Genomic DNA, 55293 nt, shown 5'->3' with positions numbered 1-55293 from the left:
GGTCAACACGATCGTTCGGGAGGCGGGCGCGGCGCCCGCGAAACACCATGGCACGACTAGACGCCAACGAACAATTTCTCGCCACGTCCTTCCTTGACGGGGCGAACGCGGCCTATATCGAACAGCTCTACGCGAAGTATGAGGCGGACCCCGCTTCCGTCGGCGAAGAGTGGCAGGCCTTCTTCAAGGCGCTGGAAGACCAGCCCTCCGACATCGTGAAGGCCGCCAAGGGCGCCTCGTGGAAGCGCGCCAACTGGCCGATCGCGGCCAATGGCGAGCTCGTCTCGGCGCTCGACGGCAACTGGGGCGTCGTCGAGAAGGTGCTTGAGAAGAAGGTCCAGGCCAAGGCGGAAGCCGCCGCGGTCCAGACCGGCGCGCCCGTCAACCAGGCCGACGTCAACCAGGCGACGCGCGACTCGGTGCGCGCCATCATGATGATCCGCGCCTACCGCGCCCGCGGCCACCTGCATGCAAAGCTCGACCCGCTCGGCATCGCGGCACCCGTCGAGGACTATCACGAGCTTTCGCCCTCGAACTATGGTTTCGAGGACAAGGATCTTGATCGCAAGATCTTCATCGACAACGTGCTCGGCCTTGAATACGCGACGATCCGCGAGATGGTCGATATCCTCGAGCGCACCTATTGCTCGACGATCGGCGTCGAGTTCATGCACATTTCCAACCCGGAAGAAAAGGGCTGGATCCAGGAGCGCATCGAAGGCCAGAACAAGGGTGTCGATTTCACGCCGGAGGGCAAGAAGGCCATCCTGCAGAAGCTGATCGAGTCGGAAGGCTTCGAGCAGTTCATCGACGTCAAGTACAAGGGCACCAAGCGCTTCGGCCTCGATGGCGGTGAAGCGCTGATCCCGGCGCTCGAACAGATCATCAAGCGCGGCGGCCAGCTCGGCCTGAAGGAAATCGTGCTCGGCATGGCGCATCGCGGCCGCCTCAACGTTCTGACCAACGTGATGGCCAAGCCCCACCGCGCCGTCTTCCACGAGTTCAAGGGCGGCTCCTACGCGCCGGACGAAGTCGAAGGCTCCGGCGACGTGAAGTACCACCTCGGCGCCTCCTCGGACCGCGAGTTCGACGGCAACAAGGTGCACCTGTCGCTGACAGCGAACCCCTCTCACCTTGAGATCGTCAACCCGGTCGTCATGGGCAAGGCCCGCGCCAAGCAGGACCAGATGGCGAAGGTCTTCGAGGGCGACATCATCCCGCTCTTCGAACGCGCCCAGGTCATGCCGCTGCTTCTGCACGGCGATGCCGCCTTTGCCGGCCAGGGCGTGACGGCTGAAATCCTCGGCCTGTCGGGCCTGCGCGGCCACCGCGTCGCCGGCACGGTGCACGTCATCATCAACAACCAGATCGGTTTCACCACGAACCCGGCCTTCTCGCGCTCCTCGCCCTATCCCTCCGACGTGGCGAAGATGATCGAGGCGCCGATCTTTCATGTGAACGGCGACGATCCGGAAGCGGTGACCTACGCCGCCAAGATCGCCACCGAATTCCGCATGAAGTTCCACAAGCCGGTCGTGCTGGACATGTTCTGCTACCGCCGCTTCGGCCATAACGAAGGCGACGAGCCGGCGTTCACGCAGCCGAAGATGTACAAGGCGATCCGCGCCCACAAGACGGTCGTCAACATCTATGGCGCGCGCCTCATTGCCGAGGGCGTGATCAGTGAAGGCGAATTCGAGAAGATGAAGGCCGACTGGCGCGCCAATCTCGAACAGGAGTTCGAGGCCGGCCAGTCCTACAAGCCGAACAAGGCCGACTGGCTGGACGGTGCCTGGTCGGGCCTGCGCTCGGCCGACAACCAGGACGAACAGCGCCGCGGCAAGACCTCGGTGCCGATGAAGCAGCTCAAGGAAATCGGCCGCAAGATCTCGACGATCCCGGACGGTTTCAAGGCCCACAAGACCATCCAGCGGTTCATGGACAACCGCATGCAGATGGTGGAGACGGGCGAGGGCATCGACTGGGCGATGGGCGAAGCGCTTGCCTTCGGCACGCTCTGCGTCGAGGGCACGAAGATCCGCCTTTCCGGCCAGGATTGCGAACGCGGCACATTCTCGCAGCGCCATTCGGTGCTCTACGACCAGGAGACCGAAGACCGCTACATCCCGCTCGCCAACCTGGCGCCGACGCAGGCCCGCTACGAGGTCATCAACTCGATGCTCTCGGAAGAGGCCGTGCTCGGTTTCGAATATGGCTATTCGCTGGCCCGTCCGAATGCGCTGACGCTGTGGGAAGCCCAGTTCGGCGACTTCGCCAACGGTGCGCAGGTCGTCTTCGACCAGTTCATCTCGTCGGGCGAACGCAAGTGGCTGCGCATGTCGGGCCTCGTCTGCCTGCTGCCGCACGGCTATGAGGGCCAGGGTCCGGAACATTCCTCCGCCCGCCTCGAACGCTGGCTGCAGATGTGCGCCGAGGACAACATGCAGGTCGCCAACGTCACGACGCCGGCGAACTACTTCCACATCCTGCGCCGCCAGGTGAAACGCGACTTCCGCAAGCCGCTGATCATGATGACGCCGAAGTCGCTGCTGCGCCACAAGCGCGCCGTCTCCTCGCTGTCGGAAATGGCGGGCGAAAGCTCGTTCCACCGCCTGCTGTGGGACGACGCCGAGGTCATCAAGGACGGCCCGATCAAGTTGCAGAAGGACGCCAAGATTCGTCGCGTCGTGATGTGCTCGGGCAAGGTCTATTACGACCTTCTGGAAGAGCGCGAAAAGCGCGGCATCGACGACGTCTACCTGCTGCGCCTGGAACAGCTCTATCCGTTCCCGGCCAAGGCGCTGATCAACGAGCTGTCGCGTTTCCGCAATGCCGAGATGGTCTGGTGCCAGGAAGAGCCCAAGAACATGGGTGGCTGGGCGTTCATCGACCCCTATCTCGAATGGGTGCTCGCCCATATCGACGCCAAGTACCAGCGCGTGCGCTACACCGGCCGTCCGGCCGCGGCGTCGCCTGCAACGGGCCTGATGTCGAAGCACCTCGCGCAGCTCGCCGCCTTCCTCGAGGACGCGCTGGGCGGCTGATCCCGCCCTAGCACTCCGTAACCGCGACAAAGATACAACGAACGGAAAACACTCATGGCTACCGAAATCCGCGTCCCGACTTTGGGAGAATCCGTCAGCGAAGCGACCGTCGGCACCTGGTTCAAGAAGGTCGGCGACGTCATCAAGGCCGACGAGCCGCTCTGTGAGCTCGAAACCGACAAGGTGACGATCGAAGTGCCGGCACCGGCCGCTGGCGTCCTGTCGGAAATCGTCGCGAATGCCGGCGACACGGTCGAGCCGGGCGGCCTGCTCGGCCAGATCTCTGCGAGCGGTTCCGCCGGTGCCAGCGCGCCTGCCGCCGCCGAAAAGGTCGAGAAGGTTGCGGCCGCTCCGGCTGCCGAAGCCAAGCCCGCCGCGGCTGCGTCTTCCATGCCGGCTGCACCCTCGGCCGCCAAGCTGCTCGCCGAAAACAATATCTCCGCCGACCAGGTCGATGGTTCCGGCAAGCGCGGCCAGGTGCTGAAGGGCGACGTGCTCGCCGCTGTCGCCAAGGGTGTTACGGCCTCGACGCCGGCCGCTGCTGCCGAGCCGGTGAAGGTTGTCGCCCGTGCGGCCTCCTCCGAGGCTGATGCGCCGCGCGAAGAGCGCGTGAAGATGACGCGCCTGCGCCAGACGATCGCCCGCCGCCTCAAGGACGCGCAGAACACCGCCGCCATGCTCACCACCTACAACGAGGTGGACATGTCGGCCGTGATGGACCTGCGCAACCGCTACAAGGACCTGTTCGAGAAGAAGCACGGCGTGAAGCTCGGCTTCATGGGCTTCTTCACCAAGGCCGTGACGCACGCGCTGAAGGAACTGCCGGCTGTCAACGCCGAGATCGACGGCACCGACATCATCTACAAGAACTACTGCCACATCGGCGTCGCCGTCGGCACGGACAAGGGCCTCGTCGTTCCGGTCGTGCGCGATGCCGACCAGATGTCGATCGCCGAAATCGAAAAGGATATCGGTCGCCTCGGTAAGCTCGCCCGTGACGGCGCGCTCTCCATGGCCGACATGCAGGGCGGCACGTTCACCATTTCGAACGGCGGTGTCTACGGCTCGCTGATGTCCTCGCCGATCCTGAATGCCCCGCAGTCCGGCATCCTCGGCATGCACAAGATCCAGGAGCGCCCGGTCGTCGTCGGCGGCCAGATCGTCATCCGTCCGATGATGTATCTGGCGCTTTCCTACGATCACCGCATGGTCGACGGTAAGGAAGCCGTGACCTTCCTGGTCCGCGTCAAGGACAGCCTGGAAGATCCGGAACGCCTCGTTCTCGATCTCTAAAAGGGGATAGCCATGGAAGCGGCAGCGTCAGCGTCTTCGCCCATGCTCGTGCTTCTGGCATTGAGCGTGGCGCTGCTCGTCTTCCATATCGGGCTCCAGGGCGTGCTTTCCACGCGTGAACTCGGTTCCGCCTGGAATGCCGGCCCGCGGGATGGCGGGCGGGAGCCGACAGGCAAGCTTGCCGGACGCGCTGGCCGCGCGTCGGCCAATTTTCGGGAAACCTATCCCGGCTTCGTCGCCCTCGCCCTGGCGCTTGCCATCGCGGGTGATCCGGCGGGCTGGGGACTGGCCGGCGCCTGGCTGTGGTTTATCGCCCGGCTCGTCTATCTTCCGCTCTATCTGGCAGGCATTCCCTATATCCGTTCGATTGTCTGGCTCGTCGCGCTGGTGGGCCTCGCGGTCATGGCGGGCGTGGTCATCTTCTAGGAGACAGGTATCCCATGAGCAGCTATTTCCTGGAACTCGCCTCGTTGATGGCGATCTTTTCCTTCGCCATCGTCTCGCCGGGTGCCGACCTTGCCATGGTCATGCGCCAGTCGATCGTGCATGGGCGGCGCGCGGCGATCATCACGTCCTTCGGCGTCGGCACGTCGCTGATGTTCCACGTCACTTACACGATCCTCGGCCTCGGCCTCATCATTTCCCAGTCGATCTACCTCTTCAACATCGTGAAGTGGTGCGGCGTCGCTTACCTCATTTATATCGGCATCAAGGCCTTGCGTGCCGGCAAGACGGACATGTCCGTCGAGGCGGTGAAGGGCAACGAGGACGGCAAGGGCGAGCAGTCGGCGCTGCGCGCCTTCGGTCTCGGTTTCCTCGCCAATGCGCTGAACCCCAAGCCGGTCTTCTTCTTCCTGTCGATCTTCTCGACCGTCGTCAGTGCCCATACGCCGATCGCTATCAAGTTCGGCTACGGGCTCGTCATGGCCTCCTGCCTCATCGCCTGGTTCGTCGGCGTCTCGCTGTTCATGACGACCCCGCGCATGCGGGCCGCCTTCTCGCGCATGAGCCAGTGGATCGATCGCGCCAGCGGCCTCGTCTTCATCGCGCTCGGCATCAAGCTCGCCACGGAAAAGGCCCACTGAGCCATGCGCACCGCCCTCGTCGTCGCCGGACTTTTTGCCGCGACCGCCGCCTCTGCGGCGGAGTGCCGGCAGGACCGCGCGATCTATGCGGATCGCGACGGGGGCTATGAGCTGACCTTCGAACCGGTCGGGTCGAGTGCTGCCGCGACGAGCCATCATTTCAAGGTGAAGGTGCTCTCAAGCGGCGTGGTGCTCGACGGCATCGTGATGCCCGGCGACGATCCCGCGCGCTCCAACGGCATGGTCATGCACAATTGCCCGGAAGGCGACGTGACCGGCGAGGAAATCGCCGCCTGCACCGTCTGGGAAGGCGTGATCTATACGCTCGATGGGTCCGGTGGAGCAGACCTGCTGCCCGCCGAGGGCGCCACGGCGGCCGAAACGCTGTTGCTCGCCGGCTTCGGCCCGTCCCTGCGCTATTCGACGCTGTGGGACGAGGGCAAGGCCAAGGTGGCGCCCTGGGACGTGCTCAAGCGCAAGGGATGTGCCGCATGACGGAAGCGCCCGTTCTTCTCGTCACCGGCGGCAGCCGCGGCATCGGCGCCAGCGTCTGCCGCATGGCGGGCGCTGCCGGTTGGCAGGTCGCCGTGAACTATGTGTCGAACCTCGAAGCCGCTGAGGCGGTGGTCGCGGATATCCACGCCATGGGCGGCTCGGCGATCCCCGTTCAGGGCGATGTCGGCAGCGAACTCGGCCTCGCCAATATCTTCTCCACCATCGATGGTACGTTCGGCCGGCTCGAAGGGCTGGTGAACAATGCCGGCATCGTCGCCCTGCCGCAGCGCGTCGACGAAATGTCCGCCGAGCGGCTGGAGCGCATGTTCGCAGTCAATGTCATGGGCTCGATCCGCTGCGCCCAGGAGGCCGTGCGGCGCATGTCGACACGACATGGCGGCAAGGGTGGTTCGATCGTCAACATCTCGTCGGTGGCGGCGCAACTCGGCTCGGCCGGGCAATATGTCGACTATGCCGCGAGTAAAGGCGCCATTGAAAGTTTCACCATCGGGCTTGCCCGCGAGGTCGCGACGGAAGGCGTTCGCGTCAATCTCGTGCGCCCCGGCATCATCGACACCGATATCCACGCTTCCGGCGGCCTGCCGGACCGGGCGCGCGACATGGCGTCCCTCATCCCCATGCAGCGGCCGGGCACGGCCGATGAAGTCGCCCATTCCATTCTCTATCTTCTCTCCGATGCGGCATCCTACGTCACGGGTGCCGCCCTCAACGTCAGCGGCGGCCGCTAGGCCCCGCGCAGGAAGGACTTGTCATGGCATATGATCTCATCGTTATCGGTTCCGGCCCCGGCGGCTATGTCTGCGCCATCAAGGCGGCCCAGCTCGGCATGAAGGTTGCGGTCGTCGAGAAGCGCCAGACCTATGGCGGCACCTGCCTCAATGTCGGCTGCATCCCCTCCAAGGCGCTGCTGCATGCCTCCGAGGTCTACCACCAGGCCGGCCATGGCATGGAAGCCCTCGGCATCGACGGCGTGAAGCCGACGCTCAACCTGCCGAAAATGATGGCGCACAAGGATGCGACCGTGAAGTCGAATGTCGACGGCGTCGCCTTCCTGTTCAAGAAGAACAAGATCGACGGCATCCAGGGCACCGGCAAGGTGCTGGGTGCTGGCAAGGTCTCCGTCACCAACGACAAGGGCGAAGAGCAGGTTCTCGAAACCAAGAACATCGTCATCGCCACGGGTTCCGACGTCGCCGGCATTCCGGGCGTTCCCGTCGATATCGACGAGAAGGTCATCATCTCGTCCACCGGCGGCATCGCGCTCGAAAAGGTGCCGGGCCACCTCATCGTCGTCGGCGGCGGCGTGATCGGGCTGGAGCTCGGCTCGGTCTGGGCGCGTCTCGGCGCCAAGGTCACGGTCATCGAATATCTCGACACGATCCTCGGCGGCATGGACGGCGAGGTCTCCAAGCAGTTCCAGCGCATGCTCGCCAAGCAGGGCATGGAGTTCAAGCTCGGTGCGAAGGTGACGGGCGTGGAGAAGGCAGGTGCTGGCGCCAGGGTGACCTTCGAGCCGGTCAAGGGCGGCGATGCCGCCACGATCGAGGCGGACGTCGTGCTGATCGCCACCGGCCGCAAGCCCTACACCGAAGGCCTCGGCCTCAAGGAAGCCGGCGTCGCGCTGGACAACCGCGGCCGCGTCGAGATCGACAACCACTTCCAGACCAACGTTGCCGGCATCTATGCGCTCGGAGACGTGGTGCGCGGCCCGATGCTCGCCCACAAGGCGGAAGACGAGGGTGTCGCGGTTGCCGAAATCCTCGCCGGCCAGGCCGGCCATGTGAACTACGACGTCATTCCGGGCGTCGTCTACACCCAGCCGGAAGTCGCCTCCGTCGGCAAGACGGAAGAGGAGCTGAAGGCTGCGGGCGTCGCGTACAAGGCGGGGAAGTTCCCGTTCACCGCGAACGGCCGCGCCCGCGCCATGCTGGCGACCGACGGCTTCGTCAAGGTTCTGGCGGACAAGGAGACCGACCGCGTGCTCGGCGTGCACATCGTCGGCTTCGGCGCCGGCGAGATGATCCACGAGGCCGCCGTGCTGATGGAATTCGGCGGCTCCTCCGAAGACCTCGGCCGCACCTGCCACGCGCACCCGACCATGTCGGAAGCCGTCAAGGAAGCAGCGCTCGCGACCTTCTTCAAGCCGATCCATATGTGATCCGGATCATATGCGACAGGGGTGGGCGGCTGCGACAACCGGCCGCCTGTCCTCTCTGCTCGATCACGGGCACCATGCAGGCTGTAAAGGATGGCCTTCATGTCCCCCGTTTCGAGACCCGTCTCGCTTCCGCATCCGCTCCTGCCCGCCGCCGATTGGGCGGATCGCTTCACGCTCGGCCTGCCCGTCGATCATCTCACGGCGCGGGAGGCCGCACGGCTGGCGCTCGAACATCCGCCGGGCTGGGTTCGAAAGCTGATGGCACTGCGCAATGCGCTGGTCGCGCCCTTCGGCCTGAAGCGGGCGGCGGAACAGGCCGCGACATCGGCGGTGGAGATCGGCGGATTTCCGGTGGTGAGCGCCAGCGACGACCGGGTCGTGCTCGGTTTCGACGACAAGCATCTCGATTTCCGCATCGTCATCGATATCCGGCAGGATCGGCCGACCGGCCAGACCCTGAGCGTGATGACGCTCGTGCACCGCAACAACCTGCTCGGCCGGCTTTACCTCGCCGCCATCATGCCGTTCCACAAGCTGATCGTTCGCACCATGCTGTGCGGCGTGGGGCGCCGGGTCAGTTCACCGCGGTTACCGTAAAGCCCTGCTTGCGCAGGAGTTCGACGACGCCTTCCGGGCCGGCGAGATGCAGCGCGCCGACGGCGATGAAGACGTTGCCGTTTGCGAGGATCGGTGCGGCGCGTTCGGCCATCGTGTGGTTGCGGTCGATGATGATGCGCTGCTCGAAGTCGGCATAGGCCTTGGCGTCCTCGTCCGTCTCAGGCGCGGAAGCCCGCATCATCGGCATGATCATGCCGGTATCGCCGGCAAGGTAGAGCTGGCTCATCGTCTCGATGACATCCGTCAGCGTATCGCCGAGCTCCAGCGTCTGCACGAGGCCCTGGACCTGCGGTTCGACCGGCAGCGAATCGAGCGCGGAAATCTGCTCGATCAGCGTTTCGAGGCCTTTCAGCGTTTTGCCTTCGGCGAGCGCGGTCTTGGCGAGCTGCTGGTCGAGGAAGGCGGCGCCGGCCGTCTTGCGGGCGATCTCGCAGGCGGGCAGTGCGACGAAGCTTGCGATCATCCACGGCTTCATGCGGCCGACGGCGGCGAGCGACAGGCCGCGCCCCTTCAGGCCTTCCGCAAGCTTCTCCGCATCCTGCTTGTCGAGGAAATCGGTGATGGATTTTCCGTCGGTGAACATGGTGAGGTCCGGCCGCGCCATGATGGCGGCACCCGCCTTCTTCTCGTCGGCGATCTCGTCCGATTCGACGACGATGGTGGCGGCATCGGCATAGGCGGTGCGCGCCGCTTCCGGCATGGCGAGCACGCGCGGGTCCGTCACATGCATGGTGCCGAGCAGCCAGGAGGCGGGCTTGCCGTCCTTCTCGATCTTCCAGAAGATGCCCTTGCCGTTCGGCACGGCATCCGCCTCGGCGCGCAGCTTGGCGAAGCCGGCCGGGTCGTCCTTCTCGAATTTCGTCAGCAGGTTGTCGCCGCCGCACGCTGCAGGCTCCTGCGCATGGGCGGGGGAGAGGGTCGCCAGCACGACGAGGACGGAGAGGGCGATGAAGAGATGGATCGCGGCCAGCGCCCAGAGGCCGGCATCGGCCAGCCGGTCGGCCAGCACCATGCGGCTCTTGTGAAGAAGGACTGTCATGGTCGAACTCCCTGCATATTTTTGGCGACCCTAGCCGCAAGCCGTTAACGGATTCAGGCGCGGGGGTGGGCTCGGTCGTAGATTTCCAGCAGCCGGGCCGAATCGACGCCGGTATAGACCTGCGTGGTCGAGAGGCTGGCATGGCCGAGCAATTCCTGGATGGTGCGCAGGTCCCCGCCACCGGCGAGCAGATGCGTGGCGAAGGAATGGCGCAAAGCGTGCGGCGTGGCGCTGTCCGGCAGGCCGAGCGCGCTGCGCATCTTCTGCATCTCGCGCTGGATGATGGCCGGCTGCAACGGTCCGCCGCGCATGCCGCGAAACAGCGGCTTGTCATCGGCCAAGGGGATGGGGCAGAGTTTGATGTAATCCTCGACGCCGGTCAGCGCCGGCGCAATCAGCGGCACGATGCGCATCTTGTCGCCCTTGCCGGTGATGCGCAGCGACGTCGGCGTGCCGACGAAATCGGCCGGTGTCAGCGACAGCGCCTCGGAGATGCGCAGGCCGCAGCCGTAGAGGAGCGTCAACACTGCGGCATTGCGCACGCGGATCCAGGGCTCGTCGGCGAGCTGTTCGCTCGCATCGACGACGGCGATCGCCTGCCCGGCGGAGAGCGGCTTCGGCAGCGATTTCGGCTGTTTTGGCGAGCGCACGGCGGAGGCACCGGCCGCATTGGCAAGGCCCTTGCGTTCCAGGTGGCGCAGGAAAGAGCGCAGGCCGGCAAGGCCGCGGCCGAGCGTGCGCGCACCCGCACCATCGCGGCGCCGGCTGGCGAGAAAGCCGCGCAGGTCCGCCGGGCGCAGATCGCCGATGTCCTTGAGGCGTGCGGGGGCGGCAAGGTGCTGCGTCAGGAAGGTGAGGAACTGCCTCGTGTCGCGCTCGTAGGCGTCCAGCGTGTTCTCCGACAGCCGGCGCTCGTCGGCAAGCGATGCGAGCCAGCTCTGCCGCTCGGTCATCAGGGTCTGGTCGGCGATGATGAGAAGTTCGTTCATGGCATGCCCTTCGGCCGTTTGCCGCATGGTCGGTGATTTGCGTTAACGTTTGCTTCACCGGCCGCCTTCCTCTGGACATGGTGCCCGGTATAGAGACGATCGTGCTCCTGATTCCGGATACGCTTCATGCTGCTACGCTCCATGTCTGCCGAAAACTACCGTTCGCTGCGTTCGATCCGCATGGATCTCGGGCGGGTGAACCTGTTCGTCGGTGAGAACGGGGCGGGCAAGTCGAACCTCTATCGCTCGCTGCAACTGGTACAGGCGGCGGTGCGCGGCAATTTCGCCCATGAGATCGCGGCGGAGGGCGGCATGGCCTCGGCGCTGTGGACGGGCAAGCGGCGGGCGAACGAGCCGGTGCGCATCCGGCTGGAGGCCGAGCTGCTCGACGAGGACCGGGCGATCACCTTTCGCTATCGCGTCGAGGCGGGGTTGCGGCCACCGATCGATGCAGCGGGTTTCGCCTTCGAGCCGCAGGTTAAGGCCGAGGAATTGTCGATCGAAACCGGCCGCCGGCCGGTGACCATGATGAAACGCGGCGGGCCGGGCATCATGGTGCGCAGCGAGGCGGGCCGGATGGTGGAATATCCCGAACAGGCCCTGACCTCCGAGACCGCCATCGCACTTCTCGGCGATGCCGGCCATTATCCGGAGGTCGGCACGTTCCGCCGCGCGGTTTCGCAATGGCGGTTCTTCCATGGTTTCCGCTCGGATCGCGATTCGGCGCTGCGCCAACCCTGCCTTGCCGTCACCGCGCCGCTGCTCGACGAGGACGGGGCGAACATGGCGGCGGTGTTCGCGACGCTGAAATGGACGCGGGGCGACACGGTCGATCTCGACCGGGCGGTGGCGGATGCCTTTGGCGGTGCACGGCTTTCCGTGCCGGAGCCGGAGGAATTCGCCTCCTATGGGCTGACCTTCCCGCAGTTTCCCCAGCGCATCTTCCAGCCGCGCGAGCTTTCCGACGGGCAGATCCGTTTCCTGGCGCTCGCGGCTGCATTGCTTTCATACCGCACGCCGCCGTTGATCGCGTTGAACGAGCCGGAGGCGAGCCTCCATCCGGACATGCTGTTGCCGCTCGCCGAGATGATCGCGCGGGCCGCCGAGACGAGCCAGTTGTGGATCGTCACCCATTCGGAACGTCTGGCGCAGGAGGTGGAGACGCGCTGCGGCGTGCGGGCCAAGCGCGTCGTGCGCAATGACGGCGCGACCTGGATCGACGGCATGCGGCTGACCGGCGAGATGGACGAGGACGACGAATGAGCGGGCCGGCGATCTTTGCGGTTTTCTTCCCGCACCGGCGGGGGCATCTTCGCGGGCAATGAGCAGCGATTCGATCGACCTTTTCGGGGAGAAACTTTTTCCGCGCACGGTGCCTGTGATGGTGCCGGTGCCCACGCCCACGCCCTATTCCTATTCCGTGCCGGAGGGCATGGCGGTGGAGCCGGGCTCGATCGTGCAGGTGCCGCTCGGGCCGCGGCTGGTGCCGGGCGTCGTCTGGGATGGCGGCGATGACAGCCAAGTCGATCCGAAGAAGCTGCGGCCGATCGAGAAGGTCTTCGACTGCCCGCCGCTCTCCAAGGAGATGCGCGATTTCCTCGACTGGGTTTCCGCCTATACGGTGACGCCGCCGGGTCTCGTCGCCCGCATGGCGCTGCGCGCGCCGACGGCGTTCGATCCAGAGCCGATGATCGAGGGGCTGCGTTTTACGGGTCACCGGCCGGAGCGGCTGACGAGTGCCCGCGAGCGGGTGCTGGAAATGGTGGAGGACGGCATTCCGTGGACCCGCTCGGGTCTTGCGCACGCCGCAGGCACCTCGACGAGCGTCGTCGACGGGCTCGTGAAGCAGGGCAGCTTCGAGACCGTCTTCCTGCCGCCGCCGCCCGTCGTGGCGGTGCCCGATCCGGAGCATGTGGAGCCGAGGCTCGAAGGGCCACAGACGGAGAGTGCGGCGGAGCTTGTCGAGAGCGTGCGCGCCGGTGGCTTCAATGTCTCGCTGATCGACGGCATTACCGGTTCGGGCAAGACGGAGGTCTATTTCGAGGCGATTGCCGAGACGCTGCGGCGGGGCAAACAGGTGCTGATCCTGCTGCCGGAAATCGCGCTGACGGCAAGTTTCCTCGAACGTTTCCAGGATCGGTTTGGCGCAAAGCCCGCCGAATGGCATTCCGATCTCGCGCCCCGCATCCGTGAAAAGGTCTGGCGGCAGGTGACGATGGGGGATGTGCGGGTCGTGGCCGGCGCGCGTTCGGCGCTGTTCCTGCCCTTCGAGAATCTCGGCCTCGTCATTGTCGATGAGGAGCACGACCCGGCCTACAAGCAGGAGGACCGCGTCTTCTACAATGCGCGCGACATGGCGGTGGTGCGGGCGCGCATCGGCGATTTCCCGGCCGTGCTCGTCTCGGCGACGCCCTCGGTCGAAAGCCGGGTCAACAGCGATGTCGGGCGCTATCGCAAGCTGCACCTACCGACGCGCTACGGCGACGCCGCTCTGCCGGACCTGCACCTCGTCGACATGCGGCGCCATCCGCCGGCGCGCGGCGGGTTTCTTTCGCCGGTCATGCTGCGCGGCATCGCCCGCACCATCGAGAAGCAGCAGCAGGCGCTGCTTTTCCTCAATCGTCGCGGTTATGCGCCGCTGACGCTTTGCCGGGTCTGCGGCCATCGGTTCCAGTGCCCGCAATGCTCAAGCTGGCTGGTCGAGCACCGGTTTCGCGGGCAGATCCAGTGCCATCATTGCGGCTATGCCGAGCGCACGCCGGAAGCCTGCCCGGAATGCGGCACCTTCGATCACCTCGCCGCCTGCGGGCCGGGCGTGGAACGCATCGCGGAGGAGGTCGAGAAACATTTTCCGGAGGCGCGCACCATCGTGCTCTCCTCCGACCTGATGGGCGTGAAGCGGCTCAGGCTGGAGCTGGAGGCGATTGCGCGCGGCGAGGCGGATATCGTCATCGGCACGCAGCTCGTCGCCAAAGGGCACAATTTCCCACTGATGTCGCTGGTCGGTGTCGTCGATGCGGATCTCGGGCTTTCGAACGGCGATCCGCGCGCGGCGGAGCGGACGTTCCAGCTGCTCTCGCAGGTGACGGGGCGCGCGGGGCGCTCCGGCCTCAAGAGCCACGGCCTCATCCAGACCTACCAGCCGCTGCACCCCGTCATGCAGGCGATCGTGTCGGGCGATGCGCAGGCTTTTTACGACCGTGAGATCGGCGAGCGGGAAAAGGCGCTGCTGCCGCCGTTCGGCCGGCTCGCCTCGGTCATCGTCTCGGCCGATACCCGCGGCGAGGCGGAGATGCATGCGCGCGGGCTGCGGCAGGCCGCGCCCGATGTGGACGGCATCTCGATCCTCGGCCCGGCGGAGGCACCGCTGGCGCTCGTGCGCGGCCGCCATCGTTTTCGCCTGCTGATCCACGGGCGGCGCAACAGTGACATGCAGACGTTTCTGCGCACCATGCTCGCCAACGGGCCGAAGGAACGGGCCTCGCTTCAGGTGCAGCTCGATATCGATCCGCAGAGTTTCCTCTGAGCGCCATGGTTAACAAAGAGTTGTGCGAAGTTGGCGCGCCCGCTTCTGCGCCTTTCGCGCCTGTGCGATAGAGGGGCGGGCGAGCACAACCGGAGAAACGTCGCGATGGAATTCTACATCCCCACCGAAACGGGCGAGCTGCTCGCATTCTCGGCGGCCATCGTGACCGCGCTTTTCGGCCTCTTCGCACTCTTTGCGCCCGGCACGGCGTTGAAGCTCGCCGGCCTCCAGACCCGCGAGGCGAGCCGCGAAGGGTATGCCTTCGCCCGCTCGGCCGGCGGTTTCTATGCGGGGCTCGCCATCGTCGCGCTGATGATGGCGCAGAGTTGGATCTATATGGGCATCGGCGGCGGCTTCGCGCTCGCTGCATTCGGCCGCATTCTCTCGCTGATGTCTGACGGGTCCTTCACGCTGAAAAACCTCGTCGTGCTCCTCGTGCAGGCGGGCCTTGCCGCGCTGCCTTTGGCCTATGCATTCGGCTTCATCTGAGCGAAAAACCGGCCCGGCCTGCCTCGGCGACAGCAGAACATAGTCTGCGCAGTCAACTTTTGCTCCGACTATGGCCGACTTATGGCGCATTCCTGCGCCGCGTGTGTTGCGAGTCCCGGTTTCCTATGCTAGACGAACCGCGAAATTCAGAAAAAACGGGCTTCAAAGCCTGTGGGAACTGAAGATTACCGCAACGATTTCAGAGGGTTAGGACTGTAGCCTCGCTACCGCCCCGCTTTCTGGATGAAAAGAAGAGAAGCTTGTGCCCGTGGCAGACACATCCCAGCTCGTTTCCGGTGTTGCAGAAAGATACGCGTCCTCGCTTTTCGACCTCGCTCAGGAAGCCGGTTCGGCTGACAGTGTCGGTGCCGATCTCGCCCGTTTCCAGGCGCTGATCGACGGGAGCGAAGACCTCAAGCGGCTGATCCTCAGCCCTGTCTTCTCCGCCGAAGATCAGACCAAGGCCATTGCCGCCGTTGCCGCCAAAGCCGGCATCACGGGCCTCGTGGCAAACTTCCTCAAGGTGGTTGCGTCAAATCGCCGCCTGTTCGCCGTTCCGGGCATGATCAAGGCCTACCGCGTCATCGCGGCCCGCGCCCGCGGCGAAATCACGGCCGATGTCACCTCGGCCCATGCGCTGACCGCAGCGCAGGAAACAGAATTGAAGGCGGCGCTGAAAGGCGTCACCGGCAAAGACGTGACGATCGCCGTCACCGTCGACCCGTCCATTCTCGGTGGACTGATCGTCAAGGTGGGTTCCCGCCAGATCGACACGTCCCTTCGCACCAAACTCTCTACTCTTAAGCTTGCACTGAAAGAGGTCGGCTGATGGATATCCGCGCCGCGGAAATTTCCGCAATTCTCAAAGATCAGATCAAAAACTTCGGCAAAGAGGCGGAAGTCTCGGAAGTCGGCCAGGTGCTCTCCGTCGGTGACGGCATTGCCCGCGTTTATGGCCTCGACAATGTCCAGGCCGGCGAAATGGTGGAATTCCCGGGTGGCATCCGTGGCATGGCGCTGAACCTCGAAAGCGACAACGTCGGTGTCGTTATTTTCGGTTCGGACCGTGACATCAAGGAGGGCGACACCGTCAAGCGGACGGGCGCCATCGTGGACGTGCCGGTCGGTCCGGAACTGCTCGGCCGCGTCGTTGACGCGCTCGGCAACCCGATCGACGGCAAAGGCCCGATCAATGCCAAGCTGCGCTCGCGCGTCGACGTCAAGGCTCCGGGCATCATTCCGCGCAAGTCGGTGCATGAGCCGATGTCGACCGGCCTCAAGGCCATCGACGCCCTCATCCCGGTCGGCCGCGGCCAGCGCGAGCTGGTCATCGGCGACCGCCAGACCGGCAAGACCGCGATCATTCTGGACGCGATCCTGAACCAGAAGGCGATCCACGATAACGGCCCGGAAGGCGACAAGCTTTACTGCGTCTACGTCGCTATCGGCCAGAAGCGTTCGACCGTTGCCCAGTTCGTGAAGGTTCTCGAAGAGCGCGGCGCGCTCCAGTACTCGATCATCGTTGCTGCAACCGCCTCCGACCCGGCGCCGATGCAGTATCTCGCACCGTTCGCCGGTTGCGCGATGGGCGAATATTTCCGTGACAACGGCAAGCACGCCCTCATCGGCTACGACGACCTTTCCAAGCAGGCCGTCTCCTACCGCCAGATGTCGCTGCTTCTGCGCCGCCCGCCGGGCCGCGAAGCCTATCCGGGCGACGTCTTCTACCTGCATTCGCGTCTCCTCGAGCGCGCTGCAAAGCTCAACGACGACATGGGCGCTGGCTCGCTGACGGCTCTGCCGGTCATCGAAACCCAGGGTAATGACGTGTCCGCGTTCATCCCGACCAACGTGATCTCGATCACCGACGGCCAGATCTTCCTTGAAACGGACCTGTTCTACCAGGGTATCCGCCCGGCCGTGAACGTCGGTCTGTCGGTGTCCCGCGTGGGCTCGTCCGCACAGATCAAGGCGATGAAGCAGGTTGCCGGCTCGATCAAGGGCGAACTTGCCCAGTATCGCGAAATGGCAGCCTTCGCCCAGTTCGGCTCGGACCTCGACGCCGCGACGCAGCGCCTGCTCAACCGCGGTGCACGCCTGACCGAACTCCTGAAGCAGCCGCAGTTCTCGCCGCTGAAGACGGAAGAGCAGGTCGTGGTGATCTTCGCCGGCGTCAACGGTTACCTCGACAAGATCGCGGTCAACCAGGTCGGCAAGTTCGAGCAGGGCGTGCTCGGCTACTTCCGCTCCGAGGGCAAGGACATCCTCGACAAGATCCGCACCGAAAAGGCGATCAGCGACGACACCAAGGGCAAGCTCAAGGCCGCCCTCGATGCCTTCGCCAAGACCTTCGGCTGAGGCTACGGTTCGAGCCCTGCGCGCTAAGCTGGCGCGCAGGCAGCCCGGGAACTTTGATTGACGCATGATCCGCTCAGAGGGTTTTCTGGGAGATCATGTCACAGGACGGAAAACGGATGCCTTCACTTAAGGATCTGAAAAACCGGATCGCCTCCGTCAAGGCGACGCAGAAGATCACCAAGGCGATGAAAATGGTCGCCGCGGCGAAGCTTCGGCGTGCCCAGGAAGCGGCCGAGGCCGCCCGGCCCTATTCGCAGCGCATGAGCGCCGTTCTCGCCAACATCGCCCAGGCCGTCGGCCAGGACGATTCGGCGCCGCGCCTCATGACCGGCACGGGCAAGGACCAGGTTCATCTGCTCGTCGTCTGCACGGCCGAACGCGGCCTGTGCGGCGGCTTCAACTCGCAGATTGCGCGTCTGGCGCGTGACCATACCCGCAAGCTTCTGGCGAGCGGCAAGACGGTCAAGATCATCTGCGTCGGCAAGAAGGGTTTCGATATCCTGCGTCGCGAATTCGCGTCGCTGATCATCGACCGCGTCGACCTGCGTGAAGTCAAGCGCATCAACTTCGCAAATGCTGACCAGGTCGGCCGCAAGGTCATCGGCCTGTTCGAAAAGGGCGAGTTCGACGTCTGCACGCTGTTCTATTCCGAGTTCAAGTCGGTCATTTCGCAGATCCCGACCGCGCTCCAGCTCATCCCGGCCTCCGCTCCCGCGGCCGTCGCCGAGACGACCGGTGCAACGGCGATCTACGACTACGAGCCGGATGCCGGCGCGATCCTCGGCGATCTCATCCCGCGCAACATTTCCGTCCAGATCTTCCGGGCCCTGCTCGAGAACGTCGCCGGCGAAATGGGCGCCAAGATGAGCGCCATGGACAACGCGACCCGCAATGCTGGTGAAATGATCAACAAGCTGACGCTCAACTACAACCGTCAGCGCCAGGCTCAGATCACCAAGGAACTCATCGAAATCATCTCGGGCGCTGAAGCGCTCTAAGGACCAGGACAAAGAGGGTAAGAGATATGGCTAAGGCAGCTACCCCGAAGGACACCGCAGCGGCGAAGAAGCCGGCTGCGACCAAGACGGCAGCAGCAGCGGCGGCTCCGGTCGCAGCAGCAGCAACCAAGGCTCCGGCCGCAAAGGCAACCGCTGCCAAGGCACCGGCTGCGAAGACCGCTGTCGCCAAGGCCGCTACGAAGGCTGCGGCTCCGGCTGCATTCGTTGCGACCGGCCGCGTGACGCAGGTCATCGGCGCCGTCGTCGACGTTTCGTTCGATGGCGAACTGCCGCAGATCCTGAACGCGCTGGAAACCGACAACAACGGCAACCGCCTCGTTCTCGAAGTCGCCCAGCACCTCGGCGAAAACACCGTTCGCACGATCGCCATGGACTCGACCGAAGGTCTCGTCCGCGGTCAGCCGGTCGCCAACACCGGCGCCCCGATCACCGTTCCGGTCGGCCCGGAAACGCTCGGCCGCATCATGAACGTCATCGGCGAGCCCGTCGACGAAGCCGGCCCGCTGGTGACCGCCGGCAAGCGCGCCATCCACCAGGATGCGCCGTCCTATGTCGAGCAGTCGACGGAAGCCCAGATCCTCGTCACCGGCATCAAGGTCGTCGACCTGCTGGCGCCCTACGCAAAGGGCGGCAAGATCGGCCTCTTCGGCGGTGCAGGCGTCGGTAAGACCGTTCTCATCATGGAACTGATCAACAACGTCGCCAAGGCGCACGGTGGTTACTCGGTGTTCGCAGGCGTGGGTGAACGTACCCGCGAAGGCAACGACCTCTACCACGAAATGATCGAATCCGGCGTGAACAAGCACGGCGGCGGCGAAGGCTCCAAGGCTGCCCTCGTTTACGGCCAGATGAACGAACCGCCGGGCGCACGCGCTCGCGTCGCCCTGACCGGCCTGACGATCGCTGAAGACTTCCGCGACAAGGGCCAGGACGTTCTGTTCTTCGTCGACAACATCTTCCGCTTCACGCAGGCCGGTTCCGAAGTGTCCGCTCTGCTCGGCCGTATCCCGTCGGCCGTGGGCTATCAGCCGACGCTCGCCACGGACATGGGCCAGATGCAGGAACGCATCACCACGACGACCAAGGGCTCGATCACCTCGGTTCAGGCCATCTACGTTCCCGCCGACGACTTGACCGACCCGGCGCCGGCAACCTCGTTCGCCCACCTGGACGCAACGACGGTTCTGTCGCGCTCGATCGCCGAAAAGGGCATCTACCCGGCCGTGGACCCGCTCGACTCGACCTCGCGCATGCTCGACCCGATGGTTGTCGGCGAAGAGCACTATGAAGTCGCCCGCAAGGTCCAGACGACCCTGCAGCGCTACAAGTCGCTCCAGGACATCATCGCCATCCTGGGCATGGACGAACTGTCGGAAGACGACAAGATCGCCGTTGCCCGCGCCCGCAAGATCGAGCGCTTCCTGTCCCAGCCGTTCTTCGTTGCCGAAGTCTTCACCGGTTCGCCGGGCAAGCTCGTCGCCCTCGAAGACACGATCAAGGGCTTCAAGGGCCTCGTCAACGGCGAGTACGACCACCTGCCGGAAGCCGCCTTCTACATGGTCGGTTCCATGGAAGAAGCGGTCGAAAAGGCCAAGAAGCTGGCTGCCGAAGCCGCTTGATGAACTTGGGGCGCCCTGAACCGGGCGCCCTGTTTCCCGGCCGAATGAAATCAGAAGAAGTGAATGGTCATGGCTGACAGTTTCAACTTTGAACTCGTTTCTCCCGAGCGCCTGCTGGTTTCCGGCAGCGTCAGCTCCGTCGTCATTCCGGCGACCGAAGGCGAAATGACCGTCATGGCCAACCATGCGCCGACCATGACGACGATCAAGCCGGGTGTCGCCACCGTGACGTTCGCGGACGGCAAGAAGGACCGCTACGTGGTCTTCGGCGGTTTCGCCGACATCCTGCCGACCGGCTGCACGCTGCTGGCCGAATCGGCCGTGCATGTCGACGAGATCAAGAGCGAAGACATCACGCGCCGGATCGAGGCGACCCGCGCCGAGCTTGAGCATGCGTCCTCGGACGAACACAAGTTTGGCATCGAGAGCTACCTCGCGCAGCTCACCACGCTGCAGGGCACGCTCCTGCCGGCCTGATCCGAACCCGGATTTCGCAGACACCAAACCCGCTTCGGCGGGTTTTTTGTTGCGCTAGATCCGCTTGCTGAGGGAACAGGGTCTCTTTACCTTATCAGCAAGAATGCTCATCGGCGGGGGCTGCCGGGCGTCCGATTTTGCTGTTTCTTTACGGCAGGGATGGAGAGTGGCCCCAAAATGGCTGGCTCCAGCATCAGGACGAGGAATGATGACCCGCAAGATCGTACCCGTAATCATGGCTGGCGGTAAGGGCACGCGGCTCTGGCCCCTGTCGCGCGCCTCCGCGCCAAAACAGTTCCTCGAATTCCTCGGTGAGACGACGCTGTTCCAGAAGACGCTGGCGCGCGTTTCCGACACCGCGCTCTACGAGCCGGCGATCGTCGTGACCAACAGCGATTTCCGCTTCCTCGTCGCCGAGCAGGCGCGCGCCGCGGATGCGCCGCTCACCTCGATCCTGCTGGAGCCCGTCGCGCGCAACACCGCGCCGGCGCTCGCCGCCGCCGCCACGCTCATCGCGCGCCTCCACGGCGACGACGCCGTCATGCAGGTGCTGGCCTCCGACCACGAGATCGATGCGAACGACGTCTATTTCGACTGTATCGCCCGGGCACGGGCCGCAGCACAGGCCGGCCGCCTCGTCACCTTCGGCATCACGCCCAGCGAGCCCGCGACCGGCTACGGCTATATCGAGATCGGCGAGGACCTCGGCAACGGCGCCAATGCCGTGCGTCGCTTCGTCGAGAAGCCGGATCGCGACAAGGCGGCGGAGATGCTTTCGGCAGGCGGCTATCTGTGGAATTCCGGCATGTTCATGCTGCCCGTCGGCCTGTTCCTGCGCGAGCTCCGGCAATATGCGCCGGAGGTGCTGGATGCGGCGAGCGAAGCGGTCGCGAAGGCGAAACACGACCTCGATTTCGAACGGCTCGACGAGGGGGCCTTTTCGCGCGCGCCCGATATCTCCGTCGACTATGCGATCTTCGAGAAAACGCCGATCGCCGCCGTCGTGCCGTCGCCCATCACCTGGTCCGACCTCGGAAGCTGGGATTCCGTCTGGAAGACCGGCAAGCAGGACGAGGCCGGCAACGTCGCGGATGGCAGCACGACCGTGCTCGACACGCGCAATTCGCTGGTCATCTCGCGTGATATCCATGTCGCCGTGCAGGGCCTCGACAATGTGGCCGTCATCGCCAGCGAAGACGCCGTCTATGTCGGCCGCATGGAAGACAGCCAGAATGTCGGCAAGCTGGTGAAGCATCTCGCGGCGCTGCCGAAGACGGCGAAGCTGACGGAGACGCACCCGACCTCCTACCGCCCCTGGGGTGGCTATACGTCCGTGCTGAACGGCGAGCGCTTCCAAGTGAAGCGCCTCTTCGTGACACCCGGCAAGCGGCTTTCGCTGCAAAAGCACCACCATCGCTCCGAACACTGGATCGTGGTGCGCGGCACGGCGGAGGTGACGATCGGCGACAAGACGGTCATGCTGCGCGAAAACGAATCCGTCTACATCCCGCAGGGCGAGGTGCATCGCCTTGCCAATCCCGGAAAGATCCTGCTCGAACTGATCGAGGTGCAGACCGGCTCCTATCTCGGCGAGGACGATATCATCCGCATCGAGGACGAATTCGGCCGCGGCTGATCAGAGAAGCGTGGCGCCTTCCGGCGTCACCTTCAGCGCCGTCAGGCGGCCGCTCGCGTAACAGGTGGTGTCGATGCAGATCCGGTCCGTGCCGAAGACCGGCTCGGGTCCTGCGGTATGGCCGTGGATGACGGTGATCGGCAGGCCGGGGCCTTCGCTGAGGAACGGTTCGCGGATCCAGATCATGTCGTAATCCTTCTGCTGCGGAAGGGGCACGCCCGGCTGGATGCCGGCATGAACGAAGAGCCGGCGGCCGCTCAAGGCCGCGATCGGCAGGTCTTGCAGGAAGGCGATGTGGTGTGGCGGCACGCGCTGGCGAAGCGCCTCGCCGAGGGCCCGCATGCCGCGCTCGCCGTAGCGATAGTCCGCAAGGTCGATGCCGTAGGAGCGCAGCGTCGCATCGCCGCCATAGTCCAGCCAGCGCAGGTGCTGCAGCGGGTCGATGATGAATTTCAGGAACGTATCGTCATGATTGCCGCAGAGTGCGATGCGCTCGATGCCGTCGGCATGGCGCTCCGTCGCCAGATGCTCGATTACCGCATTGGATGCCGGTCCGCGGTCGACATAATCCCCCAGATAGAGGATCAGCGGCGGCACGCCGGCATAGGCCGCGGCATCGGCGCGGATCTTCTCCTCCAGTGCCAGCACGGCATCGTGGCAGCCGTGCACGTCGCCGATCGCGTAGATCAGCGGCTGGTCGGCGGGAAGCGTCAGACGGCGGCGGCGCAGCGGGGGTAGGGCAATGCTCATATTCGACGTCATAGCGGGGAAGGCGGCCGACGGGAACCGGCAAAGTGGCGCATCCATAGAGCCTGTGTGCTTCAGTCAGAACCACACAGGCTCTATGTCTTTTTGTTTCCGTTTGTCTTATCGGGAAAACCGGTTCCCACTTTTCCCTGACAAACTCTAACGCCGCCTGACGGGCGGGCAGCGGCCGAGCGCGCGGCATTCCGCATCGATCCAGATGCCGGCCTTCTTCTGCATCGCCTGCTGCTGCGCCGGCACTCCTTCCGGCGTCGCCGCCCAGGCCGCGCCGGCGGCGATCAGCGCCTGGGCGATATCCTTGCCGCCGGATGTGCAGGTGAGGAAGGTGGCGGGGCCGATGCGGAAATCCTGCTCGCAGAAGAGCGTGCGGTTGGCGACGAGCTGCCGCAGCACGATCCGCGCCTTCTGGCCGCACACCGCGATGGCGCCACCTTCGCCGCGGCAGAACCGTTTCGCATCGACAGCGATCGCGTTCGTCAGCACATAGAGCCGGTCGCCATCGCGAAAGGACGTGCTGTCGAGCACGGTGACGCGGCTGCTGACGGGGATGCGCAGCGGCGTCATGATGTGCTCGACCGCCAGCCGTTCATAGGTCTGCTTGCTGCGGTCGACGCGCACGGGCTTGTCGGTCCAGATCGGATCGTCGGAGGCGGCACCCGGCAGGAGTTCCGCTGCCATTGCCGCCATGGTGGTGACGAGCAGCAGGAGGAGGGCTGCGATCATCGGCCTTGTTCGCAAGTGCATCACATTTTTTCCGCGAGCGGCAGCCAGCGGCTGCGGTCGAAATAATCCGGCAGGTAGGAGCCGCGGTTACGCGTGCGGTCCGGGTTGATGGTGAAATTGTAGCGCGGCGTTTCGCCGAATTCCTTCTTGAGCTGGATGCGGTTGCCGAAGCGGATGATGTCGAACTCCTTGAGCGCCCGGATGTTCTCGAAAATATCGGGGGCCTCTTCCCAGCGCACCTCGTCGAGAAAGACCTCGATGGCATTGATGACGGCATCGGTCACCTGGGTTTGCGTCGCCGGGTTCTCGATATTCAGCTTGAGGCGGAAGGAGGAGACGCGGGTTTCGGCATTGCCCTTGATCGACAGGAAGACGGAGGAGGACGGGTTCGGCCCGTCGCGCTCATGGGCGAATTCACGGTAGGACTGGCACTCCCAGCTCTGCTGGTCGAAGACGCCGGCCTTCCAGCCGGAATTGACGAAGCCGCCGCGGCGCAGCGCCTCGCAGAGCGCTTCCGGCGCCTTGCGGATCGTGCGCACGAACTGGGTCTGCGTGGGCGTGACGGGGGTCAGCAGCCGTTCGGAAATAAGACCCTCGGGGCGCGGCATGCGGTTGCCCTTCATCTCGTAGGGGCGCAGCGCGCGTTCGCGCGGTTGGGCCTCTATCGGGTCGTAGCCGAAGCGGGCGAGCAGCAGGTTGAGATTGCGGTAATCGTTGGCGAGGAGCACGGTCGCGCCGATCGCTCCGAGCAGCACGATGGCGAAGAGCCCGAAGACAACCAAGCCGGATCTGCCTTGCTTCCGCTCCGTCATGCCGAACCGCGCCGTTGCCCGTGTCGATGCGGCCGCCGGGTGGGGGCCAGGCCCCGGCCACGGCCGATCTTTCGTTCCTGATAGGCCACAAGGCGCACGCCTGCAAGCGCGGCCCAGCGCGCGCCTCACGCGGCGCTGCGCGAGGCCAGCAGGCTTTCATGCAGCATCAGCACCTCCGGCGGCGCGGTGCGAAATTTCGGCAGGCCGAGATGGTAGCCGTAGCCGGTGACGAGGCTCGTCCCGCCGAGCTGCACGAGGGTGCCCGCGGCAAGCTCGGCGGCGATGAGATCGAGGCTGCCGAGCGCCACCCCGTCGCCGCTGCGTGCGGCATCGATCGCCAGCGCATAGGTGGAGAAGGTGAGATGCGGCCGGGGCAGCGGCCGGCGCCGAAAGGTTTCGGGCGCGACGCGCTCCAGCCAGGGGCGGAAGGAAATCCAGTTGGCGTTGAAGCGCTCGTAGTCGATGAGGTCGAGGCCGGCGAGATCGGCCGGGGCGAGCGTGGCGGGATCGAGCCCCTTGCGGGCGATGTAGCCGGGCGCCGCGACTGGCGCCAGTTCCTCGGCCAGAAGCGGCGTCAGGTTCCAGCGCGGGTGCTCGCCGGCGGAATAGAGGATGACGAGGTCGTTGTTTTCCGAGGCGAGGTCGGCGGGGCTGTCGACGGTGACGAGGCGAATGGAAACGCCGGGATTGTCGCGGGCGAAATCGCGCAGGCGCGGGCCGAGCCAAAGATGAGAGACGGAGCCGCTGGCGGCAAGCGAGATGCTCTGGCCGGCGCCGGTGCGGAAGGGTTCGAGGCTCTCTTCGAGATAGTCGAGCGAGGCGCGCACGCGCTGGAACAGCTTTTCGCCGCGCGGCGTCAGCGACAGGTTCTTGCCGGCGCGGGCGAAGAGCTGCGTGCCGAGATGGTCTTCCAGTCCCTTGATGCGGCGGCTGACGGCGGCCTGCGTGATGTTGAGCTCGCGCCCGGCGCGGGAAAAGTTCATGTGCCGGCAGGCGGCGTCGAAGACGCGAAAGGCTTCCAGCGGGATATGGGCGAGCAGACCGACTTTCATGATCTGATGTTATCAAAAAGCCCGAAAAATCCAAGGATTTGAAAATCTGAAATCGTGATGCACGGTTCGGGAAATCGTCTGGGGGATTTTCCGTGAAGTTCGTTACGTCTTTCGTGCCCGATATCCGCTTCGGCGACGGGGCTCATGACACCATCGCCGCCTCCGCCCGCGCGCTCGGCGCGGAAAAGGTGCTCGTCGTCATCGATGGTTTCCTTGCCAACAGCGGCCTTGGCGAACGCCTGGCAGCGCAATTCGCCGCGGAAGGCGTGGCCGCGGATTTCTATTCGGACTTTGCCGGCGAGCCGAAGCTTGCGCATGTGCAGGCCGCAACGGCGGCGGCCCGCGGCAAGGATCTCGTCGTCGGCCTCGGCGGCGGGTCGGCGCTGGATATTGCCAAGATCGCGGCCTGCGCGGCGGCTGCTTCCGAAGACCCGATGCATTATGCGCTTGCCGCCAATCCATTGCCGAAGGCGCCCCTGAAGAAGATCATGGTGCCGACGACAGCGGGCACCGGCTCGGAAACCTCGGCGACGACGATCTTTGCCGGGCCGCAGGGCAAGAAACTCTGGATCTGGGGGCCGGAGACCAAGGCGGACCTCGTGCTGCTTGACCCGGCGCTGACGGTGACGCTGCCGGCGAACCTCACCGCCTGGTGCGGCCTCGATGCCTTCGTGCACGCCTTCGAGGCGGCGACCAACCGCAATGCCCATGCGGGTGCGGCGCTCTATGCCCATGCGGCGCTCGGCCTGTTGACGGAAGCGCTGGAAACGGCGGTGAAGAACCCGGCGGATATCGAAGCGCGCGGCAAGGTGCTGCTCGGCTCGTGTTATGCCGGCGTCGCCATCGACAATTGCGGCACGGCGATCGCCCACAATATCAGCCATGCGCTTGCCGGCCTTGCGCCGGTGCATCACGGGCTTGCCACGGCGCTCGGCTTCGAGGCCACGCTCGCCTGGCTGGTCGAGGCCGACACGGCGGATCTTGCGGCGGCGGCGCGGGCCTGCGGGCTCTCCGATGCGGCGATGTTGCCGGGCTTTGTTGGCGACCTGATGGACCGCTGCGGCATCGTCCGCGCGCTGCCAAAAGCCTTTGCGGATTTCACCACCGCCGATCTCGCCCGCGAAATGCGCGCGCCGGAAAACCAGCCAATGCGCCGCTCGACGGTGCGCGAGATTTCCGACGCCGATATCGAAACCTTCGCGGCCGCAATGATGGCCCTGCCCAAGACGCTCTGAGGACCCGATATGACCGAACAGTTCAGCCGCGCCTATTGGGAAGACCGCCTTGCCGGCCTATCGCTTGATCGGGGGCATTTCATCGAGGGCAAGGTGCAGCCCGCCGCTTCCGGCAAGACGTTCACCCGCACGCGCCCGATGGATGGCCAGCCCGGCGCCGTGCTGGCGCGCGGCGATGTGGCGGATGTCGATCTCGCGGTCGCTTCCGCCCGCAAGGCCTTTGCCAGCGCCGTGTGGCGCGGTAAGGAGCCGATCGAGAAGAAGAAGATCATGCTGCGCTGGGCGGAGCTGATCCGTGCCCATGGCGAGGAGCTGGCGCTGCTGGAGACGCTCGATGTCGGCAAGCCTGTGCAGGCCTCGCTTGGCGTCGATGTGCGGCTCTGCGCCGAGGGCATCCAGTATTACGGTGAGATGGTCGACAAGCTCTATGACGAGATCGCCCCGACGGGACCGAAGGCGCGCGCGCTGGTGCGCAAGGTGCCGCTCGGCGTCATCGCGGCGATCACGCCGTGGAACTATCCGATGATCATCGACGCCTGGAAGCTCGGGCCGGCGATTGCGGCCGGCAATTCCGTCGTGCTGAAGCCGGCGGAACAGTCGTCGCTTTCGGCGCTGCGGCTGGCGGAACTGGCAATCGAGGCGGGCCTGCCCGCCGGCGTCTTCAATATCATTACCGGTTTTGGCGAGGAAGTGGGAAAGCCGCTGGCGCTACACATGGATGTCGACATGGTCGCCTTCACCGGCTCGACCGAGGTCGGCAAGCTGATCATGGGCTATGCGGCCCAATCGAACCTCAAGCGCGTGGCGCTGGAACTCGGCGGCAAGTCGCCGCTCGTCGTCTTCGAGGATGCCGATCTCGATGCGGCCGCCAGTGCCGCCGCCTGGGGCTGTTTCTACAATTCCGGCGAGACCTGCCACGCCGCCACCCGCCTCGTTGTGCAGCGTTCGGTGCAGGACAAGTTGATCGAGAAGATCGAGGCCGTTGTGAAGCGCGAGATCGCGCTGGCGCACCCTTTCGAGCCCTCCGCACAGATCGGTGCGCTGATCGAGGTGGAGCACATGGACAAGGTGTTGGGCCTGATCGCCACGGGCGAGAAAGATGGCGGGCGCCGCGTCTTTGGGGCGGAGCGGGTATTGTCGGAGACCGGCGGCTATTACGTCTCGCCGGGCGTCATCACCGATGTGACGAATGACATGCGCATCGCGCGGCAGGAGATCTTTGGGCCGGTGCTGGCGGCGATTGCCTTCGACACCGAGGAAGAGGCCCTCACCATCGCCAACGACACGATCTACGGGCTGGCCGGCGCCGTCTTCACCCGCGACATGGACCGGGCGCACCGCTTCTCCGAGGCGATCCATGCCGGTACGGTCTGGATCAACACCTACGACATGTCGAATTTCGCCACGCCCTTCGGCGGCTTCAAGCAATCCGGCTTCGGTCGCGACCGCTCGGTGCATGCGATCGACAAATATTGCGATTACAAGACGATCTGGCAGCAGTTCGGCTAACGTTTTGAAGGGGAGGGGCGCATGAGCAAGATCGTATCCATCGGGATCAGCCATCACCGGCTGCCGCTCGATCCGCCGTTCAAGGCAAGCTGGGACGGCCGGCCGCGCCGGCATTTCGACGCGACGATCGTGCGCGTGAGCGATGACGAGGGCCGCGAGGGCATCGGCTCCGGCGACCTGATGAAGGGGTTCGAGGGGCACGAGGACCTGTTCATCGGCCAGGACCCGCGCCATCTCGAACGGCACTACGAGGTGCTGTCGCATATCAATTTCCACTACGGCCGCTGCTGGCCGCTCGATCTCGCACTCTGGGACCTTGCCGGCAAGGTGACCGGCGAGCCGGTCTGGCGCATGCTGGGCGGCCGGGCGGATCGTGTGCGGCTCTACGCCTCCTCGGGCGTGCTGCGCGAGCCCTCCGCCATGGCGGACCAGGCGGAGCGCTATATCGAGGAGGGTTTTCCGGCGATGAAGGTCCGCTTCTCGTCGTCTGCCGGCGGCCGCAATGGCTGGCGCGACGACGTGAAGGCGCTGGAGGCGATCCGTGCGCGCGTCGGCGACCGACTGGAGCTGATGGTCGACTGCAACCAGGGTTGGCGCATGCCCTGGGATACGACGCTGCCCTGGACGTTCAAGGACGCGCTGGTCGTGGCGCGCGAGCTGGAGCGGCTCGGTATCTACTGGATGGAGGAGCCGCTGCACCGCTCCGACCGTAAGGGCATGAAGGCGCTGAAGGAGGCGACGGATATCCGCATTGCCGGCGGCGAGATGACGCGCGAACTCTACGAGTTCCGCGATATCATCGAAGAGCGCGCCTTCGACGTGATCCAGCCGGACGTGGCGCTGGTCGGCGGCATTACCGGCTGCCGGCGGCTCGCCTTCCAGGCGCGCGAGGCGGGCGTCACCTTCACGCCGCACTCCTGGACGAACGGCATCGGCGTGCTCGCCAATGCGCATCTGACGGCGGGTGCGGGGGACGCGCCCTTCCTCGAATATCCCTATGACACGCCGGAATGGAGCGAGGCGCGCCGCGACTATCCGCTCGCGACACCACTGCGCCACGAGAACGGCTGGCTCAAGCTCGGCGAGGCGCCGGGCCTCGGCATCGTGCTCGACGAGGAGCGGCTCAAGGCGACGCGGCTTCCCTGAGCCGCTTCACTTCGCCCCCTTGACATATTCCCCGTGGAGGCCGACTTCACGGGGATACGGACGCGAAGGAGACGAGCCATGAGCGAGGCAGCCCGCACGACGATCGACCAGGCGGAAGTCGACCGGTTTTCGGCGATGGCCGCGGAATGGTGGGATCCGAACGGCAAGTTCCGGCCGTTGCACAAGTTCAATCCGGTCCGCCTCACCTATATCCGCGATCTCGTCTCCGCCCAGTTCGGCCGCGACCCGAAGGCGCATCGCCCGCTCGAAGGCCTGCGCATCCTCGACATCGGCTGCGGCGGCGGCCTGCTCTCCGAGCCGATGGCGCGCATGGGGGCGGAGGTGCTGGGCGCCGATGCTTCGGAAAAGAACATCGGCATTGCCAAGGCGCATGCGGCCGGCAGCGGTGTTCCCGTCGATTACCGCGCGGTGACGGCCGAAGCGCTGGCGGAAGCGGGCGAGACCTTCGATGTCGTGCTTAACATGGAAGTGGTCGAGCATGTCTCAGATGTCGAGTTCTTCCTCACCACCTGCGCCTCGATGGTGCGCCCCGGCGGCGTGATGTTCGTCGCCACGATCAACCGCACGATGAAGGCGGCCGCACTGGCGATCTTCGCCGCGGAAAACGTGCTGCGCTGGTTGCCGCGCGGCACGCATCAATATGAAAAGCTGGTGCGCCCGGAAGAGATCGAGAAGCCGCTCAATGCATCGGGGCTGACGGTGACGGACCGCACCGGCGTGTTCTTCAACCCGCTCACCAACCAGTGGAATCTCTCGAAGGACATGGACGTGAACTACATGATGGTCGCGCGGCGAGCGTCCGCCTGATCAGTTCGTTTCGTCGGGCAGGACGGGAAGGGGTGCCACTTCGACGCCCTCCTCCAGCAGGTCGCGCACCTCTTCGGCGGAGGCCCGGCCGATCAGGCCGCGCTGTTCGGTCTCGCCGTAGTGGATTTTCCGCGCTTCCTCGGGGAAGCGCTCGCCGACATCTTCCGAATTGGCACGGATCGCGGTGACGATCTCGCGGAGCTTGCCCATCATCTCCTTCTGGCCGGCCTGCACGACGAGCTCCTGGCGGCGCTTCCTCTTGCGGGCGGTGGAGACGGAGGGCGCCATCAGGCGCTTGGCGACATGGGCCGAGCCGCAGGTCGGACAGGAGACGAGCGCCATCTTCTGCTGGCGGTCGAAATCGTCCGCCGAGCCGAACCACCCTTCGAAGGTGTGCCCGTTGTCACAGGAAAGCTCGTAGCGGATCAAGCGGCAACGCCCCCCTTCGCGGGTTCGCCTGCCACTTCGAGCGTGAAGGCGCGACCATTGCGCAGGTTGGGGATCTTCTGGTGCGCGGATTTGACGGCGGCGGGGTCGATCTCGGCAAGCACGATGGCCTCGCCCGTGCCGCCGGCAGAGGCGAGCACGCGGCCCCAGGGGTCGATGATCATCGAATGGCCGAAGGTCTCGCGGCCGTCCTCATGCACGCCTGCCTGGGCGGCGGCGATGATATAGACGCCGTTCTCGATGGCGCGGGCGCGCAGCAGCGTTTCCCAATGCGCTTCGCCCGTCTGGCGGGTGAAGGCGGCGGGGACGGAGATGATTTCCGCGCCGGCCTGGGCCTGGATCTTGAAGAGTTCCGGAAAGCGCACGTCGTAGCAGATGGTAAAGCCGAGCTTGGCGAAGGGCAGGTCCGCCATGCGGGCGACGGCGCCCGGCGAATAGACCGCGCTCTCGCGCCAGCTTTCGCCGTTGTCGAGGTCGACGTCGAACATGTGGATCTTGTCGTAGGTGCAGACCTGCGCGCCATCGGGGCCGAAGAGGAAGCCGCGGTTGGCGACCTTGCCGTCGGCAAGCGCAATGGCCGCCGAGCCGACATGTACGTGGATGCCGAGTTCCTTTGCGAGTTCCGCCGCGGCGGCGACCACGAGGTCGTCGGCTTCGGACCGCAGGATCGCCCTGAGCCCTTCGCGATCGCGCTGGAGGGCGCCGGTCATTTCCGGGGTCTGGACATAGACGGCCCCCTTGGCGGCCGCCTCGCGCACGAGGCGCCGCATCGTCTCCACGTTGCGGACGGGGTCGGTCCCGGAGCACATCTGGAGGGCGGCGATCGTGACGGTCATGGGGTTCTCCTCAGGCCGCCAGCAGGGCGTCGAGTTCGCCGGCGCGCTCCAGCGCCTGCAGGTCATCGCAGCCGCCGACATGGCGCTCGTTGATGAAGATCTGCGGGAAGGTGGTGCGGCCGTTGGCGCGCTTGATCATCTCCTGGCGCACATCCGGCGCATAGGTCGCGTCATGCTCTTCGAAGCTCACGCCCTTGGTCTCGAGAAGTTTCTTGGCGGCGCTGCAATAGCCGCAGAATTGACGCGTATAAATAACGACCGAAGCCATGCTTACCTGCTCCAAGACTTGGAAATTCGTCCTTTTCATATAGGTCCGGGAAGGGCCCTTGCAAAGGTCAAAACGGTAATGTCGCTGACACCGGCGCGCTTCAGCGTGCGAGTGACGGCGGCAACGGTGGCGCCGGTCGTATAGACATCGTCGACGAGCACGACGCGCCGGCCGAACAGTGCCTCGCGGCCGGCCGGCGTCACGGTGAAGGCGCCGCGCACGTTTTCCTCGCGCGCCCGGGGGCCGAGGCCGATCTGGCGGCGGGTGCGTTTCGTGCGGCGCACGGCGTCGATCAGCACGGGTTTTTCCGAAAGCCGGCCGAGCGCGCGGGCGAGTTCCGCCGCCTGGTTGAACTTGCGCCAGATCAGGCGGAAGCGGTGCAGGGGAACGGGCAGGATGACGTCTGCCGCCTGCACCGTGCCGTCGCCGGCGCGCAGCATCCATTGCGCCATCATGGGGGCCAGATCCGTGCGGTCGCGATATTTCAGCGAATGCACGAGCACGCGGGCGAGGTCGTCATAGAGCGCCACGGAGCGCAGCCGGTCGAAGGGCGGCGGGGTGGCGATGGCGTCGGCGCTGAGGATACCGGGGCCGAGATCGTGAGTAAACGGCGTGCCGAGCACTTCGCAATAGGGGCGCTCGATGAAGCCGAGTTTCGACCAGCATTGCGGGCAGAGGCTGGCGCGGCTGCCGAGAAGCCTGTCGCAGCCGGGGCAGGCCGGCGGGTAGACGATGTCGAGGGCGGCACGGCCAAGGCCGCGCAGCCGGCGGGCAATGCCCTGCCGGAGCGGGATTGCCGGCAATGCCTCGGCCTCGATTTCGCCCATGCGGTTGACAATAGTCGGTCTTACTGGCCAAAGCGACATGAATTCCGAACGGGATCTTGCCATGGAAACGCTCTTCGACCACGCCCTGATTGACACCAACCGGCTGCGGGCACTGCGCGGCACCCCCGCGGATTTCCTGCTCGACGTGGTGGCGCGGGAGCTTGCGGAGCGCCTCAGCGTCATTGACCGCCGCTTCGAGCGGGCCGTCGAGCTGCATGGCCATACCGGTGCCACCGCGCGGGCGATCGCGGAGACGGGCAAGGTGAACGCCGTCGAGCGGATCGAAAGCGATGCGCGGTTTGCTGCACCCGGCGAGACGCTGACGGTGGCGCCGCTCGAAACGGTGCCGCTGGAACCGCAATCGGTGAACCTCATCGTCTCGCCGCTTTCGCTGCACCTCACCAATGACACGCCGGGCGTCTTCGTGCAGATCCGCCGGGCGCTGAAGCCGGACGGGCTGTTCCTAGCCGCGATCCCCGGCAGCGGCACGTTGCAGGAGTTGCGCGAGGTGCTGCTGGCGGCGGAAAGCGAGATTTCGGGTGGGGCGAGCCCGCGGGTCATTCCCTTTCCGGATGTGCGGGATGTCGGTGCGCTGCTCCAGCGCGGCGGCTTCGCGCTGCCGGTGACGGACAAGGAGGCCTATACGGTCCGCTACGATTCGATCTTTCCGCTGATGCGGGACCTGCGGGCGATGGGCATGGCCAATCCGCTTTCCGGCCGCAGCCGCCGGCCGCTGACACGCGGCATGCTGCTTCGCGCGGCGGAGCTTTATGCGGAGCGTTTTTCGGATCCGGACGGGCGCATCCGCGCGACCTTTTCGGTCATCTACGTCTCGGGCTGGGCACCGCACGAAAGCCAGCAGAAGCCGCTGAAGCCGGGTTCAGCGACGATGCGGCTTGCCGATGCACTGAAGCAGGGCGGCGGGAGCTGATCCGGCCTATTTCGTTCCGGCGGAATCCACACTGTTCGTTATGGCGCCGAAAGTTTTTGCCAAGCCATCGGTGAAGGTTTCCAGGCCTGCCAGCAGGCCAAGCGAGATCAGCGCCAGCAACAGGCCGTATTCGACGGCGGTGGCGCCGTCGCGATCGGAGTAGAATGATTTCAGCAGTCTCAGCACCATTCCCACCCCCGTGTGTGTCCGGTTCAGCAGCCGTTGCCCTGGCCATTGCCATTGACGATGCAGACGGCGCCCGGCATTTCCTGAAGCACGCTGCGGCGCACGGTATAGCGCTTGCCGCCTTCCGACGGGATCGATCCCGTCGAGATCATATCGAATTCGTCCGGCACGTTTGCCATCATGCGCTTGTCGGTCTTCGCCGACAGCACGGGGGTAAGGACCAGCGCAAGCGCTATGACGGCCGTGCCGAACAGCAGAGCAAGGTTCAACGCACCGGTCCGGGTATCTCCGGCCGGCGTGTAATCCTTCTCCTGAACGGCTTTCCAGAAGTCTTCGTCACGCATCTCTGAGTCTCGTAGGCATTCATTGCAACGTTAAGCTCAATCTTTGAACGACGGTGCTAAACGATTGCTTAACGAGACGCGAAAAATGCAGGGTAAATTCCTGCCGAACCCCTCAAAGCCAAACTTCTCAAAGAAGGTCCATCAGGAAGGGGATGAGCGGTTCGTCGGCCGGCGGCATCGGATAATCGCGCAACGCCTTCGCGCGCACCCACTTGATCGCCTGTCCCTCGCGGCCATGGGCCGTGCCCTCGAAGCGGCGGCAGATGTAGAGCGGCATCAGCAGGTGGAAGTCGTCATAGGTGTGGCTGGCGAAGGTCAGTGGTGCCAGGCAGGCGACTTTCGTCTGGATGCCGAGTTCCTCGTCGAGCTCGCGGATCAGCGTCTCCTCGGGCGTCTCGCCCGGCTCGACCTTGCCGCCCGGAAACTCCCACAGGCCGGCAAGCGATTTGCCCTCCGGCCGCTGTGCCAGAAGGATGCGGCCATCGGCATCGACCAGCGCGCAGGCGGCAACGAGCAGGATGCGGCGGGGCTTTGCGATGGTCTCGTTCATGCCGCTTGCGGCCCCCGGTAGCTGTACTGGTAGACGTCGTGGAAACCGGTACGGCGGTAAAGTGCGATGGCCGCCGCATTGTCGGCCTCGACCTGCACCCAGGCGTGGCGCGCACCCTTGAGCTTCGCCCAGCGCAGGCTCGCGTGCAGGATGGCGGTGCCGGTGCCCTGGCCGCGCCGTTCTTCCGCAACGCCAAGCTGGAGGATGCCGACGAGATCGTTGTCGTGCACGGCGATCGTCACCGCCGTCGGGCCGAAATCCGGCTCCTCGAAGATGAAGAGGCCGGTTTCCGGCTTGATGGCGTTGATGATCTCGGTGAGGCCGGGTTTCAGCGCGGGGTCGTCGCCGGCCACGCGGATGCGGGCATCGACGAAACGGCCGACGTCGCGGCTCGGCAGGTGGTCGAGGCCTTCGTCGCGGATCAGGGTGGCGAGGTCCGCCATCATGACGATGGTGCGGCCGTCATCCACCCAGCCCGCCTCGTCCATGAAGGCGACGAGTTTCGGCGGGGTCAGCGGCGTCTGGCGCACCAGCAACGGGCGGCCGTAATCGGCAAAGCGTTTTGCTGCCTTCTGCAGGCGGATATCGATATCGCGCGTGTCGGACGGATCGAGCGGGTTCACCGAATTCAGCCGGCGCGAGGGATGGCCGGCGGTCAGGCGGCAAAGCCAGCTGCCGTCATAGATGACGGAGGCCGCGGGCCAGGCGCGAAACCCGACGGCTTCCAGCCGGCGGACTTTGGGGAGATCGCTTGTCGTCGCTTGTCCGGAAGGGGTCACGCGCTCCGGGCCTCAGCTACGATAGTCGCCGTTGATTTCGACATATTCCTTGGTGAGGTCGCAGGTCCAGACCGTCGCCTTGCCATTGCCGAGGCCGATCTCGACACGCACCGGAATATCCTGGCGCTCCATGACGGCGGTGGTCGCCTCTTCGGAATAGGCTGGATCGCGTTCGCCGTCGACGGCGACGCGCACGTCGCCGAACCAGATGGCGAGGCGGTCGCGGTCGGCCATCTCGCCGGACTTGCCGACGGCCATGACGATGCGGCCCCAATTGGCGTCCTCGCCGGCCACCGCGGTCTTGACCAGCGGCGAATTGGCGATCGACAGGGCAATGCGCTTGGCGGCGTCATCGTTTTCGGCGCCTTCGACGGTGACTTCCACCATCTTGCGCGCACCTTCACCGTCGCGCACGACCTGGAGAGCCAGGTCACGCAGGAGATCGTTGAGGGCGGCGCGGAATCCATCGAGCGAAGCATCGTCCGCCGTCACCGGCGCTTGGCCTTCGGCCGCACCGGTCGCAAAAAGCATCAAGGTGTCGGAGGTCGAGGTGTCGCTGTCGACCGTGACGGAATTGAAGGTCGGGCCGACGCCGGCCGAGAGCAGCGATTGCAGCACCGGGGGCGGGATGTTCGCATCCGTGACGACGAAGGAGAGCATGGTCGCCATGTCGGGCGCGATCATACCGGCGCCCTTGGCGATGCCGTTGATGCGGACGGTGACGCCGCCGAGGTTCGCGGTGCGGGTCGCGACCTTCGGATAGGTATCCGTCGTCATGATCGCCTTGGCGGCTTCGAACCAGAAGTCTTCCGTGGCGGAGGTCCCGAGGCTGTCGAGCACGCCGGAGAATTTCGTGGCGTCGAGCGGTTCGCCGATCACACCGGTCGAGGCGAGGAAAACCTCGCTTTCACTGCAACCGATGGCCTTGGCGGCGGCTTCCGCTGTCATTTTGGTCGATTCGCGGCCCTTGCGGCCGGTGAAGGCGTTCGCATTGCCGGAATTGACGACCACGGCGCGGGCGACGCCGCCCGGCAGATTGGCGCGGCAGAAATCGACCGGCGCCGAGGGGCATTTGGAGCGGGTGAAGACGCCGGCGACCGCTGCGGGGCGATCGAAGATCATCATCAGCACGTCGGTGCGGTTCTTGTATTTGATCCCGGCGGCGGCGGTCGCCATGCGCACGCCACCGACCGGCGGCATTTCGGCATAGGTTTTCGGGGCGAGCGGGGAGATGGAACCGGACATGCTGTTTTCCTGCCTCAAGAAGAGGCCCGGCAAAAAAAAGCCGGGCCATTGTCGATCTTACTGCTGGCCTTCGGTTGCCGGCGCTGCTTCGCCTTCGCCTGCTGCTTCCGGCTTGTTGACCGCGTCATAGGCGGTCTTCAGTGCCGGGTCCTGGATGTCGACGGGGGCCGCGGCCTTCGCCTTTTCCAGAAGTGCCAGATACTTGTCGCGCATGACGAGCTGACGAACCTGGGCTTCGACCTGGTCGAGCGCCGGGGGCTGCTGCTGGCGCTTGTCCTCGATCTTGATGACGTGGAAGCCGAACTGGGTCTTTACCGGGACCTTGGAATAGGCGCCCTTTTCCAGCGCGAAGGCGGCCGTTTCGAATTCCGGAACCATGCGGCCCTTGGCGAAATAGCCAAGGTCGCCGCCTTCGGATTTATTCGGGTCGGTCGACTTCGCCTTGGCGATCTCGACGAAATCCTTGCCGGCATCGAGCTCGGCGATGACGGCCTTGGCCTCGTCCTCGGTCTTGACGAGGATGTGGCGGGCGCGGATCTCGTCTTCCGGCGTAATCGCGGCGACTTCCTTGTCGTAGCGCGCCTTCACCTCTTCCGGGGTGACGGCATCGACGACGTGCTTCTTGAAATAGGCGTTGTGCAATTCGCGATCGGTGAGGAAAGCGAGGCGCTGCTTGAAGTCGGCGTCGTTCTGGAGGCCTTCCTTGTCGGCATCCGCTGCCAGCAGCTTCACGTCGATGATGGAGGAGAGGGCTGCGACGCGCTTCTGCTCGTCCGGCAGGTTGGCGAGCTGCGGGTCGAGGCCGGCGATCGCGAGCTTCAGCTCCGATTCGTGGATCTCGAGCGCGCCGACCTTGGCGACGACCGGATCGGCCGCCGCATCCTGTGCGCGGACGCTGGTGCTTGCGGCGGCAATCGCGATAAGGGCGACTGCTGCGAGCTTGCTGTACTTGAACATTTCGAAGAGACCTTTCACATCCTCGCCGGAATCGGGCCGATATCCGGTGCCAGTCGGCTCAACACCACCAGAATGTGGCAGTTGTGCAACCGCCTGAGCCGTTGACATCATTCGACCCCCCTCTTATCTGTCACGCAATCCCGCGTCCAGAACAGTTTCCGGGCGTCTCAACGCTTTGCGCGCAAATATCGTGCGACCTGTCACGCGCCGGGCGCCCATGAAGAAAGGACCATCCTGATGGTCAGCCTCGGCGGCATAGCCCGCAAGTTGTTCGGTTCCTCGAACGATCGCCGCATCCGCTCCTACAAGCCCCGCGTTGACGCCATCAATGCGCTCGAACCGGAGATGAAGGCGCTCTCCGACGAGGCGCTGCGGGCAAAGACCGTGGAATTCCGCGAGCAGCTTGCCGCGGGCAAGACACTCGACGACCTCCTGGTGCCGGCCTTCGCGGTCGCCCGCGAGGCGGCGCTGCGCGTCCTGGGGCTGCGTCCTTTCGACGTCCAGCTCGTCGGCGGCATGATCCTGCATGAAAAATCGATCGCCGAAATGAAGACCGGTGAAGGCAAGACGCTGGTGGCGACGCTGCCCGTCTACCTCAACGCGCTCGCCGGCAAGGGCGTGCATGTCGTCACCGTCAACGACTATCTCGCCACGCGCGACAGCGCGATGATGGGCAAGATCTACGGCTTCCTGGGCCTTTCGACGGGCGTCATCATGCACGGCCTCGACGACGACCAGCGCCGCGCCGCCTATGGCAGCGATATCACCTACGCGACGAACAACGAACTCGGCTTCGATTATCTGCGCGACAACATGAAGTACGAGCGCAGCCAGATGGTGCAGCGCGGCCACTTCTTCGCAATCGTCGACGAAGTCGACTCGATCCTGGTCGACGAAGCGCGCACGCCGCTGATCATTTCCGGCCCGCTCGACGACCGCTCCGACCTCTACACGACGATCGACGCCTTCATCCCGATGCTGGACGAGGCGGACTACGAGATCGACGAGAAGCAGCGCTCCGCCAATTTCTCCGAAGTCGGCACGGAAAAGCTCGAAAACCTGCTGCGCCAGGCCGGGCTTCTCAAGGGCGAATCGCTCTATGACGTCGAGAACGTCGCGATCGTCCACCACATCAACAACGCGCTGAAGGCCCACAAGCTCTTCACCCGCGACAAGGATTACATCGTCCGCAACGACGAGATCGTCATCATAGACGAATTCACCGGCCGCATGATGCCGGGCCGCCGTTATTCGGAAGGCCAGCACCAGGCGCTCGAAGCCAAGGAAAAGGTGACGATCCAGCCGGAAAACCAGACGCTGGCCTCGATCACCTTCCAGAATTATTTCCGCATGTATTCCAAGCTCGGCGGCATGACGGGTACGGCTTCGACGGAAGCCGAGGAATTCGGCAACATCTACGGCCTCGACGTCGTGGAAGTGCCGACCAACCTGCCGATCAAGCGCCTCGACGAAGACGACGAGGTCTACCGGACCGTCGAGGAGAAGTACAAGGCGATCATCCAGGAGATCAAGGACGCGCGCGAAAAGGGCCAGCCGGTCCTCGTCGGCACAACCTCGATCGAGAAGTCGGAATATCTCGCCGAGCGCCTCAAGATGGCGGGCTTCCAGGATTTCCAGGTGCTGAATGCCCGCTACCACGAGCAGGAAGCCTATATCGTTTCGCAGGCTGGCGTTCCCGGTGCCGTGACGATCGCCACCAACATGGCCGGCCGCGGCACCGACATCCAGCTCGGCGGCAACCTCGAAATGCGCCTGGAGCGGGATCTCGCCGAAATGGAGCCGGGTCCGGAGCGCGATGCCAAGCGCGAGGCGATCATCGCCGAGGTGAAGAAGCTGAAAGAGCAGGCGCTTGCCGGCGGCGGCCTTTACGTTCTCGCCACCGAGCGCCACGAAAGCCGCCGCATCGACAACCAGTTGCGCGGCCGTTCCGGCCGCCAGGGCGACCCGGGCCGTTCGAAGTTCTTCCTGTCGCTTCAGGACGACCTGATGCGCATCTTCGGCTCCGAGCGCATGGATTCCATGCTGCAGAAGCTCGGTCTCAAGGAGGGCGAGGCGATCGTCCATCCCTGGATCAACAAGGCTCTGGAGCGGGCGCAGAAGAAGGTCGAGGCGCGCAACTTCGACATCCGCAAGAACCTGCTGAAATATGACGACGTGCTGAACGACCAGCGCAAGGTGATCTTCGAGCAGCGCATCGAACTGATGGACAGCGAAAGCCTGTCGGACATCGTCGCCGACATGCGCCACGAAGTGGTGGAAAACCTCGTCCGCCTGAACATTCCGGAAAATGCCTATGCGGAGCAGTGGAACGTCGCGGGCCTGAAGGCCGGCGTGCTCGAACAGCTCAATCTCGACCTGCCGATCGACGCCTGGGCGGCCGAGGAAGGCATCGACGAGAAGGACATCCTGGAGCGCCTGAAGACGACCGTCGACGAGGCCGCGCAGGCCCGCGCCGACCGTTTCGGCCCGGAAATCATGACCTATGTCGAGCGCTCGGTGCTGCTCCAGACGCTGGACCTCCTGTGGCGCGAGCACATCGTCAACCTCGACCACCTGCGTTCCGTCATCGGCTTCCGCGGTTATGCCCAGCGTGATCCGTTGCAGGAATACAAGGCGGAAGCCTTCGAACTTTTCCAGGCGCTGCTGGCGAACCTGCGCCAGACGGTGACCGCGCAGCTGATGCGCGTCGAGCTGGTGCGCCAGGCTGCCGACGGACCTGCACCGGCCCTGCCGGAAATGGAAGGCCACCACATCGACGGCACGACCGGCGAGGACGATTTCGGCGAAGGCAATGGCGGCGGCTTCATGGCCGTTGCCGTCGCGCCGGAAAACCGCGATCCGAACGATCCGGCGACCTGGGGCCGCGTCTCGCGCAACGAGGCCTGCCCCTGCGGCTCGGGCAAAAAATACAAACACTGCCACGGTGCCTTCGAACAGGCCTGATCGATCTCGAAAATGCCGCCTCCGGGCGGCATTTTGCTGACAGGTTTCCCCACACCCGCGACGTCATCCTCGGCCCTGAGCCGAGGATCCACCGGCGTGCCCGGAGCATGGATGGTCGGGTCAGGCCCGACCATGACGGGGGAGAGGTTGGCGGCATTTTCTTTTGGCTGTCCGGGCGGCTCTTCATGGCCCGACCCAACCGTTTGTTAACCCTGATCTGACAAGACTGGCCTTTGTATAGTTTCGCGTAGCGTTCGGGTTCCTGTGTTGATGGCGGTCATTCAGTCGGCGGAAAAGTTGCTGCCATCCGGCCTGCGCGGCAAGGCGGAGCCGCTCGTGCGCGCGCTTGCCGCCACACTCGCCAGCGACGACCCCCGCAATCTTGCCCAGCGCATGGCGCTGATCGCCTTCGCCATCCGCGTCGTCAGCGCGGCCATCGCCTTCATTTCGCAGATCATTCTTGCCCGCGTGATGGGCGAGTTCGAATATGGCATCTTCGTTTTCGTCTGGGCGCTCGTCGTCATTTTCGGCGATCTCTCCTGTCTCGGCATCCACACGACGATCGTGCGCTTCCTGCCGGGTTATGCCGGGCGCAGCGCGCATGCGGAAATCCGCGGCCTCACCTCGACCGCGCGCATCTTCGCCATGCTGACATCCTCGGGGCTGGCCGCCGTCGGTCTCCTCTGCCTCTGGCTCTTCCACGAATCCTTTGCCGGCTACTATCTCGTGCCGCTCTTCATCGGCCTGTTCTGCATGCCGATGATCGCGCTCGGCGATGTGCTGGAAAGCACGGCGCGCGCGCATAGCTGGGCGGTCGTGGCATTGAGCCCGACCTATATCGTGCGCCCGCTGCTGATCCTCGTCTTCATGATGCTCGCCATCTCGCTGGACGCGCCGCATACGGCGCTGACGGCGATCGTCGCAGCCCTTGCCGCCACCTACCTCACCACGGTCGTGCAGTTCTTCAACATCGTGCGCCGGCTGGGAAAACGCTATGTCGCGGGGCCGCGCAAGATCGAGTTCTCGCTGTGGATCAAGGCCGCGCTGCCGATCTTCCTGATCGAGGGCTTCGGCTTCATGCTGACCAATTCCGACGTGCTCGTCGTCGGCCTGTTCCTCGATCCGGAAAGCGTCGCCATCTATTTTGCCGCCGCCAAAACGATGGCGCTGGTGCATTTCGTGTTCTTCTCGGTGAAGGCGGCCGCCGCACCGCGTTTTTCCGCGATGTTTTCCGCTGGCGACCGCGTGGCGCTCGCACGTTTTGCCGGCGAGACCGTGCGCTGGAGCTTCTGGCCGTCGCTTGTCGTCGGCGGGGGCGTACTGATCGTTGGGCATTTCCTGCTGTCGCTGTTCGGCCCGGCCTTCACGGCGGGTTACAGCCTGATGTTCATCCTGTTCGTCGGCATTCTCGCCAAGGCGCTCGTCGGGCCGGGCGAGGTGCTGCTCACCATGTCCGGCGAACAAAAACTGTGCGTCGCCGTCTATGCGGTGGCGCTCACCGCCAACATCGCCTTCAACGTCACGCTCATTCCGCTCTACGGCCTGACGGGTGCTGCCATCGCCACCACCAGCGCCATGATCGTCGAGGCGGTGCTGCTGCACCTGGCTGTGCGCACGAAACTTTCCATCATTCTCTTCGCCTTCGCCAATCCGGTGAAGGCGAGCCTTGTCAACGGGATGGACCGCCATGACCGATAGCCACGGCTTCGACCACGCCATTGCGGCCGGACGTGCCCAGGCCGCCATCCCGCCGGCCCCGCCGATGGCGCAGCCGCCGGCGGACAAACGCGTCGCCGTCGGCCGTCCGGGCCGCTCGCTGGCACTTTATCCGGCAACCGCCGGCTACGAGCTGCAGCAGGAACTCGATTTCCTGTCGAACCGCGTCATGGAGCCCAACGTCTTCTTCACGGGCCGGTTTCTGGCACCCGCCATGCCGCGCCTGGAAGACCGCACGGTGCGCCTCTCGGTCATCCGCGACGAGAGCAACGGGCGCAGCCGCATGCGCTTCCTGATGCCGTTCTCGGTCGAAAAGCCGGGCTTCTCCATCGGCTCCAGCATTTTGCGCGCCTGGTCCAATCCTTTCGGGCCGCTCGGCACGCCGCTCGTCGATGCGGAGGAGGCGGCCGAAACGCTCGACAACCTGCTCGACGCGCTCGGCAGCGCGGGCACCGGCCTGCCACCGATCCTCGTCCTGCCGGACCTGCGCCTCAACGGAGCCTTCGCGCAGCTGATGCGCGCTGTGGCAATCGGTCGCAACCTGCCGGTCACGGTCACCGACACCTATCGCCGGCCGATGCTGGAAAGCCTGCTCGACGGCCAGACCTATTTGCAGAAGGCGATCTCGCCCGAGCATTTTCGCGAATTGCGCCGGCAATGGCGCAAGCTCGACCAGCAGGGTGCGCTCAGCTACAACGTCGCCCGCCAGCCCGCCGACATAAGACTGCGCATGGAGGAATTCCTGCTGCTGGAAGCGGCCGGCTGGAAGGGCCGCGGCCGCACGGCGATGATCAACGACCGCTACCGCGCCGCCTTCGCCCGCGAGGCGATCACCAACCTTGCCGAAACCGACGGCGTGCGTATCCACACGCTCGACCTCGACGGCCGCGCCATCGCCTCGATGATCGTCTTCATGACCGGCGGCGAGGCCTATACGTGGAAGACGGCCTATGACGAAGAGTTTTCGAAATATTCGCCGGGCAAGCTGTTGGTGGCCGAACTGACGGAATGGCATCTGGACGACGCCAATATCGCGCGTTCGGATTCCTGCGCGGTACCGGACCATCCGGTGATGAGCCGGTTCTGGGAAGAGCGCGAGGACATGGGCACGCTCGTCGTCGGCCTGCAACAGAACCGCGACCGCGACGTGCGCCAGGTCGCAGCACAGCTCCACCTCTACCGCAACACGCGCAACGTGGCCCGGCTGCTGCGCGACAAGATCCGCTCGCTGGCCAAACGTTAAGCGGCGAAGGATGTTTCTTCGGCGGCGCGCTTGCGCAGCAGGTGGCGGATGACTTTGCCCGAGGTCGTCAGCGGGAGACTGTCGACGAACTCCACCTCGCGCGGATATTCGTGCATGGAGAGCCGCGATTTCACCCATTCGCGGATATCGGCGGCAAGCGCCTCCGAGGGCGCCTGGCCCGGCCGCAGCACCACATAGGCCTTGACGATCTCGGTGCGCAGCTCGTCCGGCTTGCCGACGGCGGCGGCGAGCTGCACGGCCGGGTGGCCGGCAAGGCAATCCTCGATCTCGCTCGGCCCGATGCGGTAGCCCGACGAGGTGATGACGTCGTCGTCGCGGCCGAAGAAGGTGACGTATCCCTCTGCATCCATGCGGCCGAGATCGCCGGTCGTCATCCAGTCGCCGATGAATTTTTCCGCCGTCGCCTTGTCGTTCCGCCAATAGCCGAGGAACATCACCGGGTCAGGCCGCTTCACCGCGACCTGGCCAACGGTGCCGCGCGGCACCTCCCGGCCATCCGCATCGATGATTGCGACGACATGGCCCGGCACCGGCTTGCCGATCGGTCCCGGGCGCGAAACGCCGAGCTTGCCGATCGAGCCGAGCACGATGTTGCACTCGGTCTGGCCGTAGAATTCGTTGATGGTGATGCCGAGCGTATCGCGCACCCATTCCCACGTCTCGCGGCCGAGCGATTCGCCCGCCGAACCGATGGTACGCAGGTTCAGTCGGTATTTTTCGCGCGGATTGGCGACCGATTTCATCAATCTCAGCGCCGTCGGCGGGATGAAGGCGTTGCGCACGTCCATCTCCTGCATGATGCGGTAGGCCATGTCGGGATCGAATTTCTGGCCGGGCGAGGAGACGACCGGCACGCCGAGCAGCAGCGCCGGCATGAGCACGTTGAGAAGCCCGCCCGCCCAGGCCCAGTCGGACGGCGTCCAGATGCGGTCTCCCGGTTGCGGCAGGAATTCATGGTGCATCTGGAAGCCCGGCACATGGCCGAGCAGCACGCGGTGGCCGTGCAGTGCGCCCTTCGGCGGGCCGGTCGTGCCGGAGGTATAGATCATCATCGCCGGATCGTCCGGACCGCTGTCGACGGCCTCGAACGGGCCGGCATACCGGGCGACGAGATCGTGGAAGGATTTTTCCGCGGGATCGGCGACCGGATCGGTGGTCACCACCAGCTCCAGCGTCGGAAGCTCCTGGCGGATCGGTCGCAGGCGCTCGGCGCCGAAGCGGTTGGTGACGATCGCCCTGGCTTCGGCATTCTTCAGCCGGAAGAGCAGGGCATCCGCACCGAACAGCAGCGCCAGCGGCAACGCGATGGCGCCGAGCTTGTAGATCGCGACATGGGCGATGACCGTTTCAAAACCCTGCGGCAGCAGGATGCCGACGCGGTCGCCCTTGCCTACTCCCTCGGCTGCTAGTGCCGCCGCAAAGGCATCCGAGCGGGCGGCGAGTTCGCCATAGGTGAGCGCCAGCGGTGGGGCGTCGGGCAGGAAATGCTGGAGGCAGATGCGGTCCGGCTCGCGCGCCGCCCAGGCGTTGGAGACCGCGGTGCCGATGTTGAACCGTTCGGGGATCTTCCAGCGAAAATCCCGGTACAGCGCATCATAGGTCGGTCTCTCGTCGAGCATCCGGCGTCACTCCAGTTTGCTGCATTGCACCTAGCATTCCGGAGGGGCCGCCGGCAATGGCGGGTTTTTGTGGGGCTTAGAGCCAGGAAAGGCGGCTGTCCACCTCCGTGACGTCCTTGAGCGAGGCCGCGATTGCGCTCGCCCGATCCGCCTCAGCGGCGGAGCCGACGTTGCCGGTGAGGATGATCCGCGTGCCCTTGCAGGTCACCCTGATGTCGGAGGCGTCCACATCGCCGGCCAGCGAAAGCGCATCCGCGACCGCTGCTTCCAGCCAGGCGGGGTGCGGACCATCGAAATGTTCGGGCGGTTCGCCCTTGAAGGTGCCTTCCTTGAAGACCATGGCGCGCGCTCCTCTATGGCGGGTTCGGTGGACAACGCTGAAAGATCGGATTTGTTCATGGCGGTTTAAGGGATGGTTAGGGGTGCTTCGATGTCGGACAGCTCTGTGCCGAAACGGCGGTTGCCGGGCCTAAGCGCCCGCGTTAAGCATCGGCATCTCCAGCGAGGACGTGTTTATGAGTTCCATCAATATTAGCGGTTTCACATCGAAATCCGGCGCCAATTTCAGCAAGTTCGTTTCCGAAAAACTGCATGACATTCTCGACTACGAGCACGAAAAGGTAACATCGACCTCACTGAAGTTCTCCAATGATGCAAAGAACTACATGGCGATAGGCGGCTCGAAGCTGAAATACACCTTCGACGGCAAGGAAGTCTCTGGCATTACATCGGGAACGATCACGTCTTTCAAGGCGGTGTCCGAAGGTCAGGCGCTGCTCGACATCACAAAACTTTCGCTCGCCGGCAAAAAACTCTCCAATGCACTCGACAGCGGCAGCACGAAGACCTTCCTAGACACGCTTCTTTCCGGCAATGACGTCATCAAGGCCACCAAATATGCCGATACGTTCTGGGGCGGGGCCGGCAACGACACGCTCTATGGCTATGCCGGCAACGACCGTCTGGAAGGCGGCGCGGGCGCCGACAAGCTTTATGGCGGTGCGGGTGCGGATACGTTCGTTTTCCGTTCGGTGAAGGATTCGACCGTTGCCGCGGGTGGACGCGACACGATCGTCGATTTCAGCCAGACGGAGAAGGACAGGATCGACCTCAAGGCGATCGATGCCGATACGACGCTCGCCAGGAACCAGGCGTTCAGCTTCATCGCAGACAAGGCCTTTTCCAAGGATGCGGGCGAGCTGCGCTACGAGAAGAAGGGCGGGGATACCTTTGTCCACGGTGATGTCGATGGCGACGGCAAGGCCGATTTCTCGATCCGCATCGACGCGTCGATCGATTTCACAAAGGCCGATTTCATTCTCTGAAGACCCCAGGATGGTTGAGACCCAAGAGCGTGCACATCGCTCTCGGGTCCCCCTCACAACCGCATCCGGGGGTGTCTGCAGTTGCAGCCGTAGAATGCAGCTGTGCAAAATTTGTTCCCGCTAAAATGCGGGTTTTTTGAGCGAGGGGTTTTCGGCCGGAATCGTGCGCTGGCCTAAAGCGTGCTCTGGATGAAATGATGCACATTGCGCACGGTCCGCGACGTATAGGCGCCGTGGTTCTGCGTGAAGTCCCATGCCATGGCGCAAACCACCGTAACGATGATGATCAGATATTTCATGGACGCCCACGCAGCTGGTTGGCCCTTGACGGCAGACGGAGCTGAAGTCGCTGATAGTCGAAGCTGAGCTTGGACTATGCGTGGGAGGGTGAACCTGGGTCGGGGTGGAGTCCAGGTAATTTTACGATGTGCTAATTAAGTGATGAACGAGCCGTTAGTGCGCGCCACTACGTGCACCAAAAAGGCAAACGGCATGACACCTACGGGGTCCATTCGTGATTAGGGATTGGCGAGGAAGTCCAGCCGCTCTTTCTCGCCCTGGAACAATTGCCAGGAGCCGCGTTGCACGAAAGCGGGCTTGGCGAAGGTGCCGAACGCCACGTCGTGCTCGGAATCGAGCCAGCAGTAGAAGAGAGCGGTTTGATCGGCATACCAGATCGGCCTGCCCGTCGAGCGGGCATTTTCCACAATCCTCTGAAGGTAGGCGCCGATCCGATTTGCGAAGCGAAGCGCGCCGGGCGTTTGCCGCGCCATGAAGGAACAGGCCGTGACCGACTCCCATGGAAGCCTGTTCAGGGTGCGTGCCTTGTCGAGCACCTTCGTGCTCAAGAGGACGTCAAGGTCGGTGTGCTCACTCTCCATATGCCGCAAATCGCGAGCTACATGGCCATCCACGTCGCCGACGAACACAGACCGGTAAAGTTGAAGGTATCGGGCCAGATGGATGTAGCGCGCGCTGGCATAATATCCCCGCTTCTGGCGCACTTCTAGGCCCGACAGATCGGTATGATCGATCGTAAAACCGAAGCTGACGGGCAAGCCCCAGGAGTTGATCGCCTCGCGGGGATCGAAGCCCACGCAATGGAAGTGCAAGCCGTTCGCCGGGTTCGTCTCAGCATAGCGTCTTGCGACGAGCAGGGCATATTTTTCGAAGTAGGTGCGATCGAGGGAGAGCAATGTGACATGCTCGGCCGCCGACGGGCTCACCTCGATATCGTGTCCGGGAACGATCGTGCCCGCGTAGTTGGTTTCGACGAGCACGCTGGATATGCCGGCAAACGGCTCAATGAACTTGAGATCGCCGACCGACACGAACGAAGAGCGGGCATGGACGGCGTTTCCCGTCGCATGGGCCGACATGGCCTCGAAGGCGGCGAGATGTCTCTCGGCGCTCGGCCAGCCGGCTCGCAAAAACGCCGTCGTTTCATTGGCATCGATGGCAAAACCGTCGCGCTCTTTGCCCGCCATCAGGCGATCGCGTTGAGAGCGATAGAAGGCAAGGAAGATCAGGTCGGCGACGTGCAGGGGAAGATGACGGAGCCGGCCGCGCAAACCCTCCGCGGTCGACCGAATCCGGGGCCAATCTTTTTGCGAGAAGAGGAACCAGAAGAATTCCGTCAATGCTTCATCGGAAAGATCGCCGGAAACGGCGCGTGCGGCATTCTCGCTCAAATACCGCTGGAGCGCCGGCATATGGACCGCCCGACGGGCTGCCGCGCCGAATTTCAGGATCTGCTGTTCGAATGACAGCGCGCTATCCAGGGTCGCATCCACCTCGACGGGCAAGTCGACATTGGAATAACACCGCGTCAGTTCTCCCAACTCTTGATTGATCACGTTGAAGCCCGTTCGATTGCAAGTCCTTGCCGTTTCATCTGCCTCATGCGGATAGTTTCGGCAAGGCCCGGGCGATAACCCGGCCTTGGCTAGCCCGTTGATTTGCCCGAAGGCTAGGATGGAACCGGAAACAAAGTGCCTAAAAAAGCTTTGAGATTTTGGTGCCCCATGCCGGAATCGAACCAGCACTCCTTTCGGAACTCGATTTTGAGTCGAGCGCGTCTACCAGTTCCGCCAATGGGGCACGGCACTTGTGAGCCATCGCCGTTTACACGAAGCTTTCGCGGGCGGCAACCGGCAAATCCGGGGGCGGGCATGATCACTTATCCGTGCGGGTGATTTACAACGGCGCGCCGCCTGATAGAACTCGGCGCCGTTCCGCCGGCACCCCCGCCGGCCCGATTGGACGATCCTGATGACTGCATCCCTCGACCTTTCCCGCAAGACATCCGCAGGCCTCCTGACGCTCGGCATGGCGGCGACCGTCGGTGGCGCGCTCGCCTTCGAGCATATCGGCGGCTACATTCCCTGCGCGCTCTGCCTGTTGCAGCGCGATCCCTATTATTACGGCATTCCGGTCGCGGTCGCGGCGCTGCTTTCGGCCCTGTTCGGCGGTCCGGCCTGGCTGACGCGGCTGCTGCTGGCGATTGCCGGCATCATGATGCTGGTCGGTGCGGGCATGGGCGTCTACCACGCGGGCGTCGAATGGGGTTTCTGGGAAGGGCCTGCGACCTGTGCGACCACGGCGCAGGGCGTCACGCAGAATGCCGGCGACCTGCTGTCCGATCTCAACACCAAGCACGGTCCCTCCTGCACGGAGGCGTCGTTCCGCCTGCTCGGCCTGTCCTTTGCCGGCTGGAATGTGATCGCGAGCGTCATCCTCGCCGCAATCGCCTTTTCGGGCGCGCGGTCCGCGAAAGCCTGAGATGCCGCAACCCTTCGTGTCACGCATGTCGCTGACGTGAAACGGCCTTGCCGTTCACGCAGCCTGCGTCAGGGTTGCAGTTCGACGTCCCAGTAGAGATAGTCCATCCAGCTTTCATGCAGATAGTTGGGTGGAAACAGTCGCCCGTTGTTGTGCAGATCCTGAACCGTCGGCTGGTAGGGCTTCTGATGCGGGAGCATGCCCGCCTGCTTCGGCAGCTTGCTGCCTTTTCTCAAATTGCATGGGGAGCAGGCGGCGACCACGTTGCACCAGGTCGTCTCGCCGCCATGGGCGCGCGGGATGACATGGTCGAAGGTCAGGTCGTCCGGCGACCCGCAGTACTGGCATTCGAACCTGTCGCGCAGGAACACGTTGAACCGGGTGAAGGCCGGGTGGCGTGAGGGCTGCACGTATGTCTTCAGGCACACGACGCTCGGCAGGCGCATCGTGAAGCTCGGGGAGGAAACCGAATGGTCGTATTCGGCGATGATGTTTACGCGGTCTAGAAACACAGCCTTGATCGCGTCCTGCCACGACCAGAGCGACAAGGGATAATAACTCAGCGGCCTGTAGTCAGCATTCAATACAAGGGCTGGCAGGGCCTGTGGTGAAACAGAAATCGTCAAGGGCTTCTCCTGATCGATTCGGCATCTGCCCTTCTATATTAGGCCCGTTGTTACAGCATTGTGAAGCCGGAAAGGAAAAGCGAAAACAACGTATTTCGCGAGCCTCAGCCTTCGAGCACCGGGACGGCCTCGCGGCGCATCTCGCGCGAATAATAAGCCCAGAAAAGCCGGGCCGAAACGCCTCGCCAGGGCGACCAGCTTTCGGCGATCCGGTCGAGCTCCTGCGGCCCCGGACGCACGGCAAGACCGAAGGCATGCGCGACGGCATTTTGCAGCGCGATGTCGCCGGAGGGGAAGATGTCTGGGTGGCCGCCGCAAAACAGCAGGTACACATCCGCCGTCCAGCGGCCGATGCCCTTGATCGCGGTCAGCTTGCGGGTCGCGGCCGTCGCCTCCATGTGGCAGATCGCGTCGAGATCGAGTTCGCCGCGGTCGACAGCATCGGCGGCGCGGCGCAGCGTCTCGGCCTTGGCGCGCGACAGGCCGACGGCGCGGCAATCCTCGTCGGACAGGTCGAGGATGTGATGGGGCGTGATGTCGCTTGCCGCCTCCTCCAGCCGGCGCCAGATCGCGTCCGCACTGGCGCGCGACACCATCTGCGCGACGATGATGCCGGCAAGGCCGCGATAGCCGGGTGCTAAACGCCGCAGCGGCACGGGGCCGGCCTTGTCGATGACGGTGAAAAGGCGTGCGTCGAGCAGCGCGAGGTCGACGAGACCCGCCGCGACATCCGCCTCCGTCCTGATCATGTGCAACTGCATTTCTTCAAGCGGCCCTGATGCCGTAGTGACGCGACACGCCTCTTCGTGCCAGAAGACCTCATGCCAAGCGCTTTGTCAAAAAATCGTGTCTTTCGTTTTGCGCCGAGCCCGAACGGCCTCCTGCATCTCGGCCATGCGCTGTCAGCGATCCTCAACCACGATCTTGCAGCGGCCTGCGGCGGCCGGTTCCTGCTGCGTATGGAAGACATCGATCCCGCCCGCTCGCGACCCGAATTCGAAGCCGCGATCTACCGCGATCTCGCCTGGCTCGGGCTCGACTGGGAAAAGCCGGTGCGCCGCCAGTCGGAGCATGTCGCCTTCTATGGCGAGGCGCTGGAGCGGCTGAAGGCGATGGGCGTGCTCTATCCGGGGTTTCTGAGCCGCGGCGAGGTGAAGGCGCGTGTTCTGGCGCATGAGGCGGCGGGCGGCGTGTGGCCGCGTGATCCGGACGGTGCCGCCCTCTATCCGACCGAGGAGCGCGCGCTCGACCGGGACCAGGCGCTCGCCTGGATTGCGGCGGGGCGGCAGCATGCCTGGCGGCTCGACATTGACAAGGCCCGGGCGCTGGCGCCGACGGTTCTCGACTGGAAGGAGGCGGGCGAGGGGCCGGAGGGGCAGACCGGCATCGTGGCCGCGAAGCCGGAGCGCTGGGGCGACGTCATCCTGTCGCGGCCGGATGCGCCGGCGAGCTATCATCTCGCCGTGGCGCTCGACGATGCGGCGCAAGGCGTTACCGACGTGGTGCGCGGGCAGGATCTGTTTCACGCGACGGCCGTGCATCGCCTGTTGCAAAGCCTGCTCGGCCTGCCGGTGCCCGCGTACCGCCACCATGGACTGGTGTCGGGGCTGGATGGCCGAAAACTCTCCAAGAGCAACCAGGATACGGGGATTGCGGCCTATCGTGAAAAGGGCGTGTCACCGGCCGGCATTCGCGCCCTGCTCGCGGGCTATGGCTTCGTCTTCCATTGAGGGGTCGTCCTCGGCCTGCGGTTTCTTCACGCCGCGCACCTTGTCGAGGATCAGGTGTTTCACCCGGTATTTCATCAGGGCCGCATTGATTTCCGCGCCGATGATGAAGATCGCGCCGACGATGTAGAGGAAGACCAGCGCGATCATGATCGAGGCGAGGCCGGCATAGGTCGAGACATAATTGGCGAAGGTGGCGAGATAGGAGGCGAAGATGTAGGCCCCGACGCCCCATGCGATCAGCGTGAGCAGGATGCCGGGCAGCACGTCGGCGATCTTGCGCCGGCCGGCCGGCAGCCAGAGATGGGCGATCAGCAGGCCGACCAGCAGCACGAGCACCGTGCCGAAGAGGCCCCAGCTCTCCACCCAGGAATAGATATATGTGAGCCACGGCAGCCAGTCGCCCGTGGCCCGCACGGCAAGGGGGGCGGCAACGAGCACGATGCTGATGACGGCCAGCGCCAGCACGCCCGCGATGACGAAGCCGAGGCTGGCGAGGCGCGTGACGTACCAGTAGCGCGTCTCGGCGACCCTGTAGGCACGGTTGAGCGAGACGCGCAGCGCCTCCACGCCGTTCGAGGCGAAATAGGCGGCGGCGAGCACGGAGACCGTCAGCAGCCCGCCGCGCGGAATGGTGAGCACGGCGACGACCTCGCGCGAGATGGGGGCGGCGATCGATTCCGGCCAGGTGTCGAAGATCAGGTGCACGGCGGTTTCGGCGAACTGGTCGGCGCCGAGGAAGGAGCCGAGCGCGGTGCCGAAGATCAGGAAGGGGAAGATCGCGAGCAGCGTCGACAGCGCGACATGGCTCGCCATCGCCCAGCCGTCGTCCTCGGAAAAGTGCCAGATCGCGTCGAAGACGACCTTGTAGGCAAGGCGGATGACGGTTGGCATAAGCAATGTCCAGTCCCTTTGCGACCGTCGCCGGTCTCTCATTGTCTGCGCGGGCATGGCCCGTAAATCAGAATCGATTTAAGGGCTTATGCCCGGTTCAACGTTCTACGGCGACCTTTGTGCCTCCTGGATGACAGACAGAGGTTGCTGGAATGGTGAATATGGGAAACCCAGGCAGATTTGTACAGGAAACCGCCATGTCTTCTCCAACAGCGCCCTCTCTGCCGAGCATCATCGTCACCGGCTGCTCCTCCGGCATCGGCGCCCATTGTGCCCGGGCGCTGAAGGCGGAGGGCTGGCGCGTCTTCGCGACGGTGCGGCGGGAAGAGGATCTCGCGAGCCTCGAAGCGGACGGCATCGAGGCGCTGCTGATGGACTATACCAAGCCGGAGACGATCGCGGCGCTGGTCGAGACGGTGCTGGCGCGCACCGGCGGGCGGCTCGATGCGCTGTTCAACAATGGCGCCTATGGGCAGGCCGGTGCGGTGGAGGATCTACCTGTCGAGGTGTTGCGCCTGCAATTCGAGACGAACGTCTTCGGCTGGCACGACCTGACGCGGCGGGTGATCCCCACGATGCGTAGGCAGGGTTCCGGCCGTATCGTGCAGTGCTCGTCGATCCTCGGCATCGTGCCCTATCGCTGGCGCGGCGCCTATAATGCCTCGAAATTCGCACTCGAAGCGCTGTCGCTGACGCTGCGCATGGAGCTTGCCGGCTCCGGCGTGCATGTCAGCCTCATCGAGCCGGGGCCGATCGCCTCGCGCTTCACCGGCAATGCGCTGACCCATATCGAGCGCAACATCGATCTGGAAAACTCGGTGCATGCGGAGGAATATCGCCGGCAGCTCCAGCGGCTGCGCGGCGAGGCCAAGCCCGCGCGCGGAAAACTCGGGCCGGAGGCGGTGCATGCCGTGCTGCGCCACGCGCTGACGGCGAAGGCACCGCGGCCGCACTATATCGTGACGACGCCGGCCAAGCAGGGCGCGCTTTTGAAGAAGCTGCTGCCGGCGGCGCTGTTCTACCGCATCATCGGCAAACTCGGCTGACGCGGCGCGGCGTCGCAGGCCTTCGTCGTCAAATCGCGTGCTATTTCGCCCAAATGCCCTATTTGAATAGGGCTGACAGAAATCAAATCGGATCGTTGGCATGTCTTCCTTTCTCACCTTCATGACCCTGCTCGTCATGGGCCTCGTGGTCATCGTGCTCGTGCGCGGTCTTGCCAACATGGCCAAGGGCGGCAACGGCAATACCTCGAACAAGCTGATGCAGGCGCGCGTGCTCTTGCAGGCGATCGCCATCGTCCTCATCATGCTGACCCTGTGGATCACGGGCGGCGGGCGCGGATGATGGTGAAGCTCAACAAGATTTACACACGCACGGGCGACGACGGCACGACCGGCCTCGTGGCAGGGCCGCGCCGCAAGAAGCATGACCTGCGCGTCGAATCCTATGGCGAGGTCGACGAGGCGAATTCCTGCATCGGCGTCGTCCGCCAGCACCTCGCCGGCCATCCGGATCTCGATCGGATGCTGATGCGCATCCAGAACGACCTCTTTGACCTCGGTGCCGACCTCGCCACGCCCGATACGGGCAAGAAACTCGAATACGAGCCGCTGCGCATCGTGCAGGCGCAGGTCGACCGGCTGGAGAGCGAAATCGACACGCTCAATGCCGATCTCGAACCGCTGCGCTCCTTCGTGCTGCCAGGCGGCACGGCGGCAGCGGCGGCCCTGCATGTGGCGCGCACCGTCGCGCGCCGGGCGGAACGGCGGATCGTGGCGCTTCAGGATAGCGGGGAAACCGTCTCGGCCGCGGCCGTCGCCTATATCAACCGGCTGTCCGATTTCCTCTTCGTCGCTGCCCGCTGGGTCAACGACAAGGGCAACACGGACATATTGTGGGTTCCGGGGCAGAACAGATAAGGTCGTCGCAAGCAGCTTAGCAAAAGTGCGCAGCCATCCTTTGGGGAAGGGGATCCATGTTCATACCGCTGCACGACGCCAACGCCCTGAAATACATCAAGGTGCAATATGTCACGATCAGCCTGATCGTGATCAATGTCGTCGTCTGGCTGGTGACGGGCCTTGCCTCGACGCAGGACTTCAACGATGCGGCGGTGGTGGGCCTCGGCTACATCCCCGCGGTCGTCTTCGATTTCGCCGACCTGGAGCCGAGCCTCGTGCTGGTGCCGGAGGATGCGACCTACATCACCTATGCTTTCCTGCACGGCGATTTCATGCATCTCGCCTCGAACATGATTTTCCTTTGGGTGTTCGGCGACAATGTCGAGGATGCGCTCGGCCATATCCGCTTCCTCATCTTCTACCTGCTGTGCGCGGCGGCCGGCGCGCTGGTGCATGGCCTCGTGCAGATGAATTCGGAGGCGCCGCTGATCGGCGCCTCGGGCGCGATTTCCGGCGTGGTGGCGGCCTATTTCCTGCTGCACCCGAAGGTGCGCGTCTGGGTCCTGGTGTTTTTCCGCATTCCCCTGCCGCTGCCGGCGGTCATTCCGCTTGCCTTCTGGATCGCCCAGCAATTCTACATGCTGGTGGTCGATGGCGACAGCGGCGTCTCCTGGGGCGCGCATGTCGGCGGCATACTTGCCGGCGCGGTTCTCGTCCTCGTCATGCGCCGGCGGGGCGTGCCGCTGTTCGACCGCACGATCGTCACGCCGAAGGCCGTCCGGCATGTCGAAGCGACGCCGGTTCCGGCCGAAGAGACCGCGTCCGGCCCCTCCGTGCCGCCCACCCATTGGGGGCGGTGATGGCGTTTCGAGGGGAAAATTGACGTGAACGTAAAGGTGATTTATAACGCCTGCGTTTTCGCGCGAGCAGGGCCCGTGGCGCATTGTATTTGGGGAAAAAACGCGTATCGATGTCGCCAACCGACAATCAGGGCGCCTTTGAAAGGCGCATTTTCCCTCGCGGGCATATGAAGGAAGGAAGCCATGAAGATCTTGGTCCCTGTAAAGCGGGTCGTTGATTACAACGTCAAAATTCGCGTGAAGGCGGATGGCTCGGGTGTCGAGCTTTCGAATGTGAAGATGTCGATGAACCCGTTCGACGAGATTT

The 55293-nt window shown here is 64.6% G+C and carries 55 protein-coding genes, 1 tRNA gene and 1 pseudogene; 33 read left to right on the top strand and 24 right to left on the bottom strand.

Going from position 1 to position 55293, the window contains the following annotated elements; translation table 11 throughout:
- Positions 1–47: 47 nt before the first annotated feature.
- The 8 genes from GB927_RS22320 to GB927_RS22285 all read left to right on the top strand — a co-directional run bounded on the left by GB927_RS22320 (position 48) and on the right by GB927_RS22285 (position 8693).
- Entirely contained in the window at positions 48–3044 is a 2997-nt protein-coding gene (locus GB927_RS22320; RefSeq protein ID WP_256119425.1) for a 2-oxoglutarate dehydrogenase E1 component, read from the top strand.
- A 54-nt stretch (positions 3045–3098) separates the two neighbouring features.
- Positions 3099–4337 (top strand): 2-oxoglutarate dehydrogenase complex dihydrolipoyllysine-residue succinyltransferase, encoded by a 1239-nt coding sequence (gene odhB / locus GB927_RS22315; RefSeq protein ID WP_256119424.1) that lies wholly within the window; start codon positions 3099–3101, stop codon positions 4335–4337.
- A gap of 12 nt (positions 4338–4349) precedes the next feature.
- The gene (locus GB927_RS22310) at positions 4350–4763 is read left to right on the top strand and encodes an MAPEG family protein (protein ID WP_256119423.1); all 414 of its coding nucleotides are present in this window, start codon (positions 4350–4352) and stop codon (positions 4761–4763) included.
- Positions 4764–4777: 14 nt separating this feature from the next.
- Complete coding sequence (locus GB927_RS22305; RefSeq protein WP_256119422.1) at positions 4778–5422, top strand: LysE family translocator; 645 nt, start codon at positions 4778–4780, stop codon at positions 5420–5422.
- A 3-nt stretch (positions 5423–5425) separates the two neighbouring features.
- Positions 5426–5917, top strand: coding sequence for a hypothetical protein (locus tag GB927_RS22300; protein WP_256119421.1), 492 nt, complete (start codon positions 5426–5428; stop codon positions 5915–5917).
- On the top strand, positions 5914–6666 hold the full coding sequence (locus GB927_RS22295; protein ID WP_256119420.1) for an SDR family oxidoreductase: 753 nt from the start codon (positions 5914–5916) through the stop codon (positions 6664–6666). Before GB927_RS22300 ends, GB927_RS22295 begins: the two co-directional genes overlap by 4 nt.
- 23 nt (positions 6667–6689) lie before the next feature.
- Complete coding sequence (gene lpdA / locus GB927_RS22290) at positions 6690–8096, top strand: dihydrolipoyl dehydrogenase (protein WP_256119419.1); 1407 nt, start codon at positions 6690–6692, stop codon at positions 8094–8096.
- A 99-nt stretch (positions 8097–8195) separates the two neighbouring features.
- Complete coding sequence (locus GB927_RS22285) at positions 8196–8693, top strand: DUF2867 domain-containing protein (RefSeq protein ID WP_256119418.1); 498 nt, start codon at positions 8196–8198, stop codon at positions 8691–8693.
- On the opposite strand, the gene GB927_RS22280 is transcribed toward GB927_RS22285, so the two are convergent.
- Together GB927_RS22280 and GB927_RS22275 are read right to left on the bottom strand one after the other, a co-directional pair.
- Positions 8671–9753, bottom strand: coding sequence for a TraB/GumN family protein (locus tag GB927_RS22280; protein WP_256119417.1), 1083 nt, complete (start codon positions 9751–9753; stop codon positions 8671–8673). The genes GB927_RS22285 and GB927_RS22280 overlap by 23 nt on opposite strands.
- A gap of 53 nt (positions 9754–9806) precedes the next feature.
- Positions 9807–10742 carry a tyrosine recombinase XerC gene (locus GB927_RS22275; RefSeq protein ID WP_256119416.1) on the bottom strand — a complete coding sequence of 312 codons (936 nt, stop codon included), beginning with the start codon at positions 10740–10742 and terminating at the stop codon, positions 9807–9809.
- Positions 10743–10868: 126 nt separating this feature from the next.
- Here GB927_RS22275 and GB927_RS22270 point away from each other — a divergent pair, with 126 nt between their 5' ends.
- The 9 genes from GB927_RS22270 (at position 10869) to GB927_RS22230 (ending at position 21866) form a co-directional block, all read left to right on the top strand.
- Positions 10869–12005 (top strand): AAA family ATPase, encoded by a 1137-nt coding sequence (locus GB927_RS22270; protein WP_256119415.1) that lies wholly within the window; start codon positions 10869–10871, stop codon positions 12003–12005.
- Between the two features lie 58 nt (positions 12006–12063).
- On the top strand, positions 12064–14268 hold the full coding sequence (locus tag GB927_RS22265) for a primosomal protein N' (protein WP_256119413.1): 2205 nt from the start codon (positions 12064–12066) through the stop codon (positions 14266–14268).
- A gap of 105 nt (positions 14269–14373) precedes the next feature.
- Complete coding sequence (locus GB927_RS22260; protein ID WP_256119412.1) at positions 14374–14757, top strand: AGROH133_08824 family phage infection protein; 384 nt, start codon at positions 14374–14376, stop codon at positions 14755–14757.
- A 262-nt stretch (positions 14758–15019) separates the two neighbouring features.
- Positions 15020–15586: a F0F1 ATP synthase subunit delta gene (locus GB927_RS22255; RefSeq protein WP_256119411.1), complete on the top strand. Its 567-nt coding sequence runs from the start codon at positions 15020–15022 to the stop codon at positions 15584–15586.
- A complete protein-coding gene (gene atpA, locus GB927_RS22250; protein WP_256119410.1) occupies positions 15586–17115 on the top strand; it encodes a F0F1 ATP synthase subunit alpha in 1530 nt (509 codons plus the stop codon). Before GB927_RS22255 ends, atpA begins: the two co-directional genes overlap by 1 nt.
- A 116-nt stretch (positions 17116–17231) precedes the next feature.
- The gene (locus tag GB927_RS22245; protein WP_256119409.1) at positions 17232–18113 is read left to right on the top strand and encodes a F0F1 ATP synthase subunit gamma; all 882 of its coding nucleotides are present in this window, start codon (positions 17232–17234) and stop codon (positions 18111–18113) included.
- A gap of 26 nt (positions 18114–18139) precedes the next feature.
- The gene (gene atpD, locus GB927_RS22240; RefSeq protein WP_256119408.1) at positions 18140–19753 is read left to right on the top strand and encodes a F0F1 ATP synthase subunit beta; all 1614 of its coding nucleotides are present in this window, start codon (positions 18140–18142) and stop codon (positions 19751–19753) included.
- 69 nt (positions 19754–19822) lie between these two features.
- Positions 19823–20230 (top strand): F0F1 ATP synthase subunit epsilon, encoded by a 408-nt coding sequence (locus GB927_RS22235; RefSeq protein ID WP_256119407.1) that lies wholly within the window; start codon positions 19823–19825, stop codon positions 20228–20230.
- A gap of 208 nt (positions 20231–20438) precedes the next feature.
- Entirely contained in the window at positions 20439–21866 is a 1428-nt protein-coding gene (locus GB927_RS22230) for a mannose-1-phosphate guanylyltransferase/mannose-6-phosphate isomerase (RefSeq protein WP_256119406.1), read from the top strand.
- Here GB927_RS22230 and GB927_RS22225 read toward each other — a convergent pair whose 3' ends face one another.
- The 4 genes from GB927_RS22225 to GB927_RS22210 all read right to left on the bottom strand — a co-directional run bounded on the left by GB927_RS22225 (position 21867) and on the right by GB927_RS22210 (position 25218).
- Entirely contained in the window at positions 21867–22616 is a 750-nt protein-coding gene (locus GB927_RS22225) for a metallophosphoesterase family protein (RefSeq protein WP_256119404.1), read from the bottom strand. It abuts the gene before it with no gap.
- Positions 22617–22772: 156 nt separating this feature from the next.
- Complete coding sequence (locus GB927_RS22220; protein ID WP_256119403.1) at positions 22773–23354, bottom strand: hypothetical protein; 582 nt, start codon at positions 23352–23354, stop codon at positions 22773–22775.
- Between the two features lie 20 nt (positions 23355–23374).
- The gene (locus GB927_RS22215; RefSeq protein WP_256119401.1) at positions 23375–24136 is read right to left on the bottom strand and encodes a DUF6030 family protein; all 762 of its coding nucleotides are present in this window, start codon (positions 24134–24136) and stop codon (positions 23375–23377) included.
- A 155-nt stretch (positions 24137–24291) separates the two neighbouring features.
- Positions 24292–25218 (bottom strand): LysR substrate-binding domain-containing protein, encoded by a 927-nt coding sequence (locus GB927_RS22210; protein WP_256119400.1) that lies wholly within the window; start codon positions 25216–25218, stop codon positions 24292–24294.
- A 92-nt stretch (positions 25219–25310) separates the two neighbouring features.
- Between GB927_RS22210 and GB927_RS22205 the strand changes: the two genes are divergently transcribed.
- From GB927_RS22205 to ubiG, 4 genes are all read left to right on the top strand, one after another.
- Positions 25311–26453: an iron-containing alcohol dehydrogenase gene (locus GB927_RS22205; protein WP_256119399.1), complete on the top strand. Its 1143-nt coding sequence runs from the start codon at positions 25311–25313 to the stop codon at positions 26451–26453.
- Positions 26454–26462: 9 nt separating this feature from the next.
- Positions 26463–27962: an aldehyde dehydrogenase gene (locus tag GB927_RS22200; protein ID WP_256119398.1), complete on the top strand. Its 1500-nt coding sequence runs from the start codon at positions 26463–26465 to the stop codon at positions 27960–27962.
- Positions 27963–27983: 21 nt separating this feature from the next.
- Positions 27984–29108, top strand: a complete 1125-nt coding sequence (locus tag GB927_RS22195) for a mandelate racemase/muconate lactonizing enzyme family protein (protein WP_256119397.1) — start codon at positions 27984–27986, stop codon at positions 29106–29108.
- A 78-nt stretch (positions 29109–29186) separates the two neighbouring features.
- On the top strand, positions 29187–29936 hold the full coding sequence (gene ubiG, locus GB927_RS22190; protein ID WP_256119396.1) for a bifunctional 2-polyprenyl-6-hydroxyphenol methylase/3-demethylubiquinol 3-O-methyltransferase UbiG: 750 nt from the start codon (positions 29187–29189) through the stop codon (positions 29934–29936).
- On the opposite strand, the gene GB927_RS22185 is transcribed toward ubiG, so the two are convergent.
- The 4 genes from GB927_RS22185 to GB927_RS22170 are packed head-to-tail and all read right to left on the bottom strand — an operon-like array spanning position 29937 to position 32314.
- Positions 29937–30365: a DUF1178 family protein gene (locus GB927_RS22185; RefSeq protein WP_256119395.1), complete on the bottom strand. Its 429-nt coding sequence runs from the start codon at positions 30363–30365 to the stop codon at positions 29937–29939.
- Positions 30362–31219, bottom strand: coding sequence for a carbon-nitrogen hydrolase family protein (locus GB927_RS22180; RefSeq protein WP_256119394.1), 858 nt, complete (start codon positions 31217–31219; stop codon positions 30362–30364). Before GB927_RS22180 ends, GB927_RS22185 begins: the two co-directional genes overlap by 4 nt.
- 10 nt (positions 31220–31229) lie before the next feature.
- A complete protein-coding gene (grxC, locus tag GB927_RS22175) occupies positions 31230–31487 on the bottom strand; it encodes a glutaredoxin 3 (protein ID WP_256119393.1) in 258 nt (85 codons plus the stop codon).
- Between the two features lie 35 nt (positions 31488–31522).
- Positions 31523–32314 (bottom strand): ComF family protein, encoded by a 792-nt coding sequence (locus tag GB927_RS22170; protein ID WP_256119577.1) that lies wholly within the window; start codon positions 32312–32314, stop codon positions 31523–31525.
- A gap of 61 nt (positions 32315–32375) precedes the next feature.
- Here GB927_RS22170 and GB927_RS22165 point away from each other — a divergent pair, with 61 nt between their 5' ends.
- Positions 32376–33245, top strand: coding sequence for a methyltransferase domain-containing protein (locus GB927_RS22165; RefSeq protein ID WP_256119392.1), 870 nt, complete (start codon positions 32376–32378; stop codon positions 33243–33245).
- Positions 33246–33251: 6 nt separating this feature from the next.
- Here the strand turns inward: GB927_RS22165 and GB927_RS22160 are convergent, their stop codons facing one another.
- The 6 genes from GB927_RS22160 to GB927_RS22135 all read right to left on the bottom strand — a co-directional run bounded on the left by GB927_RS22160 (position 33252) and on the right by GB927_RS22135 (position 37306).
- Positions 33252–33434, bottom strand: coding sequence for a Flp family type IVb pilin (locus tag GB927_RS22160; RefSeq protein WP_256119391.1), 183 nt, complete (start codon positions 33432–33434; stop codon positions 33252–33254).
- A 23-nt stretch (positions 33435–33457) separates the two neighbouring features.
- Entirely contained in the window at positions 33458–33775 is a 318-nt protein-coding gene (locus tag GB927_RS22155) for a hypothetical protein (protein ID WP_256119390.1), read from the bottom strand.
- Positions 33776–33902: 127 nt separating this feature from the next.
- A complete protein-coding gene (gene mutT / locus GB927_RS22150; protein WP_256119389.1) occupies positions 33903–34325 on the bottom strand; it encodes an 8-oxo-dGTP diphosphatase MutT in 423 nt (140 codons plus the stop codon).
- Positions 34322–35104: a GNAT family N-acetyltransferase gene (locus GB927_RS22145; RefSeq protein WP_256119388.1), complete on the bottom strand. Its 783-nt coding sequence runs from the start codon at positions 35102–35104 to the stop codon at positions 34322–34324. The genes mutT and GB927_RS22145 overlap by 4 nt, the downstream gene beginning before the upstream one ends.
- 12 nt (positions 35105–35116) lie before the next feature.
- Positions 35117–36349, bottom strand: coding sequence for a bifunctional glutamate N-acetyltransferase/amino-acid acetyltransferase ArgJ (gene argJ / locus GB927_RS22140; RefSeq protein WP_256119387.1), 1233 nt, complete (start codon positions 36347–36349; stop codon positions 35117–35119).
- Between the two features lie 57 nt (positions 36350–36406).
- Entirely contained in the window at positions 36407–37306 is a 900-nt protein-coding gene (locus GB927_RS22135) for a peptidylprolyl isomerase (protein ID WP_256119576.1), read from the bottom strand.
- A 237-nt stretch (positions 37307–37543) separates the two neighbouring features.
- Between GB927_RS22135 and secA the strand changes: the two genes are divergently transcribed.
- The 3 genes from secA to GB927_RS22120 all read left to right on the top strand — a co-directional run bounded on the left by secA (position 37544) and on the right by GB927_RS22120 (position 43229).
- Positions 37544–40270 carry a preprotein translocase subunit SecA gene (secA, locus tag GB927_RS22130; RefSeq protein WP_256119386.1) on the top strand — a complete coding sequence of 909 codons (2727 nt, stop codon included), beginning with the start codon at positions 37544–37546 and terminating at the stop codon, positions 40268–40270.
- A gap of 270 nt (positions 40271–40540) precedes the next feature.
- Positions 40541–41968, top strand: a complete 1428-nt coding sequence (locus GB927_RS22125; protein ID WP_256119385.1) for a lipopolysaccharide biosynthesis protein — start codon at positions 40541–40543, stop codon at positions 41966–41968.
- Positions 41958–43229 (top strand): GNAT family N-acetyltransferase, encoded by a 1272-nt coding sequence (locus GB927_RS22120; RefSeq protein ID WP_256119384.1) that lies wholly within the window; start codon positions 41958–41960, stop codon positions 43227–43229. The genes GB927_RS22125 and GB927_RS22120 overlap by 11 nt, the downstream gene beginning before the upstream one ends.
- On the opposite strand, the gene GB927_RS22115 is transcribed toward GB927_RS22120, so the two are convergent.
- Positions 43226–44869, bottom strand: a complete 1644-nt coding sequence (locus GB927_RS22115; RefSeq protein ID WP_256119383.1) for an AMP-binding protein — start codon at positions 44867–44869, stop codon at positions 43226–43228. The genes GB927_RS22120 and GB927_RS22115 overlap by 4 nt on opposite strands.
- A 76-nt stretch (positions 44870–44945) precedes the next feature.
- The gene (locus tag GB927_RS22110) at positions 44946–45209 is read right to left on the bottom strand and encodes a BON domain-containing protein (protein WP_256119382.1); all 264 of its coding nucleotides are present in this window, start codon (positions 45207–45209) and stop codon (positions 44946–44948) included.
- A 175-nt stretch (positions 45210–45384) separates the two neighbouring features.
- On the opposite strand from GB927_RS22110, the gene GB927_RS22105 reads away from it, so the two are divergent.
- A complete protein-coding gene (locus GB927_RS22105) occupies positions 45385–46194 on the top strand; it encodes a M10 family metallopeptidase C-terminal domain-containing protein (RefSeq protein ID WP_256119381.1) in 810 nt (269 codons plus the stop codon).
- A 173-nt stretch (positions 46195–46367) separates the two neighbouring features.
- Here GB927_RS22105 and GB927_RS22100 read toward each other — a convergent pair whose 3' ends face one another.
- The 3 genes from GB927_RS22100 to GB927_RS22090 form a co-directional block, all read right to left on the bottom strand.
- Positions 46368–46493: a hypothetical protein gene (locus GB927_RS22100; protein WP_256119380.1), complete on the bottom strand. Its 126-nt coding sequence runs from the start codon at positions 46491–46493 to the stop codon at positions 46368–46370.
- A gap of 219 nt (positions 46494–46712) precedes the next feature.
- Complete coding sequence (locus GB927_RS22095) at positions 46713–48050, bottom strand: hypothetical protein (protein WP_256119379.1); 1338 nt, start codon at positions 48048–48050, stop codon at positions 46713–46715.
- A gap of 159 nt (positions 48051–48209) precedes the next feature.
- Positions 48210–48294, bottom strand: a tRNA-Leu gene (locus GB927_RS22090).
- A 171-nt stretch (positions 48295–48465) separates the two neighbouring features.
- Between GB927_RS22090 and GB927_RS22085 the strand changes: the two genes are divergently transcribed.
- On the top strand, positions 48466–48975 hold the full coding sequence (locus tag GB927_RS22085; protein WP_256119378.1) for a disulfide bond formation protein B: 510 nt from the start codon (positions 48466–48468) through the stop codon (positions 48973–48975).
- Positions 48976–49043: 68 nt separating this feature from the next.
- On the opposite strand, the gene GB927_RS22080 is transcribed toward GB927_RS22085, so the two are convergent.
- Entirely contained in the window at positions 49044–49601 is a 558-nt protein-coding gene (locus GB927_RS22080) for an HNH endonuclease (RefSeq protein ID WP_256119377.1), read from the bottom strand.
- A gap of 104 nt (positions 49602–49705) precedes the next feature.
- The gene (locus GB927_RS22075; protein WP_256119376.1) at positions 49706–50356 is read right to left on the bottom strand and encodes a DNA-3-methyladenine glycosylase family protein; all 651 of its coding nucleotides are present in this window, start codon (positions 50354–50356) and stop codon (positions 49706–49708) included.
- A 66-nt stretch (positions 50357–50422) separates the two neighbouring features.
- Between GB927_RS22075 and gluQRS the strand changes: the two genes are divergently transcribed.
- Positions 50423–51331 (top strand): tRNA glutamyl-Q(34) synthetase GluQRS, encoded by a 909-nt coding sequence (gene gluQRS / locus GB927_RS22070; protein ID WP_256119375.1) that lies wholly within the window; start codon positions 50423–50425, stop codon positions 51329–51331.
- Here gluQRS and GB927_RS22065 read toward each other — a convergent pair.
- The gene (locus tag GB927_RS22065; protein ID WP_256119374.1) at positions 51278–52222 is read right to left on the bottom strand and encodes a YihY/virulence factor BrkB family protein; all 945 of its coding nucleotides are present in this window, start codon (positions 52220–52222) and stop codon (positions 51278–51280) included. The genes gluQRS and GB927_RS22065 overlap by 54 nt on opposite strands.
- A 197-nt stretch (positions 52223–52419) precedes the next feature.
- On the opposite strand from GB927_RS22065, the gene GB927_RS22060 reads away from it, so the two are divergent.
- From GB927_RS22060 to GB927_RS22040, 5 genes and pseudogenes are all read left to right on the top strand, one after another.
- Positions 52420–53268 carry an SDR family oxidoreductase gene (locus GB927_RS22060; protein ID WP_256119373.1) on the top strand — a complete coding sequence of 283 codons (849 nt, stop codon included), beginning with the start codon at positions 52420–52422 and terminating at the stop codon, positions 53266–53268.
- Between the two features lie 100 nt (positions 53269–53368).
- Positions 53369–53569 carry a twin transmembrane helix small protein gene (locus GB927_RS22055; protein ID WP_256119372.1) on the top strand — a complete coding sequence of 67 codons (201 nt, stop codon included), beginning with the start codon at positions 53369–53371 and terminating at the stop codon, positions 53567–53569.
- Positions 53569–54144: a cob(I)yrinic acid a,c-diamide adenosyltransferase gene (locus tag GB927_RS22050; protein ID WP_256119371.1), complete on the top strand. Its 576-nt coding sequence runs from the start codon at positions 53569–53571 to the stop codon at positions 54142–54144. Before GB927_RS22055 ends, GB927_RS22050 begins: the two co-directional genes overlap by 1 nt.
- A 56-nt stretch (positions 54145–54200) precedes the next feature.
- Complete coding sequence (locus tag GB927_RS22045) at positions 54201–54986, top strand: rhomboid family intramembrane serine protease (RefSeq protein ID WP_256119370.1); 786 nt, start codon at positions 54201–54203, stop codon at positions 54984–54986.
- A 183-nt stretch (positions 54987–55169) separates the two neighbouring features.
- Positions 55170–55293 (top strand): annotated as a pseudogene (locus tag GB927_RS22040) (electron transfer flavoprotein subunit beta/FixA family protein); the annotation flags it as partial.

The organism is Shinella lacus (assembly GCF_010994755.1).
In the GTDB taxonomy this organism is placed as follows: domain Bacteria; phylum Pseudomonadota; class Alphaproteobacteria; order Rhizobiales; family Rhizobiaceae; genus Shinella; species Shinella lacus.
Note: the sequence above shows the minus strand (reverse complement) of the source record. Positions and strands in the feature narration are given on the sequence as shown.

What these genes read in the sequence shown, in the direction of transcription:
- GB927_RS22320 (WP_256119425.1), top strand. Translation starts at nt 48, where the DNA reads ATGGCACGACTAGACGCCAACGAACAATTTCTCGCCACGTCCTTCCTT.
- odhB (WP_256119424.1), top strand. Translation starts at nt 3,099, where the DNA reads ATGGCTACCGAAATCCGCGTCCCGACTTTGGGAGAATCCGTCAGCGAA.
- GB927_RS22310 (WP_256119423.1), top strand. Translation starts at nt 4,350, where the DNA reads ATGGAAGCGGCAGCGTCAGCGTCTTCGCCCATGCTCGTGCTTCTGGCA.
- GB927_RS22305 (WP_256119422.1), top strand. Translation starts at nt 4,778, where the DNA reads ATGAGCAGCTATTTCCTGGAACTCGCCTCGTTGATGGCGATCTTTTCC.
- GB927_RS22300 (WP_256119421.1), top strand. Translation starts at nt 5,426, where the DNA reads ATGCGCACCGCCCTCGTCGTCGCCGGACTTTTTGCCGCGACCGCCGCC.
- GB927_RS22295 (WP_256119420.1), top strand. Translation starts at nt 5,914, where the DNA reads ATGACGGAAGCGCCCGTTCTTCTCGTCACCGGCGGCAGCCGCGGCATC.
- lpdA (WP_256119419.1), top strand. Translation starts at nt 6,690, where the DNA reads ATGGCATATGATCTCATCGTTATCGGTTCCGGCCCCGGCGGCTATGTC.
- GB927_RS22285 (WP_256119418.1), top strand. Translation starts at nt 8,196, where the DNA reads ATGTCCCCCGTTTCGAGACCCGTCTCGCTTCCGCATCCGCTCCTGCCC.
- GB927_RS22280 (WP_256119417.1), bottom strand. Translation starts at nt 9,753, where the DNA reads ATGACAGTCCTTCTTCACAAGAGCCGCATGGTGCTGGCCGACCGGCTG.
- GB927_RS22275 (WP_256119416.1), bottom strand. Translation starts at nt 10,742, where the DNA reads ATGAACGAACTTCTCATCATCGCCGACCAGACCCTGATGACCGAGCGG.
- GB927_RS22270 (WP_256119415.1), top strand. Translation starts at nt 10,869, where the DNA reads ATGCTGCTACGCTCCATGTCTGCCGAAAACTACCGTTCGCTGCGTTCG.
- GB927_RS22265 (WP_256119413.1), top strand. Translation starts at nt 12,064, where the DNA reads ATGAGCAGCGATTCGATCGACCTTTTCGGGGAGAAACTTTTTCCGCGC.
- GB927_RS22260 (WP_256119412.1), top strand. Translation starts at nt 14,374, where the DNA reads ATGGAATTCTACATCCCCACCGAAACGGGCGAGCTGCTCGCATTCTCG.
- atpA (WP_256119410.1), top strand. Translation starts at nt 15,586, where the DNA reads ATGGATATCCGCGCCGCGGAAATTTCCGCAATTCTCAAAGATCAGATC.
- GB927_RS22245 (WP_256119409.1), top strand. Translation starts at nt 17,232, where the DNA reads ATGCCTTCACTTAAGGATCTGAAAAACCGGATCGCCTCCGTCAAGGCG.
- atpD (WP_256119408.1), top strand. Translation starts at nt 18,140, where the DNA reads ATGGCTAAGGCAGCTACCCCGAAGGACACCGCAGCGGCGAAGAAGCCG.
- GB927_RS22235 (WP_256119407.1), top strand. Translation starts at nt 19,823, where the DNA reads ATGGCTGACAGTTTCAACTTTGAACTCGTTTCTCCCGAGCGCCTGCTG.
- GB927_RS22230 (WP_256119406.1), top strand. Translation starts at nt 20,439, where the DNA reads ATGACCCGCAAGATCGTACCCGTAATCATGGCTGGCGGTAAGGGCACG.
- GB927_RS22225 (WP_256119404.1), bottom strand. Translation starts at nt 22,616, where the DNA reads ATGAGCATTGCCCTACCCCCGCTGCGCCGCCGCCGTCTGACGCTTCCC.
- GB927_RS22220 (WP_256119403.1), bottom strand. Translation starts at nt 23,354, where the DNA reads ATGATCGCAGCCCTCCTCCTGCTGCTCGTCACCACCATGGCGGCAATG.
- GB927_RS22210 (WP_256119400.1), bottom strand. Translation starts at nt 25,218, where the DNA reads ATGAAAGTCGGTCTGCTCGCCCATATCCCGCTGGAAGCCTTTCGCGTC.
- GB927_RS22200 (WP_256119398.1), top strand. Translation starts at nt 26,463, where the DNA reads ATGACCGAACAGTTCAGCCGCGCCTATTGGGAAGACCGCCTTGCCGGC.
- GB927_RS22195 (WP_256119397.1), top strand. Translation starts at nt 27,984, where the DNA reads ATGAGCAAGATCGTATCCATCGGGATCAGCCATCACCGGCTGCCGCTC.
- ubiG (WP_256119396.1), top strand. Translation starts at nt 29,187, where the DNA reads ATGAGCGAGGCAGCCCGCACGACGATCGACCAGGCGGAAGTCGACCGG.
- GB927_RS22180 (WP_256119394.1), bottom strand. Translation starts at nt 31,219, where the DNA reads ATGACCGTCACGATCGCCGCCCTCCAGATGTGCTCCGGGACCGACCCC.
- grxC (WP_256119393.1), bottom strand. Translation starts at nt 31,487, where the DNA reads ATGGCTTCGGTCGTTATTTATACGCGTCAATTCTGCGGCTATTGCAGC.
- GB927_RS22170 (WP_256119577.1), bottom strand. Translation starts at nt 32,314, where the DNA reads ATGGGCGAAATCGAGGCCGAGGCATTGCCGGCAATCCCGCTCCGGCAG.
- GB927_RS22165 (WP_256119392.1), top strand. Translation starts at nt 32,376, where the DNA reads ATGGAAACGCTCTTCGACCACGCCCTGATTGACACCAACCGGCTGCGG.
- GB927_RS22160 (WP_256119391.1), bottom strand. Translation starts at nt 33,434, where the DNA reads ATGGTGCTGAGACTGCTGAAATCATTCTACTCCGATCGCGACGGCGCC.
- GB927_RS22155 (WP_256119390.1), bottom strand. Translation starts at nt 33,775, where the DNA reads ATGCGTGACGAAGACTTCTGGAAAGCCGTTCAGGAGAAGGATTACACG.
- mutT (WP_256119389.1), bottom strand. Translation starts at nt 34,325, where the DNA reads ATGAACGAGACCATCGCAAAGCCCCGCCGCATCCTGCTCGTTGCCGCC.
- argJ (WP_256119387.1), bottom strand. Translation starts at nt 36,349, where the DNA reads ATGTCCGGTTCCATCTCCCCGCTCGCCCCGAAAACCTATGCCGAAATG.
- GB927_RS22135 (WP_256119576.1), bottom strand. Translation starts at nt 37,306, where the DNA reads ATGTTCAAGTACAGCAAGCTCGCAGCAGTCGCCCTTATCGCGATTGCC.
- secA (WP_256119386.1), top strand. Translation starts at nt 37,544, where the DNA reads ATGGTCAGCCTCGGCGGCATAGCCCGCAAGTTGTTCGGTTCCTCGAAC.
- GB927_RS22125 (WP_256119385.1), top strand. Translation starts at nt 40,541, where the DNA reads ATGGCGGTCATTCAGTCGGCGGAAAAGTTGCTGCCATCCGGCCTGCGC.
- GB927_RS22120 (WP_256119384.1), top strand. Translation starts at nt 41,958, where the DNA reads ATGACCGATAGCCACGGCTTCGACCACGCCATTGCGGCCGGACGTGCC.
- GB927_RS22115 (WP_256119383.1), bottom strand. Translation starts at nt 44,869, where the DNA reads ATGCTCGACGAGAGACCGACCTATGATGCGCTGTACCGGGATTTTCGC.
- GB927_RS22110 (WP_256119382.1), bottom strand. Translation starts at nt 45,209, where the DNA reads ATGGTCTTCAAGGAAGGCACCTTCAAGGGCGAACCGCCCGAACATTTC.
- GB927_RS22105 (WP_256119381.1), top strand. Translation starts at nt 45,385, where the DNA reads ATGAGTTCCATCAATATTAGCGGTTTCACATCGAAATCCGGCGCCAAT.
- GB927_RS22100 (WP_256119380.1), bottom strand. Translation starts at nt 46,493, where the DNA reads ATGAAATATCTGATCATCATCGTTACGGTGGTTTGCGCCATGGCATGG.
- GB927_RS22085 (WP_256119378.1), top strand. Translation starts at nt 48,466, where the DNA reads ATGACTGCATCCCTCGACCTTTCCCGCAAGACATCCGCAGGCCTCCTG.
- gluQRS (WP_256119375.1), top strand. Translation starts at nt 50,423, where the DNA reads ATGCCAAGCGCTTTGTCAAAAAATCGTGTCTTTCGTTTTGCGCCGAGC.
- GB927_RS22065 (WP_256119374.1), bottom strand. Translation starts at nt 52,222, where the DNA reads ATGCCAACCGTCATCCGCCTTGCCTACAAGGTCGTCTTCGACGCGATC.
- GB927_RS22060 (WP_256119373.1), top strand. Translation starts at nt 52,420, where the DNA reads ATGTCTTCTCCAACAGCGCCCTCTCTGCCGAGCATCATCGTCACCGGC.
- GB927_RS22055 (WP_256119372.1), top strand. Translation starts at nt 53,369, where the DNA reads ATGTCTTCCTTTCTCACCTTCATGACCCTGCTCGTCATGGGCCTCGTG.
- GB927_RS22050 (WP_256119371.1), top strand. Translation starts at nt 53,569, where the DNA reads ATGGTGAAGCTCAACAAGATTTACACACGCACGGGCGACGACGGCACG.
- GB927_RS22045 (WP_256119370.1), top strand. Translation starts at nt 54,201, where the DNA reads ATGTTCATACCGCTGCACGACGCCAACGCCCTGAAATACATCAAGGTG.